Origin of the sequence: Pseudomonas sp. PICF141, assembly GCF_002286815.1 — a bacterium.
GTDB lineage: Bacteria > Pseudomonadota > Gammaproteobacteria > Pseudomonadales > Pseudomonadaceae > Aquipseudomonas.
Window position 1 is genome coordinate 1 of sequence record NZ_MUNM01000052.1, and the last position, 57,671, is coordinate 57,671.

Annotated in this window: 53 protein-coding genes (1 of these 53 running past the window's edge); 22 read left to right on the plus strand and 31 right to left on the minus strand. The window is 56.2% G+C overall.

What is annotated here, in order from left to right; translation table 11 throughout:
- Window positions 1–483: 483 nt before the first annotated feature.
- The 19 genes from BZL43_RS14180 to BZL43_RS14270 form a co-directional block, all read right to left on the minus strand.
- The gene (locus tag BZL43_RS14180) at window positions 484–843 is read right to left on the minus strand and encodes a VanZ family protein (protein WP_095632881.1); all 360 of its coding nucleotides are present in this window, start codon (window positions 841–843) and stop codon (window positions 484–486) included.
- On the minus strand, window positions 840–2,930 hold the full coding sequence (locus BZL43_RS14185; protein WP_095632882.1) for a YjbH domain-containing protein: 2,091 nt from the start codon (window positions 2,928–2,930) through the stop codon (window positions 840–842). Before BZL43_RS14185 ends, BZL43_RS14180 begins: the two co-directional genes overlap by 4 nt.
- Entirely contained in the window at window positions 2,927–3,694 is a 768-nt protein-coding gene (locus tag BZL43_RS14190) for a capsule biosynthesis GfcC family protein (protein ID WP_095632883.1), read from the minus strand. Before BZL43_RS14190 ends, BZL43_RS14185 begins: the two co-directional genes overlap by 4 nt.
- Window positions 3,691–4,350, minus strand: a complete 660-nt coding sequence (locus BZL43_RS14195; RefSeq protein ID WP_095632884.1) for a YjbF family lipoprotein — start codon at window positions 4,348–4,350, stop codon at window positions 3,691–3,693. Before BZL43_RS14195 ends, BZL43_RS14190 begins: the two co-directional genes overlap by 4 nt.
- A gap of 14 nt (window positions 4,351–4,364) precedes the next feature.
- The gene (locus tag BZL43_RS14200; RefSeq protein WP_177409335.1) at window positions 4,365–5,477 is read right to left on the minus strand and encodes a polysaccharide biosynthesis/export family protein; all 1,113 of its coding nucleotides are present in this window, start codon (window positions 5,475–5,477) and stop codon (window positions 4,365–4,367) included.
- Window positions 5,478–5,564: 87 nt separating this feature from the next.
- Complete coding sequence (locus BZL43_RS14205; RefSeq protein WP_095632885.1) at window positions 5,565–5,837, minus strand: hypothetical protein; 273 nt, start codon at window positions 5,835–5,837, stop codon at window positions 5,565–5,567.
- Window positions 5,838–6,260: 423 nt separating this feature from the next.
- Window positions 6,261–6,800 carry a dTDP-4-dehydrorhamnose 3,5-epimerase gene (gene rfbC / locus BZL43_RS14210; RefSeq protein ID WP_095632886.1) on the minus strand — a complete coding sequence of 180 codons (540 nt, stop codon included), beginning with the start codon at window positions 6,798–6,800 and terminating at the stop codon, window positions 6,261–6,263.
- On the minus strand, window positions 6,797–7,675 hold the full coding sequence (gene rfbA, locus BZL43_RS14215; RefSeq protein WP_095632887.1) for a glucose-1-phosphate thymidylyltransferase RfbA: 879 nt from the start codon (window positions 7,673–7,675) through the stop codon (window positions 6,797–6,799). The genes rfbC and rfbA overlap by 4 nt, the downstream gene beginning before the upstream one ends.
- Window positions 7,676–7,720: 45 nt before the next feature.
- Window positions 7,721–8,791: a dTDP-glucose 4,6-dehydratase gene (gene rfbB, locus BZL43_RS14220; RefSeq protein ID WP_095632888.1), complete on the minus strand. Its 1,071-nt coding sequence runs from the start codon at window positions 8,789–8,791 to the stop codon at window positions 7,721–7,723.
- A gap of 80 nt (window positions 8,792–8,871) precedes the next feature.
- A complete protein-coding gene (locus BZL43_RS14225; protein ID WP_095632889.1) occupies window positions 8,872–10,275 on the minus strand; it encodes a mannose-1-phosphate guanylyltransferase/mannose-6-phosphate isomerase in 1,404 nt (467 codons plus the stop codon).
- A gap of 53 nt (window positions 10,276–10,328) precedes the next feature.
- A complete protein-coding gene (locus BZL43_RS14230; RefSeq protein ID WP_095632890.1) occupies window positions 10,329–11,435 on the minus strand; it encodes a DUF1972 domain-containing protein in 1,107 nt (368 codons plus the stop codon).
- On the minus strand, window positions 11,428–12,573 hold the full coding sequence (locus BZL43_RS14235) for a glycosyltransferase family 4 protein (RefSeq protein ID WP_095632891.1): 1,146 nt from the start codon (window positions 12,571–12,573) through the stop codon (window positions 11,428–11,430). Before BZL43_RS14235 ends, BZL43_RS14230 begins: the two co-directional genes overlap by 8 nt.
- Before the next feature lie 11 nt (window positions 12,574–12,584).
- Entirely contained in the window at window positions 12,585–13,655 is a 1,071-nt protein-coding gene (locus tag BZL43_RS14240; RefSeq protein ID WP_095632892.1) for a polysaccharide pyruvyl transferase family protein, read from the minus strand.
- A complete protein-coding gene (locus BZL43_RS14245) occupies window positions 13,652–14,827 on the minus strand; it encodes an oligosaccharide flippase family protein (RefSeq protein ID WP_095632893.1) in 1,176 nt (391 codons plus the stop codon). The genes BZL43_RS14240 and BZL43_RS14245 overlap by 4 nt, the downstream gene beginning before the upstream one ends.
- A 20-nt stretch (window positions 14,828–14,847) precedes the next feature.
- On the minus strand, window positions 14,848–15,906 hold the full coding sequence (locus BZL43_RS14250; protein ID WP_095632894.1) for a glycoside hydrolase family 5 protein: 1,059 nt from the start codon (window positions 15,904–15,906) through the stop codon (window positions 14,848–14,850).
- Entirely contained in the window at window positions 15,899–17,128 is a 1,230-nt protein-coding gene (locus BZL43_RS14255; protein WP_177409336.1) for an O-antigen ligase, read from the minus strand. Before BZL43_RS14255 ends, BZL43_RS14250 begins: the two co-directional genes overlap by 8 nt.
- A 38-nt stretch (window positions 17,129–17,166) precedes the next feature.
- Window positions 17,167–18,330 (minus strand): acyltransferase, encoded by a 1,164-nt coding sequence (locus tag BZL43_RS14260; protein ID WP_095632896.1) that lies wholly within the window; start codon window positions 18,328–18,330, stop codon window positions 17,167–17,169.
- 255 nt (window positions 18,331–18,585) lie between these two features.
- Window positions 18,586–20,805 carry a polysaccharide biosynthesis tyrosine autokinase gene (locus BZL43_RS14265; RefSeq protein WP_095632897.1) on the minus strand — a complete coding sequence of 740 codons (2,220 nt, stop codon included), beginning with the start codon at window positions 20,803–20,805 and terminating at the stop codon, window positions 18,586–18,588.
- Window positions 20,806–20,850: 45 nt separating this feature from the next.
- A complete protein-coding gene (locus tag BZL43_RS14270) occupies window positions 20,851–21,345 on the minus strand; it encodes a low molecular weight protein-tyrosine-phosphatase (protein ID WP_095632898.1) in 495 nt (164 codons plus the stop codon).
- Between the two features lie 592 nt (window positions 21,346–21,937).
- Between BZL43_RS14270 and galU the strand changes: the two genes are divergently transcribed.
- The 3 genes from galU (at window position 21,938) to rfaH (ending at window position 23,782) form a co-directional block, all read left to right on the plus strand.
- Window positions 21,938–22,771, plus strand: coding sequence for a UTP--glucose-1-phosphate uridylyltransferase GalU (gene galU, locus BZL43_RS14275; protein ID WP_095632899.1), 834 nt, complete (start codon window positions 21,938–21,940; stop codon window positions 22,769–22,771).
- A gap of 76 nt (window positions 22,772–22,847) precedes the next feature.
- A complete protein-coding gene (locus tag BZL43_RS14280; RefSeq protein WP_095632900.1) occupies window positions 22,848–23,279 on the plus strand; it encodes a phosphomannomutase in 432 nt (143 codons plus the stop codon).
- A complete protein-coding gene (gene rfaH, locus BZL43_RS14285) occupies window positions 23,276–23,782 on the plus strand; it encodes a transcription/translation regulatory transformer protein RfaH (protein WP_095632901.1) in 507 nt (168 codons plus the stop codon). Before BZL43_RS14280 ends, rfaH begins: the two co-directional genes overlap by 4 nt.
- A 53-nt stretch (window positions 23,783–23,835) precedes the next feature.
- Here the strand turns inward: rfaH and BZL43_RS14290 are convergent, their stop codons facing one another.
- The gene (locus tag BZL43_RS14290) at window positions 23,836–24,672 is read right to left on the minus strand and encodes an undecaprenyl-diphosphate phosphatase (RefSeq protein WP_095632902.1); all 837 of its coding nucleotides are present in this window, start codon (window positions 24,670–24,672) and stop codon (window positions 23,836–23,838) included.
- Window positions 24,673–25,007: 335 nt separating this feature from the next.
- On the opposite strand from BZL43_RS14290, the gene BZL43_RS14295 reads away from it, so the two are divergent.
- Window positions 25,008–25,418 (plus strand): hypothetical protein, encoded by a 411-nt coding sequence (locus BZL43_RS14295; protein ID WP_095632903.1) that lies wholly within the window; start codon window positions 25,008–25,010, stop codon window positions 25,416–25,418.
- Here the strand turns inward: BZL43_RS14295 and BZL43_RS14300 are convergent.
- The 6 genes from BZL43_RS14300 to BZL43_RS14325 form a co-directional block, all read right to left on the minus strand.
- Window positions 25,412–26,314: a universal stress protein gene (locus BZL43_RS14300; protein ID WP_095632904.1), complete on the minus strand. Its 903-nt coding sequence runs from the start codon at window positions 26,312–26,314 to the stop codon at window positions 25,412–25,414. The genes BZL43_RS14295 and BZL43_RS14300 overlap by 7 nt on opposite strands.
- A gap of 202 nt (window positions 26,315–26,516) precedes the next feature.
- Window positions 26,517–27,116, minus strand: coding sequence for a serine protease (locus BZL43_RS14305; protein WP_095632905.1), 600 nt, complete (start codon window positions 27,114–27,116; stop codon window positions 26,517–26,519).
- A 338-nt stretch (window positions 27,117–27,454) separates the two neighbouring features.
- On the minus strand, window positions 27,455–28,675 hold the full coding sequence (gene arsJ, locus BZL43_RS14310; RefSeq protein ID WP_095632906.1) for an organoarsenical effux MFS transporter ArsJ: 1,221 nt from the start codon (window positions 28,673–28,675) through the stop codon (window positions 27,455–27,457).
- Window positions 28,676–28,684: 9 nt separating this feature from the next.
- Window positions 28,685–29,689 (minus strand): ArsJ-associated glyceraldehyde-3-phosphate dehydrogenase, encoded by a 1,005-nt coding sequence (locus tag BZL43_RS14315; RefSeq protein WP_095632907.1) that lies wholly within the window; start codon window positions 29,687–29,689, stop codon window positions 28,685–28,687.
- A gap of 10 nt (window positions 29,690–29,699) precedes the next feature.
- Entirely contained in the window at window positions 29,700–30,416 is a 717-nt protein-coding gene (arsH, locus tag BZL43_RS14320) for an arsenical resistance protein ArsH (protein WP_095632908.1), read from the minus strand.
- Window positions 30,417–30,448: 32 nt separating this feature from the next.
- Window positions 30,449–30,811 carry a metalloregulator ArsR/SmtB family transcription factor gene (locus BZL43_RS14325; RefSeq protein WP_095632909.1) on the minus strand — a complete coding sequence of 121 codons (363 nt, stop codon included), beginning with the start codon at window positions 30,809–30,811 and terminating at the stop codon, window positions 30,449–30,451.
- Window positions 30,812–30,971: 160 nt separating this feature from the next.
- On the opposite strand from BZL43_RS14325, the gene BZL43_RS14330 reads away from it, so the two are divergent.
- The 3 genes from BZL43_RS14330 to BZL43_RS14340 all read left to right on the plus strand — a co-directional run bounded on the left by BZL43_RS14330 (window position 30,972) and on the right by BZL43_RS14340 (window position 34,147).
- Entirely contained in the window at window positions 30,972–33,095 is a 2,124-nt protein-coding gene (locus BZL43_RS14330; protein WP_095632910.1) for a TonB-dependent siderophore receptor, read from the plus strand.
- 253 nt (window positions 33,096–33,348) lie between these two features.
- Window positions 33,349–33,612, plus strand: a complete 264-nt coding sequence (locus BZL43_RS14335) for a PepSY domain-containing protein (RefSeq protein WP_095632911.1) — start codon at window positions 33,349–33,351, stop codon at window positions 33,610–33,612.
- A 7-nt stretch (window positions 33,613–33,619) separates the two neighbouring features.
- Window positions 33,620–34,147: a cytochrome b/b6 domain-containing protein gene (locus BZL43_RS14340; protein ID WP_095632912.1), complete on the plus strand. Its 528-nt coding sequence runs from the start codon at window positions 33,620–33,622 to the stop codon at window positions 34,145–34,147.
- Window positions 34,148–34,210: 63 nt separating this feature from the next.
- Here BZL43_RS14340 and BZL43_RS14345 read toward each other — a convergent pair whose 3' ends face one another.
- Window positions 34,211–35,887, minus strand: coding sequence for an MFS transporter (locus BZL43_RS14345; RefSeq protein WP_095632913.1), 1,677 nt, complete (start codon window positions 35,885–35,887; stop codon window positions 34,211–34,213).
- 326 nt (window positions 35,888–36,213) lie between these two features.
- Here BZL43_RS14345 and BZL43_RS14350 point away from each other — a divergent pair, with 326 nt between their 5' ends.
- The 15 genes from BZL43_RS14350 (at window position 36,214) to BZL43_RS14430 (ending at window position 51,384) form a co-directional block, all read left to right on the plus strand.
- Window positions 36,214–36,885 carry a GntR family transcriptional regulator gene (locus tag BZL43_RS14350; RefSeq protein WP_095632914.1) on the plus strand — a complete coding sequence of 224 codons (672 nt, stop codon included), beginning with the start codon at window positions 36,214–36,216 and terminating at the stop codon, window positions 36,883–36,885.
- Between the two features lie 114 nt (window positions 36,886–36,999).
- A complete protein-coding gene (locus tag BZL43_RS14355; protein ID WP_095632915.1) occupies window positions 37,000–37,932 on the plus strand; it encodes a 4-hydroxyproline epimerase in 933 nt (310 codons plus the stop codon).
- Window positions 37,929–39,044: an FAD-binding oxidoreductase gene (locus BZL43_RS14360; protein WP_095632916.1), complete on the plus strand. Its 1,116-nt coding sequence runs from the start codon at window positions 37,929–37,931 to the stop codon at window positions 39,042–39,044. The genes BZL43_RS14355 and BZL43_RS14360 overlap by 4 nt, the downstream gene beginning before the upstream one ends.
- Entirely contained in the window at window positions 39,037–39,273 is a 237-nt protein-coding gene (locus BZL43_RS14365) for a (2Fe-2S)-binding protein (protein ID WP_095632917.1), read from the plus strand. The genes BZL43_RS14360 and BZL43_RS14365 overlap by 8 nt, the downstream gene beginning before the upstream one ends.
- Window positions 39,270–40,526 (plus strand): FAD/NAD(P)-binding oxidoreductase, encoded by a 1,257-nt coding sequence (locus BZL43_RS14370; RefSeq protein WP_095632953.1) that lies wholly within the window; start codon window positions 39,270–39,272, stop codon window positions 40,524–40,526. The genes BZL43_RS14365 and BZL43_RS14370 overlap by 4 nt, the downstream gene beginning before the upstream one ends.
- A gap of 71 nt (window positions 40,527–40,597) precedes the next feature.
- Window positions 40,598–41,347, plus strand: coding sequence for an AraC family transcriptional regulator (locus BZL43_RS14375; protein WP_095632918.1), 750 nt, complete (start codon window positions 40,598–40,600; stop codon window positions 41,345–41,347).
- A 459-nt stretch (window positions 41,348–41,806) separates the two neighbouring features.
- Window positions 41,807–42,166, plus strand: coding sequence for a DUF6124 family protein (locus BZL43_RS14385; RefSeq protein ID WP_095632920.1), 360 nt, complete (start codon window positions 41,807–41,809; stop codon window positions 42,164–42,166).
- A gap of 417 nt (window positions 42,167–42,583) precedes the next feature.
- Window positions 42,584–43,402: a transporter substrate-binding domain-containing protein gene (locus BZL43_RS14395; protein ID WP_007903735.1), complete on the plus strand. Its 819-nt coding sequence runs from the start codon at window positions 42,584–42,586 to the stop codon at window positions 43,400–43,402.
- 10 nt (window positions 43,403–43,412) lie between these two features.
- The gene (locus tag BZL43_RS14400) at window positions 43,413–45,191 is read left to right on the plus strand and encodes an aconitase X (RefSeq protein ID WP_095632921.1); all 1,779 of its coding nucleotides are present in this window, start codon (window positions 43,413–43,415) and stop codon (window positions 45,189–45,191) included.
- The gene (locus tag BZL43_RS14405; protein ID WP_007903733.1) at window positions 45,184–45,849 is read left to right on the plus strand and encodes an amino acid ABC transporter permease; all 666 of its coding nucleotides are present in this window, start codon (window positions 45,184–45,186) and stop codon (window positions 45,847–45,849) included. Before BZL43_RS14400 ends, BZL43_RS14405 begins: the two co-directional genes overlap by 8 nt.
- A 10-nt stretch (window positions 45,850–45,859) precedes the next feature.
- Window positions 45,860–46,510 (plus strand): amino acid ABC transporter permease, encoded by a 651-nt coding sequence (locus BZL43_RS14410; RefSeq protein ID WP_095632922.1) that lies wholly within the window; start codon window positions 45,860–45,862, stop codon window positions 46,508–46,510.
- Entirely contained in the window at window positions 46,503–47,225 is a 723-nt protein-coding gene (locus BZL43_RS14415; RefSeq protein WP_095632923.1) for an amino acid ABC transporter ATP-binding protein, read from the plus strand. The genes BZL43_RS14410 and BZL43_RS14415 overlap by 8 nt, the downstream gene beginning before the upstream one ends.
- A gap of 134 nt (window positions 47,226–47,359) precedes the next feature.
- On the plus strand, window positions 47,360–48,388 hold the full coding sequence (locus tag BZL43_RS14420; protein WP_095632924.1) for a proline racemase family protein: 1,029 nt from the start codon (window positions 47,360–47,362) through the stop codon (window positions 48,386–48,388).
- A 190-nt stretch (window positions 48,389–48,578) separates the two neighbouring features.
- Window positions 48,579–49,496 carry a dihydrodipicolinate synthase family protein gene (locus tag BZL43_RS14425; RefSeq protein WP_095632925.1) on the plus strand — a complete coding sequence of 306 codons (918 nt, stop codon included), beginning with the start codon at window positions 48,579–48,581 and terminating at the stop codon, window positions 49,494–49,496.
- Window positions 49,497–49,803: 307 nt separating this feature from the next.
- Entirely contained in the window at window positions 49,804–51,384 is a 1,581-nt protein-coding gene (locus tag BZL43_RS14430) for an aldehyde dehydrogenase (NADP(+)) (protein WP_095632926.1), read from the plus strand.
- Between the two features lie 213 nt (window positions 51,385–51,597).
- On the opposite strand, the gene BZL43_RS14435 is transcribed toward BZL43_RS14430, so the two are convergent.
- The 4 genes in view from BZL43_RS14435 to BZL43_RS14450 are tightly spaced (at most 24 nt apart) and all read right to left on the minus strand, a layout consistent with a single transcriptional unit that may run on beyond the window.
- Window positions 51,598–53,241: a fatty acid--CoA ligase gene (locus BZL43_RS14435; RefSeq protein WP_095632927.1), complete on the minus strand. Its 1,644-nt coding sequence runs from the start codon at window positions 53,239–53,241 to the stop codon at window positions 51,598–51,600.
- Window positions 53,242–53,265: 24 nt separating this feature from the next.
- Window positions 53,266–55,044 (minus strand): acyl-CoA dehydrogenase C-terminal domain-containing protein, encoded by a 1,779-nt coding sequence (locus BZL43_RS14440; protein ID WP_095632928.1) that lies wholly within the window; start codon window positions 55,042–55,044, stop codon window positions 53,266–53,268.
- 7 nt (window positions 55,045–55,051) lie between these two features.
- A complete protein-coding gene (locus BZL43_RS14445; RefSeq protein ID WP_095632929.1) occupies window positions 55,052–57,568 on the minus strand; it encodes an RND family transporter in 2,517 nt (838 codons plus the stop codon).
- A gap of 15 nt (window positions 57,569–57,583) precedes the next feature.
- Window positions 57,584–57,671 carry the 3' portion of a YCF48-related protein gene (locus BZL43_RS14450; RefSeq protein WP_095632930.1) on the minus strand. 1,001 nt of this gene lie beyond the right edge of the window, so only the last 88 of its 1,089 coding nucleotides appear in the window; the start codon falls outside the window, past its right edge — the gene reads right to left on this strand; its stop codon occupies window positions 57,584–57,586.

Here is a 57,671-nt window from a genome sequence, read left to right on the forward strand (position 1 = left end):
GTATGTTTTCCTAGGTCGATGGCGGCGATAGCTACGTTGTTCATGGCAATGATCTCCGATGAGCCCCCGGTGAAAGCTTAGTGGGCGATCACAGGGGGGAGGCGGGGGTAGCCATTTCATTAGGTCCGATTTGTCCTTAACTGATTGGTATTACCCCTTTGCCCTCTTTTTTTGTCGCAACTGTCGAAGGCTGCGTTGACCTGTAGCAGCTGCCGAGCTTGCGAGGCTGCGTTCGGCGGCGAAGCCGTCGTCAAGCCAGAACTTACTGTGCATCAGGCAAACCGCGTCAGCCGGATTCACGGCTGCCGCGCAGCCGAACGCAGCCTCGCAAGCTCTACAGCTGCTACAGCTGCTACAGCTGCTGATCGCATCAGGGATTAATTGACTGACATGTGCCGGACGGCAGGAGAGGTGTTGCTGGAGGGGTATAGCGAGATCAATGGTGACAGCATGCCGGTAGGCGGCCAAGTATTTCACGCCCTTTCAGCGCACCCAATACCTTGAAATCAATAAACCCATCAACACGCCGACAGTATTGGCCAGCATGTCGTAGGGCGAAGCCGTGCGCAGCGGCATCAAATCTTGCGCAGCCTCGATGAGTACGCCGGTGAGCAAGCACCCCACGGCGATCCAGCGAAACTTCACCGCGGGAAAGGCCAGGCGGCAGCTGCACGCAAATACCAGAAAACCGATCCAGTGATGCAGCTTGTCTTCTTCGGCGAACAGCTCCGGGATCGGTTGAGGGCGCAAACCGGCGAACAGCAGAATCATGGTCACTGCGGCAAAGACCAGGCCTCGAAGCCAGAACGGCAACTCGACCAAGCCTTTGAGCCACATGATCATTCGGTAATTTTCTCGAAGTTGTTGTAGAACAGGTCGCTATCACGTCCGTCGGTCATGGTCTGCAGCGAGTAGGCCCGATTCAGGCGTGCACCGCCATCGCGGGTCAGTGGCGCCCAGACGATGTTGGCCCGACGCATGGTAGAGGTACTCATCAGTTCGTCGAACGGGATGGAAACATAAATCCCTTTGTCGAAACTGCCCTCGCCATACTCTTCCTTCGAGGCGCTGGTCAGGGTGACCCAGGCGCCAAACTTCACACCGTTCTTGAACACCCGCGACAGGTCGACGGTGGTGCCCCAGTCCTTCGCCAGATAACGCCCGACACTCACTGCTGCGAGCATGTCATTGGGTAGCTCAGTATAGCTGGTGACATGCCCCGTCACGGTGTCGTAGTCACGCAGACCAAAGCCCTGATCATAATCGCGCTGGCGCACGAAGTTCAGGTCAGCGCCCACCGACCAGCGTTTCCCCGTAGGTCGATAGAGCACTTCGCTGCCAACGCCAGCGTACATGGACTCCAGATAACCGCCGTAGACCATGCCATACAAGTCCTGATCCAGCTGTTTCGCATGGTTGAACTGAAACGTCGGCATCATCACATCGGAGGTGGTCATGTATTGACGCAAATCGGTGCGCACTCGCGGCAGCCCGCTCGGTGCATCGTAGGTGAACTTGTCGTAGTTGTTCAGCAGGTTGACGCTGAGCAAGCCGCTCCACCAGGTATTGCGGGTGAAACGGTACTCCGCGTCGGCATCGGCAGTGAACTGATAAAGCAATCCATCCGGGCCGCCGATGTTCTGTTTGTAGCCCAGGCCGAGGCCATAAGTGAATGGCTCGAGTGCCTGGGTGTAAAGCGTGGTTTCCCGGTGTGCCATCGCCGGGTTGACCTCGGTCGTACGGTGCAATTCCTTCAGCGGCTGGTCATTGTTCACCACCGCGCGGAACGTTTCGCGCGGCACGCTGGTTTCTTCGATGGACATGTCATAACGCTGATTCACCAGGGTGAACCAATCGATGTCCTGATTGACGCTGTTATCAAGAATCCGGCTAGCCCGCCCGACAGCTTTGGACGGATAAAAATAGCGAGACTGCTCGCCATACACCATCAACTCGGAGCCACGCTGAGTGATGCGTTTCACCTTATAGCCGGCATTTTGTTGCAGCCGATTGGAGACATCGGCCCAGTTGACCTGATCGGCAGGTGTCGACGGTTCCTGCGCCGGCAGCGGCTCGGCGGGAGGATCATACGTCTTGACCGGCGCCTTGCGGCTGACAAAATTGGTGTGCAAGGTGATGCCAAACATCGCGGTATTGCCACGCTCCCAGCCAGCACTCAGATCGACACTGTCCGCGAGCTTATAGACCACGCCGATGTTGATCGGCAGGTCTTGCTTGATCGAATTGTCCAGCGGCTCGTTCTCGTAATCGTTGCCCTCATACTCGATCTTCAGGCTCAGCGGTGCCCAAGGCGTTTGATAAGCCACTCCGCCAAACAACGAAGGGTGGCCTCGGAAATACGCGTTGGTGTTCACGTCCCCTGCCCTGGCGACAGCCGCCGAGCTCTCAGGCCGGTCGTTGAACTTGCTGCCGAAGACCGCCAGCGGGTTACTGAAATCCCCCCGATTACCCAGATAGCCCCAGGCAATGCCGAGGCTGAAATCCAGGTCGCCATAACGCTTGTTGGCGACGAAATATTCGCTGGAAAACAGCCCGGTACCGCCAATGTCCCGGGCACCGACGGCGACTTGCGGTGCCCAGTGACTTTCTTCCCAAAGCCGCGCCTTGACGTCAATGGCCTTGTCTTTGAAGCTCTGGTCGCCGCTCAATTCTTCGGTGCCGTACCTGCGGTTGGTGATCGCGGTGTAACGAAACGAGCCCTCCAGCCAATCGAAAGGCTGCAGGGAAAAACTATAGCGGGTGTAAGGGTCGGTACGACTGGCCGTGGCGCTCAACTCCCCGGCGGGAGCCATGCGTGCGGTAGGCGTCTGCAACAAACCGACACCACCAAAATCATTCTGGGTGTAGCGTGGTTCACCATGAGCCAATCCACAGGGCAGGAGCAATACAACAGCAAAACGCAACTTCAAGGGGCCACCTCAGCCAGGGGTTGGGTGGCGAGAAACTCAGCCATTTGTTGATTGAGATCAGGCGTCGGTACCTCTAGATCATCGTTGCGGATCGGCACCAGAATCCTGCTGCCCGGCGCCGCAACAATGCCCTCCTCACGATTCCATGCCGCCACGCCCACGCGCCGAATCTTGCCGTCGGGCTGGATCAGCCACAGATAGTCGCGCTCGGCATCGTCCAGGATGGTGCATTGCCCGGCGTAGGCATGAACTTCTTGCATGGCGCGGTAAGGCACATGACAGGGCTGGGCGACTGCCCCGAGGATTTCCACGGTGGACGGCCGCACGGGATAGATCAGACGGTCGCCATCATCGAGCAAAGCGTTGCGGGCGAACCCCACTTCCACCGCGATCGGGTCGAGCACTGCAACCTGGCGCCCGGTGACCGGCAGTCGCTCGATGTGCTCATACAGGCGAGCACTCACATCTGCTCGCGTGCGCTTGCCATCCAGCAAGGCACCCCGTTGCAACAACTTCAGATCAAACAAGATGCCGGCCTTCAAACGCGCTTGCTGAACCTCCAACGAGCGGTGCAGCCACGCCGCACCCAGCCAGTAACTTTCGGCATTGGGCTGGGCACCTTTAATGACATCCATCAAACGTGCACCGGGTTTGACGTCGATGGGCCCAGGGCTACGCACATCACCGCTGACTGTTACGGCCGCCTGGCTCACGCTCGGCCCCATCAAGAACAAGCCCAGCAACACAAGGTTCGAACACTTCACCGGGCAGCCCCCCGATCGGGGCGTAGCTGTACGATTTTCAGGAACAGCTGCGGCGTCAGGTGTTGCTCACTGCGCAGGATGAAGCCGTCCTGGGGGTCGACCCAGTAGCGGTTGGTGGCGCGGAAATTCAGGGTGGGTACATCCACCTGCTCGTCGATGCGCAGCAAGGCGTAATCCTTGTCCAGAATGCTGATGGTTTCGATGCCATGGGGGCTGAAACGGCTGTTGACCGCAATGCCGATGCGGTTGCCGTCATAGATGTCAATCCAGCGCGTGCTGGTATAGCCGTCAGGCAATTGCTGCAGACCGCGTTTGAAGGGCGACTCATCATTAAAGCGAGTGCCATCCAGAGACACGCCCAGCCCGACGGTGCGTACCACCAGACCGTCGCGCATCATCAGCACCTGCTTGCCGGAAGCAACCCAGAACTGCAGGTCGCCGCGCCGACGGGCCATGGCCATCACCCCCTCGCTGGAGATGGTGGTGACCAGGATCTGCGGATAAGGCACGGCGTCGACCTGAGCGCGGGTCAGGTTGATGGAGGCAGGTCCTGTGATGGAGGATTCCAGAGTGTCCCAAGAGGCCTTCATCAACGGGTTACACCCGCATAGCAAGAGCGCCATCGACAGACAGGCACAGGTAGGCAAAATTTTCACGGCGGGATAGAGCCTTATCTGCTGTTGGCTTCGCTGAGGTCGTTAACCGAGCTGGCACCGGTCCCCAGGACACTGGCGGTAGGCAGAAGCTGAGTGATCAGACGGTTCCAGCGCGTCACGCCGGCCGGGCCGACATAGACGATGTCTTGCGGTTGCAAGTCGAAACGGGTGGCCAGCACCAAAGCGGAAGGCGATTCTGCATCGAGCTGGAATACCTTGGCCGGCTCGGTTTCCAGGTTGTCCGCACCGCGAATCACGTACACCGCGTTGCCATTGGAGGTGGTCTGGTTCAAGCCACCCACAGTGCCCAAGGCATCGGTCAGGTTGATCGATTTGCTCTTGAAGCTCAGCGCGCGAGGTTGATTGACCTCACCCATGACATAGATCCGCTTGAGATCGTTATAAGGCAGGTACAGCCGATCGCCGCCCTTGAGGTAGACACCTTGCAGTTGCGAATCCTGGCGATTGAGAGTGTCCAGATCCAGCTTGTACTCGCGTCCGTCGCGGGTCAGCGTCAGGCCTGACAGGTCTGCATTCGTCGGGTCCACCCCGGCCGCGCCAATAGCCTCCACTACGCTCAATGGGTTAGTGGTGATCGGTTGCTGGCCGGCTTTGATCACCGCACCGGAAACCACCACGGTCTGGCTGGCGAAGCGCAGTACGCTGACGTCAACCTGCGGGCTTTCGACAAATTGCGACAAGCGTTCGGCGATAAACGCCCGCAACTCTTCGATGGTTTTACCGGCGGCCGGAATATTGCCGATATAGGGATAAAACAGCGTGCCGTCCGGGCGCACCAGGCGACCGTTGGCATCGAGTTGCTGTTGCGGACCGGAAGGTGCCGTCAACTCCGGGTGATCCCAGACCGTAATAAACAACAGGTCATTGGCGCCCACCCGATAACCGCCTGGCGCATAAGACAACAACGCAGAGGGAACCGATTCGCGAACTTTGGTCGCGGCGTCCATGGCAATCAATTTAGGGGTGATGGGAATAAGCTCCACCCGGCTACTTTCGGGAGAACCGTCACTCACCATTTGACTGGTGTCCATGTGTTGACCAGGCGAAAACATACAGCCGGACAAGCTGATACTTGCCAGCATAACAACAGAAAACCTACGGATCATAATGGCACTACGCTAGTCGAGGGCAAGTCTAAAACAAGATCACCCAGAAAGTTCTGAGTGATCTTGTACAACACACTACGCGGGGTATTAGTTGGTACCAGTCGTACCACCCGTACCGGTGGTGCCACCCGTTCCCGAAGTACCGCCATTGGAACTGCCACCGGAGTTTGAGGCGGCCACTGCAGCGCCGAGAATAGCCGCGCCGACCAGCATAGTTTCGGCGACGGTTACACCCCCGACCAGCGGTGTGTCCAACGACAGGGGCTCGCTTTCGCTCACCGTCTTGCTCGCTGGTTCATCCGCTGCCAAAGCCGCGGTACTCATGACAGCCAGCAAGCCGGCCGTAAGTAGTTTCTTCATATCAGACTCCTTCTCGACATCAACTATGCATTAGATTGGATACTAGGACCGGGAATGAACAGCAGGTGAATAGAACTGATACCCGTATCGAACGAGACAGTTCATGCACATTGCCTCCTTTGGAGGATGTCATTTATAGGCATTGCATGCCATATGCCGAGCTTCGTCACCTCATCCGCAAAGCGCTTGCACAGGAGCTGGACGCTTTGACGAAAATGAGATTTTTCAAGACGTTTACTACCCAATAAGACATTTTCGACACAAATTCGCGATCTTGAACAACTCGCGCCTCATACCGACTGTTATTATTAGTCAGGATTTTCCCGAATCCCCCATCCCGCAAAGTTCTATGTGTTTGATTATCCAAGGCACAATACAATAGTCATAAATAGTTAATATTAACTATAGACCATCATTAATCCGTCATTCCCCACTCAACACCGCGCGCAAGCGCGGGTTGCGTAAGTCTTTTTCCGAGAGTAAAGGCGAATCCAACGGCCAGGCGATGTCCAGTTCCGGGTCATTCCAGAGCAGACCACCCTCGTCCTCGGGATAATACAGGTCGGTGCATTTGTATTGAAAATCCGCGGTATCACTGAGCACACAGAAACCGTGGGCATAACCCGGCGGCACCCATAGTTGAAGATGGTTGTCGGCGGTCAACTTGACGCCTACATGCTCACCACAGGTGGGTGATTGGGGATTGATGTCCACAACTACGTCGTACACTGCACCTTGGGTAACCCGCACCAACTTGCCCTGGGGCCGGGTCTTTTGGAAGTGCAAACCACGCAACACGCCATATTGCGAGCGCGAGTGATTGTCCTGGACGAAAGGCAACTCGATGCCGGCATCGCGATAACGCTGCTGGTGATAACTCTCGAGAAAGAACCCGCGATCATCGCCGAAGATTTTAGGCTCGATGATCAGTACACCGGGCAACCGGGTATTGATGACATTCATTTTGCGGGCTCCGTATTCAGCACCCGTGCCAGATACTGACCGTAACCGGTTTTGTGTAACGCGGTGGCTTGTTTATCGAGTTCCGCGGCCGACAACCAACCCTGGTGGTACGCCACCTCCTCCAGACAGGCCACTTTCAAACCCTGACGCGCTTCGATGGTTTGGACGAAATGCCCGGCCTCCATCAACGAATCATGGGTCCCGGTGTCCAGCCAGGCAAAACCACGTCCCAACACACTGACGTGCAAATCCCCGCGCTGCAGATACGCGTTGTTCACGTCAGTGATTTCGAGCTCGCCGCGGATCGAAGGTTTGACTTGCTTTGCAATGCTCACAACGTCTTTATCGTAGAAATACAAGCCGGTGACAGCATGGTCGGACTTTGGATGTTTTGGCTTCTCTTCGATCGAGATCGCCTTGCCGTTATCGTCGAACTCGACAACACCAAAACGCTCCGGATCACTGACTCGATAACCGAAAACGGTGGCACCGGTCTGTCGTTGTGACGCTTCGCGCAACAAGGCGCTGAAGCCATAACCGTAGAAGATGTTGTCGCCCAGAATCAGCGCCACATTACTGTCGCCGATAAAATCCTCGCCGATCAGGAAGGCCTGGGCCAGACCATCGGGAGAAGATTGTTCGGCATAACTGAGTTCAATGCCGAAAGAAGAGCCATCACCCAACAGGTTCTGGAAGTTGGGCAAGTCCTGCGGCGTGGAGATAATCAATATCTCGCGTATGCCCGCCAGCATTAATACCGACAGCGGATAATAAATCATCGGCTTGTCGTAGACCGGCAGCAGCTGTTTGGATACACCACGAGTAATGGGATGCAAGCGAGTGCCGGAGCCGCCCGCCAAAATGATGCCTTTCATATGAGGATTCCCTTCAGAGTTGAATAGAGGCAGGGTTTGAATGGTTCAACCGATATGGCCAAGACGCTCCGGGCGGTACTCACCGTTAAGGACGCGCTGCCACCACTCTTGATTATCCAGGTACCACTGAACCGTTTTGCGTATACCGCTCTCAAAGGTTTCCTGCGGTCGCCAACCGAGTTCGCGCTCGATCTTGCCCGCATCAATGGCGTAACGAAGATCATGTCCCGGCCGATCCTTGACGAAGGTAATCAGCTCGCGATAACGATCGACACCCACTGGCTTGTTGGGCGCCAACTCTTCGAGCAAATCACACAAGGTTTCCACGACCTCAAGATTGGTTTTCTCGTTATGGCCGCCGATGTTGTAGGTTTCGCCTACCTTGCCTCGGCACACGACCTCGCATAAGGCGCGCGCATGATCTTCTACAAACAACCAGTCGCGAATTTGCAAGCCGTCGCCATAGACCGGAAGAGGCCGCCCATGGATGGCATTCAGAATCACGTGGGGAATCAACTTCTCGGGGAAGTGATAAGGGCCGTAATTATTCGAGCAATTGGTCACCAGCACCGGTAGACCATAAGTGCGTTGCCAGGCTCGAACCAGGTGATCCGAACTGGCTTTGGACGCCGAATAGGGCGAACTTGGCGCATAAGGCGTGGTTTCGCTGAACAGACTATCGGTGCCCTCCAGGTCTCCATACACCTCGTCCGTAGAGATATGGTGGAAGCGAAAAACCTGTTTAGCCTCTTCTGCCAGGCCGTTCCAATAACGTCGGGCCGCCTCAAGCAAGGTATAGGTTCCGACAATATTGGTCTGGATAAAATCCGCGGGACCGTCGATAGAACGATCGACATGGGACTCCGCAGCCAGATGCATCACCGCATCCGGTTGAAACGTCGCGAATACTTGATCCAGCGCCTGAGCGTCGCAGATATCGACCTCGAAGAAGTGATAGCGCGGCGACTCGGCAATGCTGGACAAGGAATCGGAATTACCCGCGTACGTCAGCTTGTCGACGTTCGCGACCGTACAGGTGGTTTCATTTATCAGGTGGCGTACCACTGCTGATCCAATGAAACCGGAACCACCGGTGACTAGGATTTTTTTAAACATGAGTGGAGATCCTGACGACGAGATAAAGATAGAATCGGTAACCCGCCCCCGCTATTGGCTAACCCATCGGGGGTTGTAGTTCATGCCCTGCCGTATTTGTCTTCAAACCGTACGATATCGTTCTCGCCCAAGTAGGAGCCCGACTGGACTTCAATCAGTTCAAGGGGAATGACACCCGGGTTCTCGAGGGCATGCACTTGACCGATAGGGATGTAAGTCGACTGATTCTCGGAAACCAGATAAGTCTGCTCACCGTTGGTCACCTTGGCCGTACCGCTCACGACGATCCAGTGCTCGGCGCGGTGGTGATGCATCTGCACAGACAACTTCGCCCCCGGTTGAACCGTGATACGTTTCACTTGATAGCGAGTGCCTTTATCTATCGAGTCATACATGCCCCACGGACGATAAACTTCTCTGTGGTTCGAGTATTCGTGGCGATCGGATAACTTGAGCCGTTCTACTACTTTCTTAACGTCTTGTACTTGATCCTTGCGAGCAACCAGAATGGCGTCGTTGGTTTCAACGATGACCAACCCTTCGACGCCGATAGTCGCGACCAAACGGCTATTGGCGTGAACATAGGTATTGGACGTGTTCTCGGCGAAGACGTCCCCCTTGAGCACGTTACCGTTAGCATCTTTTGCAAAAGCATCGGCGAGCGCAGACCAAGAGCCAATGTCACTCCATCCGGCATTCATTGGGACCATCACCGCATCGGCGGTTTTTTCCATTACGGCGTAATCGATAGAGTCCTCGGGGCATGCAGAAAACAAAGCCCGGTCAACCCGAGTAAAATTCAAATCCTGCGAACCATTCCCCAAGGCCTCAATACAAGCAGATAAAATGTCAGGCCGGAACTTTTGCAACTCTTCCAGATAACGGCTTGCGCGAAACAGGAACATGCCGCTGTTCCAGAAAAAATTGTTCGTGAGTACATATTCTTGAGCTGTTGTCAGGTCGGGTTTCTCGACAAAACGGTTCACTCTGAAACCGCCGCCAATTTCGTCACCCTTCTCAATATAGCCATACCCCGTTTCGGGATAGGTGGGCACTATCGCGAAGGTTACTAGCTTCCCTTCCATTGCCAGCGCAAGAGCGACCTTGATGGCCTCCTGGAAAGCATCGATATCTTTAATTGTGTGATCCGCCGGCAAAACCAGCAGCATCGGATCCTGACCTTCGACCGTTGCTTGCAGTGCGGCCAGAGCAACCGCTGGCGCCGTATTACGGCCTACGGGCTCAAGTAGGATATTTGCACTCTCCATACCCAGCTTTCGCAACTGTTCAGCGGCCAGAAACCGATGCTCTTCGTTACAGATGAGCCTAGGGGCCTGTATCTCCAAGCCATCAAGTCTCTGAATCGTGGCCTGAAGTAAAGAGAGATTGGTATCTATTAACGACAGGAATTGTTTGGGGTTCAGTTGTCGCGAAAGTGGCCATAGGCGCGAACCAGAGCCTCCAGATAAAATAACCGGAATCATTTAGCACCTCATCAAAAAGTAAAAAACTGGTTTAGATCGAAGTGATGGATGACTTATGAAGGTCGCCATTCAATGAAAAGTTGCTCATACGCGCTCAACACTTTTTCCCACTTGAAACGCTCAACAAACCTCGCGGCACCTACTTCCTTCATATCCGCAATTCTTTCTTCGTCCACCAGTAGTTCATCCAGTAGATGCGAAAGAGACTGCTTATCCGAAAAGTAAGCTGCGCCCTCACCCACGACCCAACGGTTAAAGGGATTATCGTGAGCGATAATCGCGCAGCCAGCGCCAAGCGCTTCAACCAACGATGGGTTAGTTCCGCCAACACGATGACCATGGAGATAGAAACAACTGAAATATCTAAGTGCCTGGACGATGCTTGCATCGTAGATAGCACCTGGAAATATCACCTCATCACTTGCTGCGTCCATCACCTTCTTATGATATTCATTCGTGCTTGGCGTAAAGTTCCCGAGCACCACAAGTTTATGATTCCTGACAGAAGAGCTAAATGCATCGACCATCTCAAAAAAAGAATTCTCTGGTTCTGGCCTTGCAATAATAATGGAAAAATTTTTAGGTTCTAAAGAAAAACCGGCCAATACTTCGACTGACGCCGACTTCACTTCATCACCGCCATAGGGAATCATGGTGATCTTATCGGCACTGACACGTGTGGCGAGGTGATCTTTTATTTTCGGATGGTCGGCGACGAGATGATTGCCTATCCAGCACCCCAATCGCTCATTCATCCAGAACCAAGTCTTGGCAATCGGCCCCCACTTTTCTCTACGCCATTCGATGCCGTCCATATTGATTATATTGGTCTGGCCTTTGGCCCGTTGCAGAAGATTAAAAATGGCAGTGTTGTAACCCAATGTCAAAAACAGACCTTTCTCACGAAGTGCGTGGCGTACTGCCTTGAAATCAAAGATAACAGTGCCTAGTGCGCCCTCTCTGGAAACAGGTATATGAACACGACGAATACCTTGCCATTCGGTTTCTGTTATTGCACCACTGCCGCCTTCCTGGCAGTAAACAGTGATTCTCCAGCCCTTCTCTTTTAGATAGACCGCCAATTTCTCGGCAAATGTCTCGAAGCCGCCATGTTGGGCCGGAATACCTCTTATCCCTAGAATCAACAAATGCCTATTCATAAGTTTCAAATACCTTTATGTGCAAACGCGCTACGCGCTTCCAATCATGTTTTTCTATCATCGCAGCACGAGCGTTCTGCGAAATATGCTCTGCAACATTTGAGCCTAGCGCTGCTAATATTTGCTTGGCCAAATCACGCGGGTTATCCGTTTCAAACAAAAAGCCGTTTTTGTTTTCATCCACGACCTCGATCATAGCTGGCAAACGTGACGACACCGTAATACAGCCATACGACATTGCCATCAGTAGCACGCCACTTTGATAGATTTTCTTATAAGGCAGAACAACTACATCGGCAGAAGAATAATAAAAGTCGACATCTTCATCATTGATATAGCGAATATGCGGTATGACCACATTCGATATATTTTTTGATTTAATCAACTCTTCATAATGATGAAAAGAATCCTTCCAGACCTTGCCCGCGATTAGCAATACGGCATCAGGTTCGAGTGCCGAGACAATCTCCATCGCATTTAAAAGAACATCCAGCCCCTTGACCTTTTTTATCTGACCAAAGAAAAGTATGAGTTTTTTATCAACTGGCAATGATAGGTGCTGACGAGACAATAAGTTATCCCGTCGTTTAACGAAGGGAAGATAGTTACCGTGAGGGATAATCGCGATTTTTTTATCAATCCCTTGCGCTGAGATCACCGAGCGTAACTCTTGCCGAGAAAACTCGTTATGAACGATAAATTCCTCCGGCGCTCGCAATATAGAGGTGTGGGTTCTGGTTAGAGATGCCCCCGAAAATGACTCAACATCATGAACCGTCGCGACTATTTTAATGCCACTAAACCGCAATAAATTGCACGTTATCAATTCGAGAAGTGAATACTGAAAAAAATGCAGATGGCAAACTCTTCCGCCTTTTTTCTTTATATCAATAATGGATCTTGTCAGCGCCACGACAAATCTGGCCAGCCGGATCACCTTATTTGACTTTCCGTACACACCTTTAAAAAACTTATTGATCGTAAAATTGTTTGAACTTTGCTCCTGCGACTCAGGGCAAGTGTAGAGATGCACACAAGTATTGTTTAGAACCAGCCCTTGCCCGAGACCGGTATTATAATAATTCATTCCACCGTGCCCTCCTACCGGTTCAATGATAAAATAATTTAAGCGATCCATGAAAAAATCCTTTATTCAGTTAAACTTAAAAACTGATATATTTCGTTAACAGTCGATATCGCCAGTTCTTTATGTGTGTTTTTTTCACCTATAGACCAGCCGTTGTACTGAGGCACAAAACTATTTATCGCGCCCCGGTGAATCAAACACTCATCGGTGTTCGTTTCAGCGGTAAATTTTTTGTTTTTGTCTGAGTAATTGTACAAAGAGAAAGGTGTACCTACTGAATAGGCGAGCACCGCAGGATGCAATCGAGCGCTGACTACATGCCGGGCTTTCTTTATACAATCTATTGATCGATCAATATCACTGCCCATAACTTTAAATACTGAAAACCCGCAATTTTCCAATTCACGCTCTGCATACAACGATACGCTTGTATCAACCTCTGCATCAGCATTCAATATGCCGATCTTATTAACATCCAACGCTTTGCATACTTTGATCGAAACATCTAACAACTGCCTGTATATATCGCTACTTGATTGCTCACCATACCCATCAAGATCGCGCAAACACACGACGATGTACTCATCGCCACCCAAGTCATCTGCGTCTTTTATTCCACCGGTATCGAGCGCATATGCAAGATCCACAGACTGTTTTATTTTTCCAGGTCGCATCCAGGGATTAATTTTTTTAATAGCCTGCAAAGAAGCAGAATCTCTAATATAAAGTGCTTTGGCTATTAAAGTTGCGAGAAGCAAGATTAACCGGGTTTTTATTTTTTTATGATTATCCACACCAATACCTGCGTAGATAATACGCGCACCGAACAGACGACCCAGCGCCATGTACTTTATTCCACCGGTTCCGCCCTCATCCATAAAGCAAGTTCCGCCACCCCAAATTATTGCGGAACTGCTTATTACGTTCTTGTAGGCTACTCTAGCGTTATCCTTATTAAGCTCTACCACACTCACAGCATTATCGCTAATAAAGCTTTGTTTCCGGAGTGACCGGGCATCCCCGTAAGTCAATACGGTAAATACCAAACCTGGTTTTTTCAAAGATAAGAGCGACTTCAGCATCAGAAGATCACCAAAGTTATCCCCATAATACCCGATAATAGAAACATTCATAAATGCACGCTCTTTCTATAAAGAATATAGTACGAAACAGCTATGAAGAACTCACTAGCCAAAATACTTAAACCAATACCTTTTGCTTCAAACGGCATTAGTAAAACAAACAAACCAACCTGCAACGCCATCCCGGCACTGGCGACCAGTATTTTTTTACTTACCCACTCTTCGCTCAATAATGCAGCGCCAAAAGGTGTTGCAAAAAATCGGAAGGGAATAGACAAAGCTGCTATTTGCAACACCTGAGCCGCATAATCATATTCAGCACCAAATAACAGTTGAACAAGCTCACTGGAGTAAAAACTTAAGCCTCCCGCAAAAATTACTCCCACTGCAAATGAATACAACGAATGCTTTACAGGGAGACCCTTTTCCGCCATTGAAAGGGAATGGTACTTTTTTATCAGATAGGTGTTAAATACGGTATTAGGAGCTATATACAATGCCGTGAGCAACGTATTGCAAATCGCCAGATAACCAGAATAGGTAGAGCCATATATAACACCTAATAAGGAAATAGGAATTTGCAACTGAGCAATATTCAAGGCGCCATTCAACGAGTATTTAAAGGAGTCCTTCAAAAAATCCCGAATCTTTAAACCTGCTTTCTTCCCGTGCCGCGTTATGAAGGTTATACACAGTACTAGACAAATTATATTAGCTGCACCCAAGGCGATTGAGGCCATCGTAAAGCTTGGGACCATAAAATAAAAAATTGCCACAACCCCGAATATCCTTGAAAGCGGCAACACCACTTGGCCAAACGAAATTCGTAGAGGATTGCTCTTGAGTTGTCCTTGAGTGATTACAATCGCCTGAGAAGATAGTGCGACAACACCCGTCGCCAGTAAAACCGACTCCAAAAGATGTATTCCCGCTCCGTACAACAGCATTGTGCTGACAACAAAGGCACCCAGCGTATTGAGCAAAAGGCAAACATAAGCAACTTGCATGTATCCGGTATATTCCGTTGGAGACCGGCTGACACGCCTCAACAACAAACTATTTATGCCACTGAACGCCAATGCTCCCAGCGTTATCGTGATTGCATTGGAAAAGGATATAAGGCCGAAGCTCGCGGCATCCAAGGTTCTGCTCAGTATGACTTGAAGTAAAAAAGTCGCACCCGCGGCACCAAACGACGAAATCAACAATTGAATTGCTTTCAAGAAAAGTGTCCTGCTCGCGATCAGTCAGCGGCCTGAAATCGATCGTTCAATTTAAAATGCGCCTTCAACAGAAGGTATTTTTTAGACGAGGTATCAGGGGCAAGACCTTTTGTTGTCAATGACAATTCGGGATTCCAGATATCAGCTTCTTTATAAGAATGATAAAACCAACTCCAGCCCTTGCGCTCAAATAGATCTAATAGTGTGTTCATGTACAATTCAGCGTCATCCGCCGGACTATAATTCGACACACTGAACTCACCCACTATCACTGGCCCGGGGTAATTTAAAACCCGGGACAGGGTTTTTCTAAAATACAACCTCAAGCTCTTTTCATTTCTCAACAAAAATGGAAGTCGCTGATTGACAGGAAATTCATGAACGCCTTGATGAGTAAAATCCCCAGGATCGTAATAATGCAGGCTGCCTATGACCTGTTTGTCATTAGTCAGATGAGTGATCTCACTCCAGTTGGATCGCTGTCCGTTAGGGATTCCATTTGGTTGAATAGTGATGCGCGGCTGAATCAAGACCAGTTTGCCTGGCGAGATCGCCAATATCGTTTCTGATACCTGCTTTAAAAAATAAAGATATTGCGCAAGCTCAGCCTGCGCCGGCTCGTTCACAATGTCATAGCCGATGACAATGCTTTCATCTTTATACTTCCCTGCCAATTGCGCATAGCTTTTTATAAGAGCACGCCTCAGATCAGCGTTACGCCAATACTCATCGCTCATTGAACCCGAGTATTTTTTGACGTTACCGGGAAAGGTATGAACATCAATCAGAAGCAGAATATTGTACTTCTTTGCATACCGAATATAACGATCAAGCACAGCGACTGCCGTACTGTCCAACCCACCTACTTCATCAAATAATGGATGTGATGCAAACGCAACACGCACGGCATTTACATTTAAATCACTTAAATTTTTAAAGTCCTGCTCATTTAAATTCAAGTCAACATTAAATCCTCGCAACGGCATATCCAACTTGTAATCGAGAACACTTCGAGTCAACGCCTCCACATTAAAAGCAGCTGCCAGAAGCATCACACACAAAAAAGCACTTCTAAGCATGTCGTTTCGCTCTATCATTAAGTGCGCAAATTATTCCGAAATTTATCCAGATAATTGCCTGTATGCTATCCGCTCGAAATGACCAACCCTGAATTCCGGTTATCAGTATCGCAATGATAGAGACCAGCGCGGCGGCCGACGCATTGTTAACCGCAACATCACCGCCTCTCTTGATCGTATTCTTATGAATCTTGTAGATTCCAAATATGAGGACTAAATAACTGAAAATCCCTATCAGCCCCGTCTCTGCCATGACCAGCAAGTACATGTTGTGAGCCGGATACCTAAAGCTTTTAGACGCACCAAACTCATCATACTGCTCCATGACATCTACAAAATTATTCCAGCCCACACCGATGAGCGGATGCTCCACAAACATATTGAGCGCGATTTTTGCCAAAATCAGTCTTGAGGTTGTACTTGACTCAGGCGCATCAAAAAATCTTGCATAGAGATTTTCCAAATTATAAATAGCACCTGCCATAATTACTAAAGAAAATATCACTGATGTATAGATTATTTTTTTGTTTCTTAGAATCGAACTTCCATTTTGGCGTTTAAAATAAAAAAGGCACAGGCCCATTACAAAAAAATACAATACAATTTGAGTTCTTGAATAGGTTAAACAGATAACGACAAAACCTGCTGCGATTGCACTGATATACAGCAACCTGCCCTTTCCATTTACTGCACCATAAACACAAAATGGCAGTAGTAGCACCGTAAATAGCGACAACAAGGCAGGATGCCTCAAGGTACCTGTGACCCGGGTGATTCCGTTTTCAACAAAAAGTTCTTTAACTTGCTGAGCATCTTCCGTGACATCACCGGTTGCCAGTTGATATGCCGCATACATCGTTTCAAAGAGTATTAATAACGCGGCAACCTTGGTGAATTTCTCCATGGACTTTCCATCTTGGAAAACCGATCTCACCACAAGAAACAGCACGATGATCTTCCAATGCCGAAAAATTTCATAAACAGTGAAGTTCACCGCTTGCGAGTTAATAATTGACACAGAAGACAACACAACAAAAAATATCGCTATTGCCGTTATCCGATCAATTTTTATCTTTTCCAAATTGATTTGTTTACTGAAAAAAATGATGGACATCAGTATCAGAAACAAAAAGATATCGTAGGGTGCAATGGAAAGCTCTGCCCCCCCTAGATGTATCTCAGCCCCCGTCAATCGATACCTCAGATTGAAGGCTGTTGCCACGAGAAGCAACGGAAAAAGTATATAGTTGACAAGGACCCTTACTGGCATTTTAGTTCTCGAGAATAGGCTGTCGTGGCTATTCTTTTACCGATGTCGATAAATGGCATTTCGACATACCGATGAACCAACGATGAAATTGCGTAGGTTAGCACTATCGCTAATGCAATATAAATCGCAACCAAGTCGCTTCCTAAATAGCCGAATGCTCTCGCAACGATTAACACGGCATCGATAATCAAGATATGGATCAGGTATGTGGAGTACGACAGCACTCCCAGTTTGACGAGAAACTTATTCCTGAGAGGGGCTTTAGATAGTTCCAATATTCTGGTCATCCAAGGCTGCCTGAATCGGCCATTCAGTTTGAATACGATCGCCAATACAGCCCATAAAGTGATCGACGAAAAATTGGCAAAGGATCGCGTAATCAGACCTATCCCCAAGACGATAAGAATGATCAAAAAACCATTCTTCAGGTTACCCTCATCACGGCGAAACATATCATGGGTTAGCATTCCTATGATAAAAACAGGTAACTTTATAAGAATAAAACTGCCGTAAGAGAATGTCAGTCCAGAGTGCGCGAGGAACAATAGGGCAAGCAAACTTGATGCAACTAGCAGTTCCTTTCCGCGCTTAAGCAAAAAGCCAGCTACCAAAAAAGGCGCGATCAAATAAAACTGCCATTCCAGTGTCAAACTCCATGCCGGAGCCAAAAAGGCATCACCTGCATGGGGTAGTATCTGGTCCGGAATCATCCCTTGAAGCAACATCAAACAAGGCAGCAAGTAAGCGGCCACATTCCCTTTGATATTTTCCCAATAACTTTCAATCGCTGCTATTTGTCCAGGTGAGCCCCATGGCATTTCCATGCGAACATTCATCCTTTCGTTGAACAGCACGGCAGCAAGCAGCATAGCCAATAGATAAATTGGAATAATTCTGAAAGCACGTCGAATAATATAGGCTTTATATCCGCTATTTTTCCCGCTCAGGGCTTTGGCAATAAAAAAGCCGCTTAAACAGATGAAAATATCTACCGGAATAGCTGTGGCCAACAAAATTTCATTGATGATATGAGGTACGTTACCTATCGCCGGACGAAAACAGGAATACAAGTGACCGAAAACAACCCACCATGCCATTAGCCCTCGAATAGATTCAAGTTCTACGTAGAATTCCTGTTTATTTACTATGGCCATCTTTTTCTCAAATATCTATCAGGAGAAGTCAATTGAAACTGCACACCATTACTTCCCAACCAGCCACATCAGAGAAATAGGTTTTCAGTTTTTTCGAAAATCCACGCTACCGCCCCAGGATTTATAGTCAATTTCCTGAGAACACGGTGAATTTCTTGCTGACCAACAGGTATCAGCTCCGGGCTCGGAGCGGACACCTTACCTTACTTATCAGTAGATTAGTCGGGAGAGACTTAAGGCCTTGGTAGACCTGAATCAACTTTTATCTGATTGATACTCGTAATTGTAATAACCATAAGCACCATAGCCATATTTTGCGGAAGCCCGCTTTTCTACGCCGTTAAAAATGGCACCTTTCAACCTGATCCCGTTTTGAGCGAACCGGCGAATGGTCAGTTCTATTTCTCTTGAAGGATTAAAACCAAAGCGCGCAACAATCAGATTTGTACCCGATTGCCTACCAACGATCGCCGCATCAGTTACCGCCAATAATGGGGGGGTATCAAGGATGATCAAGTCATACATGTCACCGACCTGCGCTAGCAGCTCGCTGAAGTTCCGATGCATCAACAGCTCAGAAGGATTAGGCGGTATCTGCCCACGGCTGATGAAGTCAAAATTGTCGATTCCTGTTTTATGGATTGCAGCTTTTAGATCGCAACGTTTGGCCAAGACATCGGAAAGTCCGTTGGTGCTGGGAGAATTCAGGACTTTATGGATATAACCTTTACGCATATCCACATCGATAAGTAAGACTCGCTGACCTGTTTGGGCGATCACCGCTGCCAGATTGACAGACACGAAGGTTTTACCGACTTGCGGGCTGGGACCGGAAATCATCAAACGATTGTTATCAGCTTCATGCATCGCAAAATGCAGACTGGTACGCAAACTGCGGAGCGCTTCAACAGCCAGATCAGTAGGGTGGTTCACGGCTAGCAGTGAGATACCGTTGCCAGGACGCGCCCCTCTTTTTTCATCAGCATTTTTTTGCAGTGTGCTGTAAGGAATCGAGGCGTATACCGGAAGGCCAAGCTGCTCAATTCCTTCCGGGCTTTCCAACCCGCGATTCAATGCCTTGCGTAGTAGAACCAGCAGCACTGCCAAGAAGGCACCAATAAAGGTAGCAATCAGAACGATTAGGACTTTTTTGGGTTTGATCGGCTTGATCAGATTCACATCCGCCGTATCGATCAACCGCACGTTGCCTACCGTCCCGGCGCGCATCACATCAAGCTCTTGGGATTTATTCAGAAGCTGCGTATAAATAGCCGTACCTACTTCAACGTCGCGAGTCAGGCTGAGCAGTTCTTGCTGGGTCGAAGGCAGATCTTGAACCTTCTCTGCCAGACGTTGTTGCTTGCTACTCAGTTCAGCGATCTGAGCGAGCAGCGCACGATAAGCAGGATGTTGACGGGTGAATTTTCTATCCATCTCGGCTTGTTGGAGTTTTAGCTGGGAGATGGCTGTATCCAGCGACACAATCTGGTCCAGAATTGCTTTGGTTTCCAGGCTGATATCTACGGATTTCGTACGTGTCTGATATGTATTAAGCGCATTACCGGCCCTCTCCAGATCATTTTTGACTTGAGGCAGTTGCTCTTTCAAAAACTCCAGACTTTGCGCGGCCTCAGCCGAAGTCCTTTGTACATTTTGCTCGACATAGAGTTCGGAAATCTTATTGAGGATTTTTACCGCCAATTCCGGCTCGGTACTTTCTAACGCCAGCCCGATGATGCCCGACTCTTTTCCACGCTCGATAACATCCAGCGCTTCCTGATAATCCAAAATGCTGGTCAATCGCGGTTTACGCACAATACGAAACCGGGTTCCAGGATTGGCTCGCAACTCCTCGACAAATAGCTTAACGCCCCGTTGATCGATAGCCTCTCCAACTTTCCCCTCAGCTAAAAGCTCATCAGCTTCATCAAATAGTTGGAAAGCTCCATTTTCACCGGCCATGAAGGTCAGTTTCTTAGCTAATTTATCTTGTGGTAGGTCAAGGCGAGCTATTTTTAACGATTCGCCACCCCAAGCATAACTTGTCATGCCCAACCAAGAACCGGCTATTTCATCAGGGTTAGCGTTTTTAAATCGACGCGCAACGAACTCGCCAAAAATGGGGAAGTAATTGGGATCTACAATAATAGCCAGTTTCAGCTCGTCAACCGTCTTGCCAATCACCGCACGAGACTTGATCAGTTCGATCTCGGTCGCCGAAGGCGACTCTTTTCCCAACATGCTGCTGACATCGGAAAAGCCCAACAAATCGTTCTTTTTCGCTTCAACCTGCAACAGCGCATTTGCCTGGTATACCGGAGTTGCAAGCACCGCGTACGCGGCCCCAGCCACCATGAAGGCGCCGGTTACCGCGGCAATCAGCCATTTATGGTCGATGAGTGTTCCAAACAAGCCGAGAAGATCAATCTCGTCATTGTCGTCGTCCCGCACGTTAACTACCGGTGCTTGCTGCATAAGTCGGATTCTTTGCCTGTATTACGATTCAATAAGGAGTGGCCATCAGCGCGCCAGGCGCTGTGCCCATGCGTGTACGGCTTCTTCAATCAACGCATAAGCGTGCACAAATGCAGGTTTGCCTTGACGGTAGGGGTCGCTGATTTCGCGATCGTCTTGCCATTTGCCCAATAGCAACACTTTGCCTCGCGCTTCAGGGGCAATGTTGAGCACGCCACTGACATGTCGCCGTTCCATCACCAGAATCAAGTCCGCCTCACTGACAGCTTGAGAGGTGAGCTGAACGGCTTGGTGTTCATGGGGCAGATGGCCATGTTCGGTGAGCACGGCGTGTGCCGTCGACTCGATGGGTTTGCCCACCAAGGCAGCGAGGCCAGCGGAACTGACCTCGATATCGGAATGAACGAGCGCCCCGCGCAGCAAATGCTCCGCGGTGGGACTGCGGCAAATATTGCCGACGCAGACAATCAAAACCCTTTTAAGCAAGATAACATTCCCCGTCTTGTCAACATTGGCGGTGACATAGCACTTGCCGAACATAAGAGCTTTAAACTACGAATGAATCCGGGTATTCATAACCCGGTAACTGCAACTGAAACTTTCAAACCATCAGTGCGTATTTATTACCATGACGCTTGAACAGCCCCCAACTTTTTCTCCAGACAAAAAATAACATTTCACTCTTTGAGCGTGAAAATAACAGTGCATGAATTTATCCAGACAATTTCTAACAATTGTCGTTTTCCCGCGACCGTTCAATCTAAATTACACCGAAACGGCGAACGGTTAATATATAGCCGTTCCGTTAGTGCTTTGCCAGGGCGTCGGCCATTCGATTAGAAGTTAGGTAAAGAGATGCCTTGGGCAATAACTTTGTTTACAGCGGGTTGCATCAGGAGCATGCCGTGGAACAACCAGGCATGCTCGCCTATCAACCGACCGCACGATTTTCTCTGCCTGCGCCTCGCTTAACCATGGCGTACAGAGTTTTCACAGCCCCTGCAGGGTTGCGAATATTTTTCTCGAGTGATCGGGCCATTTAGAGCCCGCACTCTTCAGCGTGCTGGTTCCGACATTGAGTCGAACCTTTCCTACTGCCATTACCCATCTGTCTACTGTCAAGGACGCTTCCATGATTCGTAAATGCCTATTCCCTGCTGCCGGCTATGGGACCCGTTTTTTGCCCGCCACCAAGGCGATGCCGAAGGAGATGCTGCCGATCGTCAATAAGCCGCTGATCCAGTACGCCGTCGAGGAAGCGCGCGATGCCGGCCTGCAACATATGGCCATTGTCACTGGCCGGGGCAAACGAGCACTGGAGGATCATTTCGATGTCAGCTTCGAGCTCGAACACCAGATTCGTGGCACTGATAAGGAGCGATTCCTGGAAGGCACTCGTGAGCTGATCGATAACTGTACTTTTTCCTATACCCGCCAAGTAGAGATGAAGGGCCTGGGTCACGCCATTCTCAGCGGTCGTTCGCTGATCGGTGATGAGCCATTCGCCGTGGTGCTGGCCGATGACCTGTGCCTGAACCTTGAGGGCGATGGCGTGCTGGCGCAAATGCTCAAGCTCTACGAACAGTTCCGTTGCTCGATCGTGGCGATCCAGGAAGTGCCCCGTGAGCAGACGCAAAAGTACGGCGTGATTGCCGGCGAGCTGATTCGCGAAGGTATTTACCGGGTCAACAGCATGGTCGAAAAACCCCGCCCGGAAGACGCCCCGTCCAACCTGGCCATTATTGGTCGGTACATTCTGACCCCCGATATCTTTGACCTGATCGCCGACACCGAGCCTGGCAAGGGCGGTGAAATCCAGATCACCGACGCCTTGATGAAGCAGGCCCAGAACGGTTGCGTGCTGGCTTACAAATTCGAGGGACAACGCTTCGATTGCGGCGGCGCCGAAGGTTACATCGAAGCGACCAACTTCTGTTTCGAGCACCTGCACAAGAACACCTTTTGACGGCGCTGAACCCTGACAATCGTGTGCGTTATCGAATTGATTTTTTGGTCTTTATTACCCTATGGACGAAGCCTCTATGAAGACATTGAGCGGTTTCAAGGCAGATGACAGTCGCCGCCCGTATGGCGCTGACCTTAAGAACAACCTCGCGTACCTCATCGTGCGTGCCTATGCATCGGAGCTGATTTTTGCGCGGGTGCAGAAACAGCCGGTGCTGCTGGTGGAACGCATCGGTGCCTTCCCCTCTTCCGGGGAAATCCGCCGTCGTGTCAAGGATGGGCCGGCGTTGATGGCGAGCATCAGGCAACGTTATGCCGCCGATGCCCTCGACATAGACGAGAGTGATGGGCTGAACCTGGTCTTTACCGACTGGCGTCTCAGCTTGCGTCTTCTGGAGGATGGTTGCGTGACATGCCTGACCGTGGAAAGCCGCGGCGACAGCTCGTTCATGCAGCACAAAACCGCCGAGGTGCTGAAGCACATCGACGCCGAGAGGGCATTCAAATGAACGCGATTGCAGAGCACGCCGCCAAAGCCTGGTATCTGCTTCAGTGCAAGCCCAAACAGGATGAGCGCGCCCAAGAGCATTTACAGCGTCAGGGCTACGCCTGTTTTCGTTCGACCTACCGGCGTGAGCGCGTTTTGCGCGGGCAGCGTCGGGTGATCAGCGAGTCGTTGTTTCCGGGCTATCTGTTTATCCAACTGAGCCTTCAGGACAGCTGGGGCCCGCTGCGCTCGACCCGTGGCGTTTCGCGAGTGGTCGGGTTCGGCGGTCAGCCATTGCCGATCCGCGATGCGCTGATCGACGAGCTCCAGGAGCAAGACGGTCAGGCGATTGTCACAACGTTGTTAAGGCATGGAGATACGGTGCGCATCACTGAAGGCCCGTTCTCTGATCTTGAGGCGGTGTTCCTGGCCATGGACGGCGAGGAACGGGTGCTGTTGATGATGAATTTCCTGCAACGTGAACAGCGCATCAGCCTGCCATTGGCTGGGGTTAACAAGATTTAGATACGGGCCTTGAGTCAAAAAAACTGTGGCGAGCAACCTTGCTCGCCACAGACCTACGCCCCTGTCGAGAGATGATTCCAGTCGATCCAACCCAAAAACCATGTCGCCAGAATCAGCAAACCGAATGCAATCCGGTACCAGGCGAACACCGCATAACTATGATTGGCGATGAACTTGAGCAAACCGCGCACAGCAATCATCGCAAAGAGGAATGCGGCAACAAACCCCAAGGCAAACACCGGCAAGTCTGCAGCCTGGAACAGGTCGCGGTACTTATAGCCCGAGTACACTGCGGCCCCCACCATCGTCGGCATTGCCAGGAAGAATGAAAACTCGGTAGCCGTCTTGCGTGACAGGCCAAACAGCAACCCGCCGATAATGGTCGAACCCGAGCGCGAAGTGCCGGGAATCATTGCCAGGCACTGTGCGCATCCGACTTTCAAGGCATCGGTCCAGCGCATCTCGTCCACGTGATCGATAACCACCACATGCTCGCGTTGCTCTGCCCACAACATGATGATGCCACCTGTCACCAGCGCCACGGCCACGGTGATCGGGTTGAAAAGATACTCATGGATTTTGTCGGCGAACATCACACCCAGCACAACCGCCGGCAAGAAACCGATCAATAAATTCAAGGTGAAACGTTGCGCATTGCGCTGGGTCGGCAAACCGGTAGTGATCTCCAGAATCTTGCGACGAAACTCCCAGACGACCGCCAGAATGGCCCCCAACTGAATGATGATATTGAACGCCATGGCTCGCTCTCCGCCGAAATCGAGCAAGTCCGCGGCAATGATCTGATGACCGGTACTGGAGATGGGCAAAAACTCTGTAAGCCCTTCAACCAATCCTAGAATCGATACTTGCGTGGTGGTCCAGAAGTCCATTAATCCCCCGTTAAACCCTTTCGGCTGAAAGGTCTGTTGATGATGCCGAACATTTGATTCTGGTCGCGCTTAAACCTGTCGGACCAGCGGAGGATTAAAGCGCACTCTCTGCCCGCTTGAGCTAAACGTTATAAAACGTCCATGTCGCAGCGCCGGGAGCCGCGCTCCTGAAATGCCCTTCGATCCGAGGATCGCCTGTAAATGAAATTCTTTGCAGAATCGGCACTTGTATATCGCAAATTCATGGATGCCACTCATCGTCGGATCGTTGACGTTTAGGCTTGGGGCGCGCGCAATGTTCTACCCAAAAATGATCGCCCAAGAGAACATTTCATATGGCAAAGATCATAGTGCTCGCCGGTGACTTCCCGCAGTGCGACGGGGAATATCACCTTGGAACCATCACCCTCAAAACCTCCCTCAAGCCCCGGGTTGGAACCAGCTTCCCGGTCTCGGAGTTCAAGGAACTGACCGTTCAGAACACTGATTCCAACAAAAATATAAAGAGCGCCATCGGCCTGGGACTCGCAGGTGCCATGTTGCTCGGTCCCGTCGGCGCCATTGCCGGCTACCTGCTCGCCGGAAAAAATACCGAAGTGACTTTTATGGCCACCTTGAAGGACGGCGAAAAGCTGCTCGCGGCGACTGACAGTGACACCTTCCAGGATATCTCGGCGCGCGCCCTGAAAAAATCCCGCGCGGGCCGCCGAGGTTCCAGCTCATCTCACAACGAATCCATTCATTGATCCGCTTGCCCGGCGACGGCGAGAATGTTGCAGGGCACCCGATACAGAACATGCTCCGTGGTACTGCCCACCCATTTTTCCAGCCCCTTGCGGTGCGCATTGCCCATGACGATCACGTCGGCCCGGTGATGCGCTGCAAAGTCGGCGAGTGCCTTGCCTGGCGGCCCTGCAACGAAGTGTTGCCGTTCGGCGGGCACGCCGTAATGATCGGCCAATGCCATGAATGACTTATGCAACGACTTGCGCAGGTCGCTGTTGAAGCCGGGCATCGTCACTGCACCCGCGCCCGCATCGGATATATGCGTCTGCGATAGATCGTAGGCATACAGCAGATGCATTTCTGCATGGCATTGGATTGCCAATTCGTTCGCTGCCTGGATGATCAGGTCGTTGATTCCAGTGATCTGAGTCTCTGGATGCGACGGATCGACAGCCGCCACGATCACCCGCGGAAGTGGGCAACTGACTTCACTGACCAGATGAACAGGCACCGGACATTCGCGCAGCAGATGCCAATCCAGAGGCGTAATGAAAACGCGCTTGAGCGCCGACTCATGCTGCACATCCTTGATGACCAGATCCGCCTGCGTTGTTGTCACGTGCTGAAGGATCTCTTGCAGCGCGTCGCGAGTGAACAGCACCTCGGTACTCAGGTTGATCCCGCGTCCACGAATCAGATCGGCTTCATCCTTGAGCCATTTTTCGTTCTCTTGCTGGCAAGCCTCACGAAACCGCGCACTGGCGTGGATCAGACCCAGGATGTTGAAATCTTCGATGAACACCGTGATATGCAGCGCTGCGCCCGTGGCTTCGGCAATGGCGACGGCTCGCTGCAGCGCCGGCGTGTGACGCATGGTGGGGCCGGCTATTAGAAAGAGTCGTTGATACTGGCTCATGTCATACCTCCAAACGTTCTGGGATATCTGCTCGCGCCCCCAGTCTCTTGTCTGTCGCACCGCCAGCGATCTGCTATCGCGTCAATAACCCGGATGCGACACAATCAATATACGCCTGGATTCAACTAACCCGCCAAGAGGTGGTTCATCGTAACCCCTACGATGAACCCATCCCGACGGCTAGTTGATTGACGATGCTACGTTACTTCTTTGCATACTGCGCGCCATGTGGATCATTAAGCTTGACTTGCATCAGCTGCCATTCACGCTGAATAGTCGCATAAGGGATAAAGATGCTGACCCGCTGAGCGCCCTTTAACCCAGGGTGAAAACTGACGTCATTAAGCGTCGTGGAGAAAAAACCGACATTGATGCCGACAATGTTGCCGTCACTGCCAATAACGGGACCACCCGACATCCCTTTAATCATCGGGGCGTCATGGATGGAATAGCGTTCGCCGCTGCCTTCATCACTGTTGATGAAAGGCGCCGGGTACACTTTGCCTTGCCCGGTGACGGTGGTCATGTAGGGGCTCGCGCCCACGGCAGTGATGTGTTCACCCACACGCGGTTCGCGCCATGACGGGTAGCGGCCGTCGGCCTTGTGCTGGATGAAAACCAGGTCGCAACCAGTGCTGCAGGTGTATTTCACGTTGCGAACGAGAGGGGTGTGACGCGTGGTGACGGCATAGTCTTCGTTCCATTGCACAGCCGAGGCCATGTACAGATAAGGCAAAGGAAAGCCCGAGAAGACGGAAAAATATGAGTCATTGGCAGGCCCCGACAAGTCGGGCTTTACCATACCGTTGCATCCTGCAATACCAGCTCCTATTAAAAAGTAGGTCATGATTTTAATCATGATGATCACCGACTTATAAGGAGGATTTGATTTTTATTGTGGCGATTTTTTTAATTGTCTGGCTTTTGTTCTTCCTCGCAGCCTGCTCCGGTGCGTTTATTTATGGCTGAAGTTGTAAAGAATGCGTACAACTAAATTGTGCTAAGACTAATTACTTTTCGATCCATATACAAAGTTGCAAATATTTGACGCCTGAAAAATGACACAGCGACAAATAAAAACAGGAATCAAAGTTTAAAACCTCAACTAAAAAAGAGTAAAAAAGCCGTCATTAGAGCAACTTAACGCGCGTCGGCATGCCTCGGTAACGCCATAGAAATCATGGCCGCGAAAATAACAAATGCGCTGGATATCCCTAAACATGCCTCCAGCCCGAAAGCCTGATAAACCCAGCCGGAGAGCACGGTGCCGATCAGCCGCCCCATGGCGTTGGACATGTAGTAAAACCCCACGTCCAGCGACACGCCGTCTTCCTTGGCATAGGACACGATCAAATAGCTGTGCAGCGAGGAGTTCACCGCGAACAGCGCCCCAAAAACCATCAACCCGCCTAACAGCACCGCCTGCTGCGAAAACCCGGTGTTCAGCCCCAGAGCGATTGCCGCGGGCAGGCCTGCCAGAGCAAGCGCCCACAGAAACGCAGCGCGGCCATCCGGGACATGCCCCCGCTTCTTTCCGGTGATTCGCGGCGCGAACGATTGCACGATACCGTAGCCGATCACCCAGGTCGCAAGGAATCCACCGACCTTCCAGAAATCCCAGCCGAAGACGCTGCTCAGGTACACCGGCAACGCCACGACAAACCAGACATCGCGGGCGCCAAACAGGAACATCCGCGCCGCCGACAGAATGTTGATGGCCCGGCTCTTGGACAGGATGTCACGAAACCTGGGCTTGGCTTTGGCCTTGCCCAGATCCTTTTTCAACAGGATCAAGCTGCTGACCCAGATCAGCGCCAGCACCGCCGCCATGGCCAGCAATGCCCCTTTGAACCCGATCAGGGCAAGCAATGCCCCGCCAAGAAAGAAACCGACGCCCTTGAGTGCATTCTTCGAGCCGGTGAGGATGGCAATCCATTGGTAAAGCTTGCCCTGTTGCCCATCGGGCACTAACAGCTTGATCGAGCTTTTGGCGCTCATCTTGTTCAGGTCCTTGGCGATCCCCGACAGCGCCTGCGCACCCATCACCCAAGGAATCGTCAGCCAGGCCACGGGCACCGTCAGCATCAACAGCGCCACAACCTGCATCCCCAGCCCGATGTTCATGGTCCGGTTCAGGCCCAGTCGAGCGCCGAGATAACCGCCCAGCAGATTGGTGATCACGCCAAAGAGTTCATAGAACAGAAACAACGCCGCGATTTGCAGCGGGCTGTAGCCCAACGTGTGAAAGTGCAACACCACCAACATGCGCAAAGCACCATCGGTGAGGGTGAAGGCCCAGTAATTGCCTGTCACGAGCAAGTACTGCCGCACTTGAGGCGTGAGGGCTGACAACGCTTTCATCACCGCTCCTTAAACGGCCAGGCCGACCATTCTGGCCAGTTCGACGGTGCGATTCGCGTAACCCCATTCATTGTCGTACCAGGCATAGACTTTGACCTGGGTGCCGTTGACGACCATGGTCGACAGCGCATCGATGATTGATGAACGTGGATCGGTGCGGTAGTCGATGGACACCAGCGGACGCTCCTCGAAACCGAGAATGTCTTTCAGTTCGTTCTCGGACGCGTTCTTGAGGAACTGATTCACTTCTTCGACGGTGGTAGCGCGCTCGACTTCAAAGACACAATCGGTCAGCGAAGCGTTGGCCAACGGTACGCGCACGGCATGGCCATTGAGACGCCCGCGCAGTTCCGGGAAAATTTCGGCAATCGCGGTGGCCGAACCAGTGCTGGTCGGGATCAAACTCATGCCCGACGCACGGGCGCGACGCAGATCCTTGTGTGGCTGATCGAGGATGCTCTGAGTGTTGGTCAAGTCGTGGATGGTGGTGATCGAACCGTGGCGAATGCCCAGTTTTTCGTGGATCACCTTCACCACAGGCGCCAGGCAGTTGGTGGTGCATGACGCGGCGGTGACAATACGATGTTCCGCCGGGTTGAACAGCTGATGGTTGACGCCCATGACGATGTTCAGCGCGCCCTTTTCCTTCACCGGAGCGCTGACCACCACACGTTTCACGCCTTGGTCCAGGTAAGCCTGAAGCACCGCGACGGTCTTCATCTTGCCGCTGGCTTCGATCACCAGGTCGCAGCCCGACCAATCGGTGTCGGCGATCGCCTTGTTGGCCGTTACCTTGATTCGCTTGCCTTCGATGACGACGCAATCACCTTCGGCGTCCGCCTGATAATTCCAACGGCCATGCACCGAGTCGAAGTTCAGCAGGTGCGCATGCGTCAGCGCATTGCCAGCCGGGTCGTTGATCTGCACGAATTCAAACTCTGGCCAGCTCCAGGCTGCTCGCAGTGCGAGGCGACCGATGCGGCCAAAACCATTGATGCCCACTTTGATCGTCATGTTTCCTCCTTCAAATAGAGCGCTGATTGACACGTTTCATGAGGGCTTGCGCCGATTCCTTGCGTTCGGAATATCGATCGACCAGATAGTCCTGACGGTCGCGCAGCAACAAGGTGAATTTCACCAGCTCTTCCATCACATCCACGACACGGTCGTAGAACGGCGAAGGTTTCATCCGGCCGTTATCGTCGAATTCCAGATAGGCCTTCGGCACGGAGGATTGGTTGGGAATGGTGAACATGCGCATCCAGCGCCCCAGCACCCGCAACTGATTGACGACGTTGAACGACTGCGAGCCGCCGCACACTTGCATCACGGCGAGGGTCTTGCCCTGGGTCGGACGTATGGCGCCCATCGCGAGCGGCACCCAGTCGATCTGCGCCTTGAACACTGCACTCATCGAACCGTGACGTTCGGGTGAACACCAGACCTGCCCTTCCGACCACATCATCAATTCGCGCAGCGCCTGCACCCGTGGGTGATCGTCGCCGGCATCATCAGGCAGCGGCAAACCAGACGGATCGAAAACCCGTGTCTCGGCACCGAAATGCTCTAGCAAACGGGCAGCCTCTTCGACCAGCAAGCGACTGAAGGAGCGCTCACGGGTCGATCCGTACAGCAGCAAAATGCGCGGTTTGTGGCTGGAAGTGTGTTCGATGCCGAGCTTGTCGGTCGACGGGAGATCAACCAGTTCGGTATCGAGATGGGGCATGTGGTCATCGTGCATGGTCATTGTCCTGCGCAATAGCGCGTCTGAAATCATCGAGCCGGGCAGCAAGCCGCTGCGCGTTCGGGACGGTCACCCATTTGTTCAAGGCGTTTGGCATCCGGGCTCAACCAATGCCTGTTGGACTCAAGCACCACGCTCAGCACCTGATGCACCCAGCCCGGAAGATTGGGGTGCAGTCGGTAGTAAACCCATTGGCCCTGCCGCCGGTCCGAGAGCAATCCGCAAGTGCGTAACTGCGCCAGGTGCCTGGAGACTTTGGGCTGGCTCTCATCCAACGCGCTCGTCAGCTCGCAGACGCACAGCTCTCCCTCATGGGCGATGAGCAACATCATGCGGACCCGGTTGTCGTCAGCCAGGCATTTGAAAACAGTGGTCGGCGTCAGGTCAGCCATTGGGTTTCTCTGCGACGGGCGCTCATATGCGGTTTGGCGAATATACGTTTTTCCGCATGTGAAATTCAACGGCCAATGTGTCGACTCCGTCTGTGAATGATATTTATTTACTTACAAAAGATAATCGTTATCATTCACGCGATAATTAAAAAAGGAGCTCATGGTGGCTTTACCGCGCATTCACCCCGCCTCTCTCTCACTGTTGGGGCTTTTTGCAGTACCTGATTTGCAAGCACAAACCCAATCGACATTGGCCCTGCCTGCAACCGCTGTGACCAGTGATTACAGCGAGCAGAGCTATCGGCCGACCGACAGCCGCAGTGCGCTGAAGATCGACGCCCCGCTGCGGGATATCCCGCAAACGGTGAACGTGATCCCCCAGAGCGTGATCAAGGATCAAGGCGCGCAGTCGATGGAAGACGTGTTGAAAAACGTCCCCGGCGTCGGTCTTTCCAATGGCGATGGCCAACGCGACCAAGTCACCATTCGCGGCTTCAGTGCCATCGGCGACATGTACGTCGACGGCGTTCGTGACGACGCGCTGTATTTCCGCGATCTGTCCAACGTCGAGCGCGTGGAAGTGATCAAGGGGCCGGCAGCGGTGCTCTATGGCCGTGGATCATCCGGTGGCCTGATCAACAGCATCAGCAAGAAACCCAATTTCACTCCCAAGCAAGAGGTGGGTGTCAGCGTCGACAGCGAAGGTAAAAAGCGCACGCAGTTCGACGCCGGCTGGGCCGATCAGCAGCAAAACGACAAGGCGTTCCGGGTGACCGGCGCGCTGGAGAACAGCGACACCTTCCGCGATGACGGCTATATCGATCGCAAGGCCATTGCACCTTCGGCTTACTTCAAACTCTCCGACGATCTTGAGTTGAACCTGGGGGCCACGTACCTCTACGACAAACGCTTGATCGATTTCGGCATTCCCGCGCGGGGCGATCGCCCGGTCGATGTGGATCGCGACAAGCGCTTCGGTTCCGCCGACCCGGATGACGATTACACCCGCAGCGAAGTGTTTTCGTTCACGGCGGGCGTCGACTATCGCATCAACGACGATTTCACCCTGAGCAACACCAGCCGCTATTACCACTACGATCTGGATCGCAACAACACACTTGCCGACTCCAGCCCGACACGTTTCGTCACCGCCCCCAACGGCGAATTGCTGGTCAAACTCAATCGCGGCAACGTGCAGCGCAAGGAAGACGGCTGGTTCAACCAGACCGAACTGAAACAACAGGCCACGCTGGCCGGGATGAACCACAACCTTCTTTATGGCGTTGAACTGGGACGTCAGGTCAAGGACCAATCGGTCTTCAGCCAAAGCAACGTGGCGCGGGTTCCGGTGTACCGCGATGGCTTGGTCGACGTGCCGTTCCAGGCCAACCGACAAACCGCCAAGGGCACCACCACCCAGGACACGGCCGGTTTTTACGTCCAGGATCTGATTGAACTGACCCCACACTGGAAAGCCCTGTTGGGCGTGCGCTATGACGTGTTCGATCAGGAGTATTCGGATGACCTGACGGGTGCCTCAATGTCCCGAACCGACAACACCTGGAGCCCGCGCGCAGGCCTGGTCTATCAGCCTGATCAGGTTCAGTCCTACTACATTTCGGTGAGTCGCTCCTACCAACCTTCCTCCGAAGTCTTTGCCCTGAGCACTACCAACCAGGACCTTGAACCAGAGCAAACCACCAACTACGAGATCGGCGGCAAGTGGGACCTGCTCGACAATCGCCTGGCGTTGACAGCGGCGCTGTTCCGGCTGGAACGCACCAACATGAAAACGACCGATCCGGCGAACCCGACCAAACTGGTCCTGGCTGGCGAGCAGCGCACCGACGGTCTTGAATTGACCGCCAGCGGGCAGTTGAGTGACAAGTGGCAGGTCTATGCCGGCTATGCCTATCTGGATGCCGAGATCACCAAGTCCAACAGCCGAACCAATGGCGTTGCCAACGAAGGCCAGACACCCACGTTGACCCCGCGTCACAGCGCCAACCTCTGGCTGGTGCGCTCGCTGACCAACACCTGGCGCGTAGGCATGGGGGCGAACTATGTCGATGACCGTTACACCGCCCTGGATAACCGGGTGGTCATGCCCGCTTACACCACCTTCGACGCGGCGTTGCTCTACAACCTGCCGAAATGGGACATGGCGCTGCGCTTGCGTAACGTCTTCGACAAGGACTATTACGCCTCGGCCCATGGCTCGGTGGACCTGATCACTCCCGGAGCACCACGCACGCTGGAGCTGAGCACCAACTACCGGTTCTGAGTGAAAATTTGAAATCCAATACCACAATGCCGGTCAGTTAAGTGCGGACATGTAGGAGCCAGGCTTGCCGGCGAAGGCGTTCTGAAGGACGCCTTCGCCGGCAAGCCTGGCTCCTACAGCGGTTCAAACGCCAGGGCGTTTGTTTGCAACCCCCAACACAGTGACAACGATTCAAAGCTCGACTAACCTTCAGCGCGCACAGCGTGATGAGAATCTCTCGCGTTGTCAGACAACAATATTCAGAGGAAAACCCATGCGTAAACTTCTGTTGCTCTCGCTTCTTGCCGCCTCCCCCGTAGCCTTCGCCGGCCCTCAATGCACTACCACCGACAAGGCCCAATGGCAGGATCAGGCCAAATTTCAGGAAGAGCTCAAGGCCAAGGGCTATGACATCAAGAAATTCAAGGTCACGAGCGGCAATTGCTACGAGATCTACGGCTGGGACAAAGACAAGCGCAAAGTCGAGATCTACTTCGACCCGGTCACCGGAAAAGTCGTGAAAGAAGAGATCGAATAGGCCCTCTGTGAACGCTGAAACCCTGCGCCTCTGGGACCCGCTCGTACGCATTTGCCACTGGTCCCTGGTGGTTGTCTTCATCAGCGACTACTTCCTCAATGAGGAAGGTGACAGCTGGCATCGCTGGCTCGGCTATTACGCCGTGGCTGTCGTGCTGGTGCGTGTGGTGTGGGGGTTCATCGGCCCGCCCTCGGCGCGCTGGTCAGACTTCTGGCCGACGCCGACGCGGGTCGTTCAGCATGGCCGGGCGCTGTTTTCCGGCAAGGGCTATCACCGCATGGGGCATTCGCCCATCGGTGCACTGGTGATGGTCCTCATGCTGCTGTTGATGACGGGTCTTGGTATCAGCGGCTTCTTGATGGAAGAAGTGGACTATTTCTGGGGCGAAGACTGGCTGCGTGATGTTCACGAGTTGATGGCCGATACACTGCTCGCATTGGTTTGCGTGCATATCGTCGCGGCGTTGGTGGAGAGCGTGCGCCTGCGTGAAAACCTGCCCCTGTCGATGATCACCGGCCATCGGCGTAAGCGCTAGCGCTCAAAGCCTGCTGATACTGCACGTTGCCCTCCCCCTTGCGGGAAAGGGCAAGTGCCAATCCTAGGTGTGATGAATTTCCCGATCCTTGGTTTCCGGCAGAAAGAACGTGCCGAGAATGGCCGTCATCACAGCGATGACGATGGGGTACCACAACCCGTAATAGATATCCCCCGTGGCCGCGACCATCGCGAATGCCACCGTGGGCAGAAAGCCGCCGAACCAGCCATTGCCGATGTGATAGGGCAACGACATCGAGGTATAACGGATGCGCGCCGGGAAGAGCTCCACCAGCCAGGCGGCGATCGGGCCGTAAACCATGGTGACGTAAATCACCAGAATGGTCAGGAGCAGCAGCACCATCGGATAGTTGGTCTTCGCCGGGTCGGCCTTCTCGGGGTAACCGGCGTCCTTGAGGGCGGTGCCCAAGGTAGCGACGAAGGCATCGTTGCGGGCCTTGAAATCCGCCGCCGGCATGCCAGTGCCCTCGAAACTCGGGATCACCTTGCCGCCGATGCGCACCTGCGCGACAGTGCCCGGCTCGGCCTTTTCGTTATTGTAGGGAATGGCTTTTTTCGCCAGTACGGTTTTGGCGAGGTCGCAGGAGCTGGTGAATTTGGCCTTGCCCACCGGGTCGAACTGGAACGAGCACTGGCCGGGGTCGGCGACCACGGTCACCGGGTTTTTCGCCTGCGCGGCGAATACGTCGGGGTTGCCGTACTGGGTCAACGCCTTGAAGATCGGAAAGTACGTCAGCGCCGCGAGGATGCAGCCCGCCATGATGATGCCTTTGCGGCCGATACGATCGGACAGGCTGCCGAATACGATGAAGAACGGCGTGCCGATCAGCAGCGAGCCGGCAATCAGGAAGTTGGCAGTCTGCGGGTCAATCTTCAGCGTCTGCAGCAAGAAGAACAGCGCATAGAACTGCCCGGTATACCAGACCACGGCTTGGCCGGCGGTACCGCCAAGCAACGCCATGATCACTATCTTGAGGTTTTCCCAGCGGGCGAAGGATTCGGTCAGCGGCGCCTTGGAAGACTTGCCTTCCGCCTTCATCTTCAAGAACACCGGCGACTCGCTGAGTTGCAAGCGGATGTATACCGAGATGATCAACAACAGAATCGACAGCAGGAAGGGAATCCGCCAGCCCCAGGCCTCGAACGCTTCGGTGCCGAGAATGGTTCGACAGGCGAGGATCACCAGCAGTGAAAGAAACAGGCCGAGGGTCGCGGTGGTCTGGATCCACGAGGTGAAGTAGCCGCGTTTGCCTTTGGGCGCATGTTCGGCCACGTAGGTCGCCGCCCCGCCGTACTCACCGCCCAGGGCCAGGCCTTGCAACAGGCGCAGGGTGATCAGAATGATCGGCGCCGCCACGCCGATGGTCGCATAGCCGGGCAAGAAGCCCACGACGGCGGTGGAGACACCCATGATGACAATAGTGATGAGGAAGGTGTGCTTGCGCCCGATCATGTCACCCAGTCGACCGAATACGACGGCGCCGAAGGGGCGTACGGCAAAGCCCGCGGCGAACGCGAGCAGCGCAAAGATGAAGGACGTTGTCTCATTGACGCCAGCAAAGAAGTGCTTGGCGATGATCGCGGCGAGGGAGCCGTAAAGGTAAAAGTCATACCACTCGAACACAGTGCCCAGGGACGAGGCGAAAATGACTTTGCGCTCCTCCCTGGTGATCCCGCGATTAGGCGCGCTGCCTGTGGTTGTATTGTCGATTGCGGCCATGATTCTTCTCCGTCTTGCTCTTGTTGTAGGCCGGAGTACCTCATTATTTTTTTACCGCACCCAGGCCCCAGGGCTGATGTCATCGGATCAAGGATTGCGCAAAGCATGGAAACAGGCTGACGGCCTCGCATCGCTGCAAGGTTTGTCTGAAGCATAATCGGCTTCGCGTAGATATCCACTCGGCCATCGTGCTCAAACCCGAACCCTCATTAGAAACGTCCGGCTGGTGCCTGCTGATGGCATTTTCGAGGCGACCATCGCCCGGAACTTCGCAGTGAAGGAATTTCGTATACCCTATCGCCATCTCACTCCAAACGACCGCTGCCGTGAACCTACCCAAACTCAACGCTCCCGACCTTGGCAACACCCCTTCGACCTCGGAAATCATCACCCGTCATCTGCGGGACGCGATCGTCGCCGGGCATTTCGCCGAAGATGAGCCGATTCGCCAGGACGACATCGCTCGCCAGTTCAACGTCAGCAAGATCCCGGTGCGCGAGGCCCTCAAGCGGCTGGAAGCCGAAGGGCTGGTGATGTTCCAGCGCAATCGCGGAGCGATGGTCACGCGGCTGTCCGATGCCGAACTGGCGCAGATGTTCGAAGTGCGGATGTTGCTCGAAGACAAGATACTGCGCCTGGCCATTCCCAACATGACCGAAGAAACCTTCGCCCGTGCCGAGCGCATCTGTCAGGAGTTCATCGGCGAGGACGACGTGGGCCGCTGGGCCGAACTCAATTGGGAGCTGCACGCTTGCCTCTACGAGCCGGCGCAACGGCCGTTCCTGGTCAGCCTGATCCGCTCGGTCAACGACAAGCTTGAGCGCTACCTGCGCATGCAAATGAGCCTGTCGGCCGGCAAGGAACGGGCTGATCACGAGCACCGTGAAATCATCAAAGCCTGTCGTGCCGGGGACGTGGATCTGGCGGTGAAGCTGCTGGACGAGCACATTGCCGGGGTCTGCAAAACGCTATTCGAACACCTGCCTCACACGCACTGAGCCTTCCGCTCGCTGTGCTGATTTCGTCATCGGCACAGGATAAATCCATCAAGCCGACACCCCGCTGCACAGGCCACTCTTTGGTTCACTCATCTGAACGGACGTGGCCCTCCCATGAAACGCATCACCGTGATCGACTCCCACACCGGCGGCGAACCGACCCGTCTGGTGACCGCCGGCTTTCCTGACCTGGGTACCGGCAGCATGGCCGAACGCCGCCAGCGGCTTGCCGAACATCACGATCAATGGCGCGCCGCCTGTGTGCTGGAACCCCGTGGCAGCGACGTGCTGGTGGGTGCCCTGCTCTGCGAGCCGGTCGACCCGAGCGCGTGTGCCGGGGTGATTTTCTTCAACAACACCGGTTACCTGGGCATGTGCGGCCACGGCACGATTGGCCTGGTGGCGTCGTTGGCGCATCTGGGCAGGATCAGCCCCGGCGTGCATCGCATCGAGACGCCGGTGGGTACGGTGCAGGCGACTTTGCACGACGACCATTCGGTGAGCGTACGCAATGTGCCGGCCTACCGTTACCGCAAGGCGCTGGTGTTGCAGGTGCCGGGAATCGGTCAGGTAATCGGCGATATCGCCTGGGGCGGCAACTGGTTTTTCCTGATCGCCGAGCATGGCCTGCGGGTGGCCAGCGACAACCTCGACGCGCTGACCGCTTACACCTACGCCGTGCAACAGGCGCTGGAGGCCCAGGGTATACGTGGCGAAGACGGCGGGCTGATCGACCATGTCGAGCTGTTCAGCGATGACGATCACGCCGACAGCCGCAATTTTGTCCTGTGCCCCGGCAAGGCGTACGACCGCTCACCGTGCGGCACTGGCACCAGTGCCAAACTGGCGTGCCTGGCCGCGGACGACAAGTTGCAACCCGGGCAGATCTGGCGCCAGGCCAGTGTCATCGGCAGTGAGTTCGAAGGCACTTACGAATGGCAGGGCGAACGCGTTGTGCCGACCATTCGCGGCCGTGCCTTTATCAGCGCCGAAGCCAGTCTGATCATCGAACAGGATGACCCGTTCGCCTGGGGCATTCGTCCATGAACGAGGGCCTTGTGGCCGATGTGATCGTGATCGGCGCCGGCATCATCGGCGCCGCCTGTGCCCAGGCGCTGGCCCGTCGTGGCTTGCAGGTGCTGGTGCTGGACGCCGGCCTGCACGGTGCGACGGCGGCGGGCATGGGCCATCTGCTGGTGCTCGACGACAACCCGGCCGAGCTGGCCCTGAGTCGATATTCCCTGCAACGCTGGCGCGCACTGGCGCCGGACCTGCCCGACGGCTGCGCCTACCGCAACAACGGCACGCTGTGGCTGGCGGCCAACGCCGAGGAAATGGCGGTCGCCCATGACAAATACCTGAACCTGCAAGCCCAGGGCGTGGCCTGCGAATTGATCAGCGCCAGTGCTTTGCGCCAGCGTGAACCGGAACTGCGCGAGGGGCTGGAAGGCGGTTTGTTGATCCATGGCGACGGCATTCTTTATGCGCCGGCGACAGCGAACTGGATGCTCGACACGCCGAACGTTCGTCAGCGCCGGGCGCGGGTCCGCGCGGTCGATGGCAACCGCGTTCGCCTCGATGACGGTCACTGGTTGAGTGCCGAAGCGGTGGTGTTGGCCAACGGTATTCAGGCCAACGAACTCTGCCCGGAGTTGCCCATCGAGCCGAAGAAAGGTCACCTGCTGATTACCGATCGCTATCCTCACACCGTCACCCACACGCTGGTGGAACTGGGTTACGTCACCAGCGCCCACAATGCCACGGGGCCATCGACCGCCTGCAATATTCAGCCGCGCCCCACCGGGCAATTGTTCATCGGTGCCTCGCGGCAATTCGGTACCACCGACCCGCAGGTCGAAAGCTGGATGCTGGCGAAAATGCTCAAGCGCGCCGCCGAGTACATGCCAGGGCTGGCCCGGCTCAACGGCATCCGCGCCTGGACCGGTTTTCGCGCCGCCAGCCCCGACGGCCTGCCGCTGGTGGGCCAACACCCGCAACGCCAAGGCTTGTGGCTGGCGGTGGGTCACGAAGGTTTGGGCGTCACCACGGCCCCCGGCACCGCCGACTTGCTGGTGGCGCAACTGTTCAACGAAACCCCGCCTCTGGCCGCACCACCTTATCTGCCCCAGCGTTTCCTTGGAGAACCTGCCTATGCCTGAATTGCTGCTGGACGGCCGCGCCTTGACGGTGGCCGAGGGCACCAGCGTCGCCGCGGCCTTGGCGTTGGGCAGCGACGGCTGCACGCGCAGGTCAGTCAGTGGCCAACGCCGCGCACCGCTGTGCGGCATGGGCATCTGCCAGGAGTGCCGAGTGACCATCGACGGCCGGCGACGCCTGGCCTGCCAGACTTTGTGCCGAGACGGCATGCAGGTGCAGACATGCTCATGAACGAATACGCCGACCTGCTGATCATTGGTGCCGGCCCCGCTGGCATGGCCGCCGCCCTGGCCGCCGGCCCCAGCGGCGCACGCATCGTCGTGCTCGACGACAACCCGCTGCCGGGCGGGCAAATCTGGCGTGACGGCCCTCAAGCCAACGTGCCCGATCAGGCCCGTCGCCTGTGTGAGCGTTTGCAGGCTTGCAGCAACATCCGCCGTCATGCCGGTACGCGGGTGATCGCCAGTCCCGGTCCGAAACAACTGTTGGTCGAAGATGATGACAACGGCTGGTTGATCAGCTACGACAAACTGATTCTGTGCACCGGCGCCCGCGAGCTGCTGCTGCCCTTCCCCGGCTGGACGTTGCCGGGGGTGACCGGGGCCGGTGGCTTGCAGGCGCTGATCAAGGCGGGTGTGCCGGTGCAAGGTGAGCGTGTGGTGATCGCCGGCAGCGGTCCACTTTTACTGGCGAGTGCCGCCACCGCGAAAAAACAGGGCGCCCAGGTACAACGCATCGCCGAGCAAGCCTCGCGCACCGCCGTCGCCGCTTTCGCCGCGCAACTGCCCCGCTGGCCCGCCAAATGGTTGCAATCGTTCAGCTTGCTCGACCGCCAATACCGCACCGCGACGCACGTGCTGGCCGCCCTTGGCACTGACCGACTGGAAGGCGTGCGCCTGCAACAACAAGGCAAAATCGTCGAACTGGCATGTGACCGGCTGGCCTGTGGTTTCGGCTTGATCCCGAACATTCAATTGGGCCAGGCACTGGGCTATGCCATTGAAGGTCAGGCGTTGGCGGTGGATGCCTGGCAAGCCAGCAGTCGCGCCGATCATTACGCGGCGGGTGAATGCACCGGGTTTGGGGGCAGTGAACTGGCGTTGGTTGAAGGTGCAATCGCCGGCCACGCAGCGGTCGGCGACCTGGAGGCGGCCCGGCAGTTGTGGCCACGCCGGGCACGCTGGCAGGGTTTCGCCAAGGCACTGAATCGGGCCTTCGCCCTCGCCCCGCCACTCAAGTCCCTGGCCCAGCCCGATACGCTGGTCTGCCGCTGCGAAGACGTGCCTTACGCCGCCTTGGCCGGGCACTCTGATTGGCGCGAAGCCAAGCTGGCCAGCCGCTGCGGCATGGGCGCCTGTCAGGGCCGGGTGTGTGGCGGCGCAGTGCAGCACCTGTTCGGTTGGCAACCGTCGGCGCCCCGCCCACCCTTCAGCCCGGCGCGAATCGAGACCTTGATGTGCCTGGACGACACCCCGCCGACCTGAAATGCCCTCGGGGGTTTCGGCCACGCTGTCGAGCCTCTATGATCCCGGGGTCGCCCTCAGACCCCAGCGCCATGTATCCCTCGCTCAGCACCTTCAAACCCTGCGACCTGCCAACGCTGCTCAACAGTCTGCAGCCGATTGCGCCGCTGCTCGATACCCTCTCGGATGTGGTGTTTTTCATCAAGGACAGCCAAGCGCGCTACGCCTTCGTCAACCAGACTTTGGCCCGGCGTTGCGGTTTCAAATGTCGCGAGGAACTGCTGGGGCTCACCGCCGACAGGGTCTTCCCGGAGCGCTTCGGTCCGCTGTATACCGAACAGGATCGACGGGTCCTGTCCAGCGGTCGCGAACTGTCTGACCAACTGGAGCTGCACCTGTATTACGGCAATCAGCCGATCTGGTGCCTGACCCACAAACTCGCCTTGCACGATGAGCAGGGTCAGATCGTTGGCCTGGCCGGGATCTCCCGCGACCTGCAATCCCCCCAGTCCAACCATCCCGCCTTCCAGAAACTTGCCGCCGTGGATGCGCACATCCGCAGTCACTTCGCCCGCGCCATCAGCCTCGCCGAACTGACCGCCATCGCCGGCTATTCCGTGGCGCAACTGGAGCGTCACTGCAAACGGGTTTTCCAGCTCACCCCACGGCAGATGATTCACAAGGCGCGCCTGGAAGAAGGTTCGCGGCTGTTACTGCACACCGACCTGCCCATCACCGAAATCGCCCTGCGCTGCGGTTATACCGACCACAGTGCTTTCAGCCGACAGTTTCGCGGGTTGACCAGCCTGTCACCGAGCCAGTTTCGGGATAATCAGCGCTAAGGATCGTTCCCACGCTCCGCGTGGGAATGCAGCCCGGGACGCTCCGCGTCCCTTCCAGAGCCGAACGCAGAGCGTCCGTTGAGGCATTCCCACACGGAGCGTGGGAACGATCAACAGGCGATGTTTAAACGACACTTCCAGACACTCACCCAGGCTACACATCCTTGCGCCGTTGCCTACGACTGCGCCAGAATCCGCCGGCTTGTGCGCCTTGGGGCCGGACTCTATCGTTTGCCTGTCGCTGAAAAACAGCGATCGGGTTTGGTAGCCCGGTTTTCTGGCGCATAGCGCAACCTAATACAGGGATTTTTTTGTCCTCTGTTTTTATGGTGGCCATGCGTAGGGCGCCCTTGGGCGCGCCGGGTTGCCAGATGACCGGTCTACCAACCTGCGTATGGCCGCCACCCATTCGTTTGGTAGCGAGGGTGATGGCTCCATTTATTATCTGGAGTTCCATCTATGTTCAAACCTACACCCAACCCACCTGAAACCGATCCTACATCCCCCTACGAATCCCTCGATTCGAAAAAACTCAATGAAGCCGCCGACCGCGCCCTCGATTACTACCTCAAACCGGACATCCCCAAAGACACCAAGCGCAAACCCAGCACCATTTACCATGTCGGCGCCGAGGTCGAAAACGAAACCCTGCTGGTCAACGCCTGCGAATCCCTGGCGTCAGCCAGCATGATGCTCAGCGAGTTCGCCGGGTTGATGGACATGCCACATCGCAACATGATGTTGGGGATTCAATCGGTGGTCATGCTCGGAGAGTTGGCAGTGAACCGGGTGCTGGATAACCTCGACCCGCGAGGCTAGCGAAGAACTGTGGCGAGGGGGCTTGTCGGAACGCCGCATCGCCCCGTTCGGCGGCGCAGCCGTCGTAAAACCGGCATATGCGGTGTACCTGAAAACATGCGGTTGCAGGTTTTGGGGTCGCTTCGCAACCCAACGGGGGCAAGCCCCCTCGCCACATGAAGTTGTTCAGGGCACGGGGTGGGTCGGTGTTCCTTAAAGGGGCGCCCCGCACACCTTTTGCTCCCATCTGTAACACCCGCCATTGCGGACCTCGACCCTCACGACACTACGCCTGACGCACCGCAACACCTCTACTTCAAGCCCTGACACTAAATTCTCACCTCTGCCTGGCAATAGGCACGTTGATTGCTATTGTTAATATCGTATACGAAATCCCCAATACGATATCCAACAGCACTTCACATCAACGAGGCCTCTATGAAAAACCCCGCATTTGCCGTAGCCCTCAGCGCTGTTCTCAGTACCTCCTTCATCGCCACCGCCCAGGCCGACAAGCTCGACGACATTATCGGTTCGGGCAAGCTGCGCTGCGCCGTGACCCTGGACTTCCCGCCCATGGGTTTTCGCGATGCCGGCAACAACCCGGCCGGTTTCGACGTGGACTACTGCCACGACCTGGCGAAAATCCTCGGGGTCGATGCCGAAGTGGTCGAGACGCCGTTCCCGGACCGCATTCCGGCGCTGGTTTCCGGACGGGCCGACGTGATCGTCGCCTCGACCTCCGACACACTCGAACGGGCCAAGACCGTCGGCCTCACCGTGCCTTACTTTGCCTTCCAGATGGTGGTGCTGACCCGCGACGACACCGGCATCAATAGCTTCGATGACCTCAAGGGCAAACCCGTCGGCAACACCAGCGGCACCTATGAAGCCATCGCTCTGGAGAAAGATGTGAAGAGCTGGGGCACCGGTACCTTCCGTGCCTATCAGTCGCAAAACGACACGTTGCTGGCTGTCGCCCAAGGCCATATCGCCGCCACCGTGGTCACCAACACCGTGGCGGCTGCCACTCTGAAATCCGGCAAATACAAAAACCTGAAAGTCGCCGGTAACGCGCCGTACGTGATCGACTACGTGTCCCTCGGCGCCAAGCGCAACGAGTATGGCCTGCTCAACTACCTCAACCTGTTCGTCAACCAGCAGGTGCGCACCGGCCGTTACAAGGAGCTGTTCGTCAAATGGGTCGGCACCGAAATTTCGCCGACCAACCTGACCGTGCCACAGGTCTACTACTAAGGTGTCCGGCATGCCTAGGCTCACTTCTCTGACCGGTCGCAGCCTGGTCGCGGGCACCGCCGAGGGTGCCCTGCTGTTCGCCGATATCGGGTTGAGTTTCTGGGGCGGGGTCGATCCGTATAGCGGCGAGATCATTGACCGTCACCACCCACTCAGCGGCGAAAACCTGGCCGGCCGCGTGTTGGCCATCCCCAGCGGTCGCGGCTCGTGCACCGGCAGCAGCGTGTTGATGGAACTGATCAGCAACGGTCACGCACCGGCGGCATTGGTGCTGGCCGAACCCGATGAAATCCTGACCCTGGGCGTGCTCGTGGCACAGACCATTTTCGAGCGTTCCCTGCCGGTGCTGTGCATCGGCCGGGAGGCCTTCGCCGCCCTGCGCGGCAAGGCCTTCGCTCGGATAGAAGACGCAACATTGAGTCTGTTCGAATACCTGCCAAACGATGCTTGGCAGGCAATCGACAGCCCACCGCAACCTGCAGAAACCAGCGCCTCGATCGAACTCACCCAACACGACCGGGCATTGCTCGACGGTCAGCATGGCAAAGCCGCGCAGGTGGCGATGCAGATCGTCCTGCGCATGGCCGAACTGCAAGGTGCCCGCCATCTGGTGGATGTCACCCAGGCGCACATCGACGGCTGCATCTACACGGGACCGGCGAGCCTGCGTTTTGCCCGGCAATTTGTGCAATGGGGGGCAAAAGTGCGAGTGCCCACCACCCTCAATTCGATTTCCGTGGACCAGCGTCGTTGGCGCGAATTGGGCATCGACCCGGCCCTTGGCGAACCGGCCAGTGCCTTGGGCGATGCCTATATGGCGATGGGCGCACAGCTGAGTTTCACCTGCGCGCCCTACTTGCTCGACAGCGCGCCGAAGGCTGGCGAACAGATCGTCTGGGCCGAATCCAACGCAGTGGTTTACGCCAACAGCGTGCTCGGCGCACGTACCCTCAAATACCCGGACTACCTGGACATCTGCATCGCCCTGACCGGCCGTGCCCCGTTGATCGGCTGCCATCTGGACGCGCAACGCAAGGCCGGCCTGCAAGTCGAGTTACCCGCCCTGGATGAACTGGATGACGCGTTCTATCCGCTGCTCGGTTACCACATCGGCGCGCTGGCGGGCAGCCGGATTCCACTGGTACGCGGGTTGGAAAACCGCCAGCCGAGCCTGGACGATCTCAAAGCGTTCGGCGCGGCATTTGCCACCACGTCCGCCGCGCCCCTGTTCCATATCGCCGGGATAACCCCGGAGGCCATCGACCCGTCGCAAGTGCTGGATACGGATAAACCGTTACCGGTGGAACGCATCCTCTTGAAGGATCTGCTGCTCAGTTGGCGTGAACTCAACAGTGCCCGCGACAGCCGGGTGGATGTGGTCTCCCTGGGCAACCCGCATTTCTCCCTCAGCGAATTTGCCCACCTCGCGCGGTTGTGCCTGGGTCGGCATAAACATCCTGATGTGGTCCTCGCCATTACCTGCGGCCGCGCCGTGCTGGAGCAGGCTCGCGACGCCGGGCATGTCGCCGTGATCGAAGCTTTTGGCGCGACCCTGGTCACCGATACCTGCTGGTGCATGCTCGGCGAGCCGGTGATCCCGCTGGCCGCAAAAACCTTGATGACCAACTCCGGCAAGTACGCCCATTACGCACCCGGCCTGGTGGGCCGCAAGGTGCATTTCGCCGGCCTAGCCGAATGCGTCGATGCCGCCTGCAAGGGCACCGCCAGCGGGCGCCTGCCGGCGTGGTTACAACCTGCCGCCTTACTGGAGAGCCCTGCGCATGTTTGATTACAGCTTCCAATGGCGCTCAGCGCTGCGTGCCCTGCCGGACATGCTTGCCGGTGCCCTGGTCACCTTCGAGACCGCAGCACTGTCGATGATCTTCGGCGTGCTGATTGCCCTGGCCCTGACCGTGATGCGCGAAAGCAAGAACCCGCTGCTGCGCGGCATCGGCAACGGCTGGGTATCGATTGCGCGCAACACCCCGTCGCTGTTCCAGATCTACGTCCTCTACTTCGGCCTCGGCTCGCTGGGCCTGCACGTCAGTTCATGGCTCGCCCTGCTGGCCGGGATCACCTTCAACAATGCCGGGTATCTGGCGGAGAACTTTCGCGGTGGCCTCAAGGCCGTACCGGACACTCAAGTGCGCGCCGCACGTTCGCTGGGCATGAGTGCCTTTCAGGCCTACCGCATGATCATCGTGCCGCAGTTGCTGCGGATCGTCTTTTACCCGCTGACGAATCAAATGGTCTGGGCGGTGCTGATGACGTCGCTGGGGGTGATTGTCGGGCTGAACAATGACCTGACCGGCGTGACCCAGGATTACAACGTCAAAACGTTCCGCACCTTCGAGTTCTTCGCCATCGCAGCGGTGCTGTATTACCTGATTGCCAAGGCGATCGTCGCGGCAGCCCGGCTGATGGCCTGGCGGTTGTTCCGTTACTGAGGAGCTGTCCATGTTTGCCACCGGTTTTTCCTCCAATGACCTGTTGTTCCTGCTCAATGGCGCCTGGGTCACGCTGCAACTGACGTTCTGGTCGATCCTGCTCGGCTCCCTGGCCGGCTTGCTCTTCGGTCTGCTGCGAGCCTTGCTGCCTCGGGCCAGTTTGCCCCTGGCTTGGGTGCTGGACGTGTTTCGCAGCGTGCCGTTGCTGATCCAGTTCGTACTGTTCAACTCGCTCAAAAGCATCGTCGGCTTGAACATCAGCGCCTTCAGCGTCGGCTGCATCGTGCTGGGGGTTTACGCCGCCGCGTACTTCACCGAGATCGTGCGCGCTGGCGTGTTGTCGGTGCCGTTCACTTTACGTCGGGCCAGTCGTTCACTGGGCCTGAGCTTCCTGCAGGACCTGCGCTGGATCGTCCTGCCGATGGCCACGCGGGTGGCTTTTCCGGGCTGGCTGAACCTGGTGCTCGGGGTGATGAAAGACACCGCGCTGGTGATGTGGATCGGCATCGTCGAACTGCTGCGCGCCTCGCAAACCATCGTCACCCGCATCCAGGAACCGTTGCTGGTGCTGTGCATCGCGGGCCTTATTTACTACGTCATGAGCCTGGTGGTCGCACGCCTGGGCGCTCGTCTGGAAAGAAGGTGGCAAGAAAATGATTGAGATCGACAACGTACATAAATCCTTCGGCGATCTCGCCGTGGTCAAGGGGGTCAGCCTGACGGTGAACAAGGGCGAGGTGGTGTCGATCATCGGCGGCTCGGGCTCCGGCAAATCGACCCTGCTGATGTGCATCAACGGCCTGGAACCGATCCAGAAAGGCAACATCCGCGTCGACGGTGTCGAGGTCCATGACCGCGCCACCGACCTCAATCGCTTGCGGCAGAAAATCGGCATCGTGTTCCAGCAATGGAACGCCTTCCCGCACCTGACGGTGCTGGAAAACGTGATGCTCGCGCCACGCAAAGTGCTGGGCAAAAGCAAGCGCGACGCTGAAGAGCTAGCGGTGCAGCAACTGACCCACGTGGGCCTTGGCGACAAGCTCAAGACCTTCCCGGGCAAGTTGTCCGGCGGCCAGCAGCAGCGCATGGCGATTGCCCGCGCCTTGGCCATGTCGCCGGACTACATGCTGTTCGACGAAGCCACCTCGGCGCTCGACCCGCAATTGGTCGGTGAGGTGCTGGACACCATGCGCATGCTTGCCGAAGACGGCATGACCATGGTGCTGGTGACCCACGAAATCCGCTTTGCCCGCGATGTCTCCGACCGCGTGGCGTTCTTTCGCAATGGGCTGGTGCATGAGATTGGCTCGCCGGATCAGGTAATTGGGAATCCGGTGCATGCGGAGACTGCGGCGTTTCTGAAGTCAGTGAAATAACGACTGCCCCATCGCGGGCAAGCCCGTTCCCACAGGGCTGGGTGATGCACACAAAGTCGGTGACCGCCACAGATAAATGTAGGAGCGAGGCTTGCCCGCGAAGGGGCCCGCACAGACAGAAAAAGGATCAAACCATGCGCTCATCAAAAGTCATTCATGTAGTCAGCTGTCACGCCGAAGGCGAAGTCGGCGATGTGATCGTCGGCGGCGTCGCCCCACCACCGGGCGCCACCGTGTGGGAACAATCGCGCTGGATCGCCAAGGATCAGACCCTGCGCAACTTCGTGCTCAACGAGCCTCGCGGCGGTGTGTTCCGTCACGTCAACCTGCTGGTGCCGGCCAAGGACCCGCGGGCGCAGATGGCCTGGATCATCATGGAACCGGCAGACACGCCACCGATGTCCGGCTCCAATTCGCTGTGCGTGGCCACGGTGCTGCTCGACAGCGGCATCCTGCCAATGACCGAACCGCAAACCCGACTGATACTCGAAGCCCCTGGTGGCCTGATCGAGGCTGTGGCCGACTGCCGTGATGGCAAGGTCGAGCGGGTAGAAATCAAGAACGTGCCCTCCTTCGCTGACCGCCTCGATGCCTGGATCGAAGTCGAAGGCCTCGGCTCGTTGCAGGTCGACACCGCGTACGGCGGTGACAGTTTTGTGATCGCCGACGCCGAACGCCTGGGTTTTTCCATTCGTCCCGATGAGGCTGCCGACCTGGTGGCAGTCGGGTTGAAAATCACTCGTGCGGCCAATGAACAATTGGGCTTCGTCCATCCGCTGAACCCCGAGTGGTCGCATATCTCCTTCTGCCAGATTGCCGCGCCTATCGTCATGGAGAACGGCATCGCTACGGGTGCCAACGCGGTGGTGATTCAACCCGGCAAGATCGACCGCTCGCCCACCGGCACTGGCTGTTCGGCGCGCATGGCGGTGATGCAGGCCAAGGGACTGATGCAGGTGGGCGAGCGCTTTATTGGCCGTTCGATCATCGGTTCCGAATTCCACTGCCGCATCGATTCGCTGACCGAAGTGGCCGGCCGAGCGGCGATCTACCCATGCATTTCCGGCCGGGCCTGGATCACCGGCACCCACCAATTGCTGCTCGACCCGAGCGATCCGTGGCCGCAGGGCTATCGCTTGTCAGACACCTGGCCGGGGGCTTGACGCCAAACCAGAGCTTTTGTGGTGAGGGGGTTGCTGTGGTTCTCTCACCACAGCAAACCCCTCACCACACAAGCTCCCGCTCCACAGCACTCACCAACAAAAAACCCTGATTGATTGAAAAAACCACTGGCCGAATACTGGCGCTTGAAATATCGTATACGAAATACAAAAACACAAACCGGAGACAACAATGAGCAAACGCATTAACTGGAGTGGCGTCTTCCCCGCGGTGACCACTCAATTCAACGATGACTTTTCCATCAACCTGGAAAAAACCCATCAGGTGATTTCCAACGTGATCCGCGACGGCGTCTCAGGCCTGGTGGTGTGCGGTTCAGTGGGGGAAAACACCTCATTGACCGCCGAAGAAAAAATCGCCGTGACCGAAGTCGCGGTCGACGCCTCCCGGGGCCGCGTGCCAGTGATCTGCGGTGTGGCCGAGTTCACCAGCGTGCAAGCGGCCAAGGTCGCCAATGCCGTGCGCCGGGTCGGCGTCGATGGCGTGATGCTGATGCCGGCGCTGGTTTACGGGGCCAAGCCGTTCGAGACCGCCGAGCACTACCGCTACGTGGCGAAAAATGCCGACGTACCGTTGATGGTTTACAACAACCCGCCGATCTACAAAAACGACGTCACACCGGACATCCTGATTTCCCTGGCCGACTGCGACAACGTGGTGTGCTTCAAGGATTCGTCCGGCGATACCCGCCGTTTCATCGACGTGCGCAATGAAGTCGGCGACCGTTTCGTGCTGTTCGCCGGTCTCGACGATGTGGTGCTGGAAAGCATCGCGGTGGGTGCCGAAGGCTGGGTCTCTGGCATGTCCAACGTGTTCCCCAAAGAAGGCGAAACCATCTTCCGCCTGGCCAAGGCCGGTCGCTTCGCCGAAGCCATGCCGATCTACGAATGGCTGATGCCGATCCTGCACCTCGATGCCCGCGCCGACCTGGTGCAGTGCATCAAACTCTGCGAAGCCATCGCCGGTCGCGGCAGCGCGCTGACCCGGCCACCACGCCTGGCCCTGCCGGAAGCCGATCGGGTGTTCGTCGAGCAAATCATGGCCAAGGCCCTGGCTAACCGTCCGGAGTTGCCAGACGTGGGTCTCTGAGTGATTGCCGGGCGGGTCTTTGCGGACCCGGCCCGGCTGCCTGTTTTTGCGCCCCTACAGGAAATCACTGCACTCGGGTGGATGCCGAAGCCGCTGCGCGCATTGCTGCACTGGATAGCGCCGCGCCGGCCATGGCACGCCGGGGTGATTCGTTGGTTTGAGGTCCCAAAAGATCGCAGCCTTCGGCAGCTCCTACAGGGATCACAAACAACCACAGATCGCTTGTGTAGGAGCTGCCGAAGGCTGCGATCCTGGCATTCTGACAAACACGAAAATCTTGCCCTCGTTCCCGACAGGAGTTTTTTTGATGCCCGAGATCATCGGCCACCACTACATCAGCGGCGCCCGCAGCGCCGCTGGCAGTATCACTCTGCACAGTTACGACGCCAGCACCGGCGAAGCGCTGCCCTACTCGTTCATGCAAGCCACCGTGGAAGAAGTGGACGCCGCCGCCCAAGCCGCTGCTGCCGCTTACCCGGCCTTTCGCAACTTGCCGGCCATTCGCCGTGCAGAATTTCTTGAAGCCATCGCCATGCAACTGGAGGCGCTGGATGATGAATTCGTCGCTCTGGTCACTCGCGAAACCGCCTTGCCGACCGGACGCATTCAAGGCGAACGCAGCCGTACCAGCCATCAAATGCGCCTGTTTGCTCAGGTTCTGCGCCGGGGCGATTTTTATGGTGCGCGCATCGACCGCGCCTTGCCCGAACGTCAGCCATTGCCACGGGTCGACCTGCGCCAATACCGGATCGGCGTCGGCCCGGTGGCCGTGTTTGGCGCCAGTAATTTCCCGCTGGCCTTTTCCACCGCCGGCGGTGACACCGCTGCCGCGCTGGCCGCCGGTTGCCCGGTGGTGTTCAAGGCCCACAGTGGACACATGGCGACCGCCGAACGCGTGGCTGATGCAATCATCCGCGCCGCCGAGCAAACCGACATGCCCAAAGGTGTGTTCAACATGCTCTACGGCGCGGGTGTCGGTGAAGCGCTGGTCAAGCATCCGGCGATCCAGGCCGTCGGTTTCACCGGCTCGCTGAAGGGTGGTCGCGCGCTCTGTGACCTGGCCGCCGCACGGCCACAACCGATCCCGGTGTTCGCCGAAATGAGCAGCATCAACCCGGTGCTGGTATTGCCCGGGGCCTTGCAAGTACGTGGCGAGAACATCGCCGGTGAACTAATGGCATCGGTGGTCCAGGGGTGCGGTCAGTTCTGTACCAATCCGGGGTTGGTGGTCGGTATGCGCTCCCCGCACTTCAGCGCTTTCATCGCGCGGCTCAGTGCCTTGATGGCCGAACAACCGGCGCAAATCATGCTCAACGCCGGCACCCTCGGCAGCTACGAAAAAGGCGTGCAGGCCTTGCTCGACCATCCGGGAATAACCCGCCTGGCGGGCCAGGATCAGCACGGTAATCAGGCGCGGCCGCAATTGTTCAAGGCCGACGTCTGTCTGTTGCTCAGGGGTGATCCGCTGTTGCAGGAAGAAGTGTTTGGCCCGACCACTATTGTCGTCGAAGTGGCCGACAAGGCTGAGCTGCGACAAGCGCTGAACAGTTTGCACGGTCAACTCACCGCCACGTTGATTGGCGAAACGCAGGACCTGCAGGAACACGCCGACCTGCTGGTGCTGCTGGAACAAAAGGTCGGTCGCGTGCTGTTCAACGGCTACCCCACTGGCGTCGAAGTCTGCGATGCCATGGTGCATGGCGGGCCTTATCCCGCGACCTCCGATGCCCGCGGCACGTCGGTCGGCAGCCTGGCCATCGAGCGCTTCCTGCGCCCGGTGTGCTACCAGAACTGCCCGGACGCCTTGCTGCCCGACGCCCTGAAAAACGCCAACCCGCTGGGTATTGCGCGCCTGGTCGATGGCAACAGCCACCGCGAACCGCTGTAAAAACCCAACCTCCCGTAGGAGCGAGGCTTGCCCGCGAAGGCGGTGTATCAGACGACATCAATGGTGAATGTCGAGACGCCTTCGCGGGCAAGCCTCGCTCCTACGGGATTTTTATCGTATTCAAGCCAGCTCAGGGTGGTCTATCCGCAGAGGTGTGGCTTGATGCGATTGGGCGCCGCAGATGACGAAATTGGCACAGGAGCGCCGCGCCTTTCACCCCAATCCACTTTGCCGGATCAGCTTCTTGTCAATCTTCCCGACGCTGGTTTTAGGAATCTCGGCGACGAACTTGAACTGCTTGGGGATCGCCCATTTGTTGATGCGCCCACGCTCGACAAACCCTTGCAGGTGCGCCTCCAGGATCTTGCTGTCGAGGTACTGCCCGGGCTCGCACACCACCAGCGCCATCGGCCGTTCGCCCCATTGCTCATCGGCAATGCCCACGACCGCGACCGACTTCACTGCCGCGTGTTCGCTGATCAGGCTTTCCAGTTCCAGGGAGCTGATCCACTCCCCGCCCGTCTTGATCACATCCTTGATTCGATCTTTGATTTCCACCCCGCCCAAGGCGTCGATTGAGGCCAGATCGCCGGTGTGCATCCAGCCGTTGTGCCACAGCTCGGCGCCCTTTTCGGGTTCCTTCAAATAGCCTTGGGTCAGCCAGGGTGCGCGCACCACGATCTCGCCCAGAGACTCGCCGTCATGGGCCACGTCATTGCCATTGGCATCGATGATTTTCAGGTCGACCATCGGCACCGGCGTGCCAGTCTTGATACGAGTGGCCAATTGGGCTTGCATGGGCAGCTCGAGGTCTTTGTCACGCAGGTAAGTCAGGCACAGCAATGGGCAGGTTTCCGACATGCCATAACCGCTGTGCACCTCAATACCTTTGGCATTCGCTTCGCTGGCAATTCCCAGCGTCAGTGCACTGCCACCCAGAAGCATTTTCCAGCCATCGAAACGGGTCTGGGCTGCTTCTTCACAGCCCAGGATCATTTGCAGAATGGTCGGCACACAATGGGAAAAAGTGACCTTTTCCTCACGATGCAGCCGGACCAGGCTGTTGGGTTCGTAGCGGCCGGGGTACACCTGCTTGAGCCCCATCAGGGTGGCGACATAAGGCACCCCCCAGGCATGCACGTGAAACATCGGCGTGATCGGCATGTACACATCATCGGAACGCAGCAACGGCAGGCCTTGATAGACGCCCAACGTGCCCACGGCATTCAAGGTGTGCAGGACCAGTTGGCGGTGGGTGAAATACACGCCTTTAGGGTCGCCCGTGGTGCCGGTGGTGTAGAACAGGGTCGCCACCGAGTTTTCGTCAAAGTCAGGAAAGTCGTACTGGTCCGAAGCCCCGGACAGCAGGTTTTCATATTCCCCCAGCACCGGTAGCGACGTGTCGGTTGCCGTGTCATCCGTGAGCTGCAGGTAACCTTTGACGGTTTTGAGCTGGCCCTGAATCTGCTCAACCAGCGGCAGGAAATCATCATGCACCAGCACCAGATCGTCCTCGGCATGGTTCATGGTGAAGAGCACCTGATCCGGCGACAGACGAATGTTCACGGTGTGCAGCACCGCACCGATCATCGGTACGGCAAAGAAGCATTCCAGGTAGCGGTGGCTGTCCCAGTCGAGCATGGCCACGGTATCGCCGGCCTTGACGCCGGCAGCCGTCAAGGCATTGGCCAGCCTGCGGATCCGCTGGTTGAGGGTCTGGTAGCTGTAGCGCAGTTTGTCGGCGTAGACGATTTCCCGTCCCGGTTCGTAGCGCACACCGGACAGCAACAACTGCTTGACCAGCAAGGGGTAGGCATAGGCGCCATCGGCGGGCGGAATTATTTTTGTCGCCATCATGGGTGAAGTTCCTTGTCCTTTCGATCAGAAGTGCGCGGGTTCGAGCTCGTAGAGGCATTCGCTGCCGGCCTTGACCGACGCGCTCAACGAGTGGATGCGCGGCAGCAGGCGGGCGAAGTAGAAACGCGCGGTACCCAGCTTGCTGGCGTAGAAGTCATCCTCGGCCTGTTTGCCCATGGCCGCTTTGGCCATGAGTGCCCACATGTAGGCGTAAGCGGTGTAGCCGAATGCTTGCAGGTACTCGACCGAGGCCGCGCCGATTTCGTTGGGATTGCTGATGGCCCGATCCAGCAACCACGCGGTCAGTTCGTCGAGGGTGTCCACGGCGGCGTCCAGTGGTTTGCAGAATTCGCCGAGGTCGGCATCGGCGCTGGCGGTGAAGTTGCGGATCTCGGTAGCGAACAAGCGATAGAGTGCCCCGCCGCTGGCGACGATCTTGCGCCCGGCCAAATCCAGTGACTGAATGCCGTTGGTGCCTTCGTAGATCTGGGTGATGCGCACATCGCGTACCAGTTGCTCCTGGCCCCATTCGCGAATGTAGCCGTGGCCGCCGAAGATCTGCTGGCCATGCACGGTGGTTTCCAGCCCCATGTCGGTGAGGAACGCCTTGGCCACCGGGGTCAACAGCGACACCAGTTCCTGCGCACGGGTGCGGGTTGCCGCGTCGTCGCTGTACCTGGCGGTATCCAGTTGCAGGGCCACGTAGCTGGAGAACGCGCGCCCGCCCTCGTTCAAGGCTTTCATGGTCAACAGCATGCGTCGTACATCCGGGTGCACGATGATCGGGTCGGCGGCCTTGTCCTTGTTCTGCGCGCCGGTCGGCGAACGGCTTTGCAAACGGTCACGGGCGTATTCGACCGCGTTCTGGTACGAGCGCTCACCCAACGCCAGGCCCTGGATCCCCACGCCCAGACGTTCGTAGTTCATCATGGTGAACATGGCCGCCAGGCCCTTGTTCGGCGCATCGATGATCCAGCCGGTGGCCTCGTCAAAGTTCATCACACAGGTGGCGGAGGCCTTGATGCCCATCTTGTGCTCGATGGAACCGCAGGACAGCGAGTTGCGCTCGCCCAGCGAGCCATCGTCATTGACCAACACCTTGGGCACCAGAAACAGCGAAATGCCCTTGGGGCCGGCCGGCGCATCCGGCAACCGCGCCAGCACCAGATGAATGATGTTTTCGGTCAGGTCGTGCTCGCCGCCGGTGATGAAAATCTTGCTGCCACTGATCTTGTAACTGCCGTCGGCCTGAGGTTCGGCGCGGGTGCGAATCAGGCCCAGGTCCGTGCCGGCATGTGCCTCGGTCAGGCACATTGAACCGGTCCAGGTGCCGGCGTACATGTTCGGCAGATAGCGTTCCTTGAGTTCCTCGCTGGCGTGGGCATTGATCGACAGGCACGCACCGGCGGTCAGCATCGGGTACAGGCCAAACGACAGGCTCGCCGAGTTGACCATCTCTTCGACCTGAGCCGAAATCGCCTTGGGCATGCCCATGCCACCGAACTGCGGATCGCCACCCACACCCACCCAACCGCCTTCGGCAAAGGCCTGGTAGGCCGCGACAAAACCGTCCGGCGCCTGGACCGCGCCGTTGTTCCAGGTGCAACCCTGCTCGTCGCTGCTGCGGTTCAGCGGCGCGACCACTTCGGCGCTGATCTTGCCGGCCTCTTCAAGGATCGCGGCGGCCGTTTCTTCATCAATCACCTCGGCCAGGCCAGGCAATCGGGCCCATAGGCGGGACACCTCGAAGACTTCGTTGAGTACGAAGCGCATGTCGCGCAAAGGAGCTTTGTAATCAGACATAGTTGGCTTACTCGGAAGTGGTCAGGGCATGCGACATGTCCTGACGTTGGGATGTACCGGTTTCACCGGTTTGCGCCTCGTTGGCTTGCGCAACGGGGTGGCGCAGCAAAAAGTACGACAGGGCTGGAATCAGGATCAGCGCGCCGAGCATGTTCCACAGGAACATGAAGGTCAGCAGGATGCCCATGTCGGCCTGGAACTTGATCGGCGACCAGACCCAGCACACAACGCCGGCCGCCAGGGTGATGCCCACCAGGCCCACCACCCGCCCGGTAAACGACACCGCGTTGCGGTAAGCCTGACTCAGCGGCAGGCCCTGGCGCTGGTAATGCAACTGCACGCTGAGCAGGTACAAGGCGTAGTCCACGCCGATGCCCACACCCAATGCGATCACCGGCAGGGTCGCGACTTTCACGCCAATGCCCATGGCCACCATCAACGCTTCGCAAAGGATCGAAGTCAGCACCAGCGGCAACAACGCAACCAACGTGGCGCGCCAGCTGCGGAAGGTGATCAGGCAGAACAGCGTCACCGCCGCATAGACATACAGCAGCATGGTGCGATTGGCCTCGCGCACCACAATGTTGGTCGCCGCTTCAATCCCGGCCGATCCGGCCGCCAGCAGGAACTGGCGATCTGCGCTGTTGTTCTCCCGGGCGAATTTTTCGGCGATGCCCACCACGGCATCCAGGGTCTCGGCCTTGTGGTCCTTGAGGAAGGTGATCACCGGCATCAACGAGCAATCGGTGTTGAACAACTCCGGGGAGTTGACCGAGGCTTGCTGCGCGGCGTAGTTCAGCACGTCCTGATTGCGCTGGATGCTGTTGAGCTTGGGGTTGCCTTCATAAGTGCCGGCGGTGATTTGCCGCACCGCGTTGACCAACGACGCGGTGGCCTGTACGCCTGGAGACTGCTGCAGCTCCCAGGCCAGGCGGTCGGCCAGGACCAGCGTCTTGTAGTTCAAGCAGCCTTCCGGCGCCGTCTTGATCATCACCGCGAACAGGTCGCTGGACAGCGCGTAGTGGCTGGTGATGTAGGCGTTGTCACGGTTATAGCGAGAGTCGGCACGCAACTCCGGTGCGCCACTTTCCAGGTCGCCGATCTTCAACTGCAGGCTGACCATGAAGCCGCCGATGCCCATCAGCGCCGCAACCAGAACTGCGCCCGTGGCCCATTTGGCCGTGGTGAAGCGATCGAGCAAGTCCCACAGTTTGCCGAAGCCTTTGTGCCCGTCTGCACGGGTGTCGATTTTCAGCGCACGCTCGGCCGCCTTGGTGCCGACGCCGACATAAGACAGTGCCACCGGCATCAGCAACAGCGAGGTGAATATCAGCACCGCCACACCGATGCTGGCGGTGATCGCCAGGTCGCGGATCACCGGAATATCGATCAGCATCAGCACTGCGAAACCGACAGCGTCGGCCAGCAGCGCGGTGACGCCGGCAATGAACAGGCGGCGGAAGGTGTAGCGCGCGGCGATCAGTTTGTGGGTGCCACGGGCGATGTCTTGCATGATGCCGTTCATTTTCTGCGCCGCGTGAGACACACCGATGGCGAAGATCAGGAACGGCACGAGCACCGAATACGGGTCGATGGCATAGCCCAGCCAGGCGACGATGCCCAGTTGCCAGACCACCGCGATCAGCGAGCAGCCGACCACCAGCAAGGTGCTGCGCACGCAACGGGTGTAGGCGTAAATGATGATCAGCGACGTGACGACGGCCAGGCCGAAGAACATCATCACCTGGATCAGGCCATCGATCAGGTCGCCCATCAGTTTGGCGAAACCGATCACCCGGATTTTGTACTGGCCCTTGCCCTCTTCCCCGGCCTTGCGCGCAGCGCTGTCACCGGCGAATTCGATCTTGTCGCGCAACTGCTCTTCGAGCATCTGCGAAAAGGCGTGGTAGTCGATGCGTTGACCGCTGGCCGTGGCCTTATCCAGCAATGGAACAATGAGCATGCTCGATTTGTAATCGCTGGCCACCAGGCTGCCGACGATACCGGCGCGGGAAATATTCTGGCGCAGCTGTTCTATTTCTTCCGGCTTGCCCTGGTAGGTATCAGGCATCACCGGGCCACCCTGGAAACCTTCCTCGGTGACTTCGGTCCAGCGCACCGCCGGGCTCCACAACGACTTCATCCAGGCACGGTCGACGCCTTCGGTGACGAACAGCTGATCGTTGACCTGTTTGAGCACGTCAAGATAAGCGGGATCGAAAATATCGCCCTGGGTGTTCTCCACCACCACCCGTACCGAGTTGCCCAGACCGCGCAGCGACTGGCGGTTTTCCAGGAAATTCTGAATGTACGGCTGGCTCTGCGGAATCATCTTTTCGAAGCTGGGGCGCAGCTCCAGGCGCGTTGCCGCCATGTAGCCCAACACCACGGTGGCCAGCGCCATCAGCAGCATGAACAACGGACGGTAGTTGAATACCAACCGCTCCAGCAGGTTGCCGGAATGGCGGTCGAAATCCCGCAGTTCGCGGATCACCGGCATGGTTTCTTGTTTGATATTGCCCATGTCTGGGTACTCGCTCTAAGGGTTCGAGGGCTTATCGACGGACAGCGTCCGTACACCACGGCTGCCAACCACCACCAGTGCACCGTCGGCGGACTGAGTGGCG

Coding starts and splice junctions, on each gene's coding strand:
- BZL43_RS14420 (WP_095632924.1), top strand. CDS start 47,360: ATGCGCTCATCAAAAGTCATTCATGTAGTCAGCTGTCACGCCGAAGGC.
- BZL43_RS14325 (WP_095632909.1), bottom strand. CDS start 30,811: ATGGCTGACCTGACGCCGACCACTGTTTTCAAATGCCTGGCTGACGAC.
- BZL43_RS14200 (WP_177409335.1), bottom strand. CDS start 5,477: ATGATCCGTAGGTTTTCTGTTGTTATGCTGGCAAGTATCAGCTTGTCC.
- BZL43_RS14400 (WP_095632921.1), top strand. CDS start 43,413: ATGCCTAGGCTCACTTCTCTGACCGGTCGCAGCCTGGTCGCGGGCACC.
- rfaH (WP_095632901.1), top strand. CDS start 23,276: ATGAACGCGATTGCAGAGCACGCCGCCAAAGCCTGGTATCTGCTTCAG.
- BZL43_RS14270 (WP_095632898.1), bottom strand. CDS start 21,345: ATGTTCGGCAAGTGCTATGTCACCGCCAATGTTGACAAGACGGGGAAT.
- BZL43_RS14355 (WP_095632915.1), top strand. CDS start 37,000: ATGAAACGCATCACCGTGATCGACTCCCACACCGGCGGCGAACCGACC.
- BZL43_RS14415 (WP_095632923.1), top strand. CDS start 46,503: ATGATTGAGATCGACAACGTACATAAATCCTTCGGCGATCTCGCCGTG.
- BZL43_RS14230 (WP_095632890.1), bottom strand. CDS start 11,435: ATGAATAGGCATTTGTTGATTCTAGGGATAAGAGGTATTCCGGCCCAA.
- BZL43_RS14225 (WP_095632889.1), bottom strand. CDS start 10,275: ATGATTCCGGTTATTTTATCTGGAGGCTCTGGTTCGCGCCTATGGCCA.
- rfbA (WP_095632887.1), bottom strand. CDS start 7,675: ATGAAAGGCATCATTTTGGCGGGCGGCTCCGGCACTCGCTTGCATCCC.
- BZL43_RS14315 (WP_095632907.1), bottom strand. CDS start 29,689: ATGACGATCAAAGTGGGCATCAATGGTTTTGGCCGCATCGGTCGCCTC.
- BZL43_RS14410 (WP_095632922.1), top strand. CDS start 45,860: ATGTTTGCCACCGGTTTTTCCTCCAATGACCTGTTGTTCCTGCTCAAT.
- BZL43_RS14375 (WP_095632918.1), top strand. CDS start 40,598: ATGTATCCCTCGCTCAGCACCTTCAAACCCTGCGACCTGCCAACGCTG.
- BZL43_RS14365 (WP_095632917.1), top strand. CDS start 39,037: ATGCCTGAATTGCTGCTGGACGGCCGCGCCTTGACGGTGGCCGAGGGC.
- BZL43_RS14335 (WP_095632911.1), top strand. CDS start 33,349: ATGCGTAAACTTCTGTTGCTCTCGCTTCTTGCCGCCTCCCCCGTAGCC.
- BZL43_RS14265 (WP_095632897.1), bottom strand. CDS start 20,805: ATGCAGCAAGCACCGGTAGTTAACGTGCGGGACGACGACAATGACGAG.
- BZL43_RS14345 (WP_095632913.1), bottom strand. CDS start 35,887: ATGGCCGCAATCGACAATACAACCACAGGCAGCGCGCCTAATCGCGGG.
- BZL43_RS14330 (WP_095632910.1), top strand. CDS start 30,972: ATGGTGGCTTTACCGCGCATTCACCCCGCCTCTCTCTCACTGTTGGGG.
- BZL43_RS14250 (WP_095632894.1), bottom strand. CDS start 15,906: ATGCTTAGAAGTGCTTTTTTGTGTGTGATGCTTCTGGCAGCTGCTTTT.
- BZL43_RS14430 (WP_095632926.1), top strand. CDS start 49,804: ATGCCCGAGATCATCGGCCACCACTACATCAGCGGCGCCCGCAGCGCC.
- galU (WP_095632899.1), top strand. CDS start 21,938: ATGATTCGTAAATGCCTATTCCCTGCTGCCGGCTATGGGACCCGTTTT.
- BZL43_RS14425 (WP_095632925.1), top strand. CDS start 48,579: ATGAGCAAACGCATTAACTGGAGTGGCGTCTTCCCCGCGGTGACCACT.
- BZL43_RS14295 (WP_095632903.1), top strand. CDS start 25,008: ATGGCAAAGATCATAGTGCTCGCCGGTGACTTCCCGCAGTGCGACGGG.
- BZL43_RS14280 (WP_095632900.1), top strand. CDS start 22,848: ATGAAGACATTGAGCGGTTTCAAGGCAGATGACAGTCGCCGCCCGTAT.
- BZL43_RS14405 (WP_007903733.1), top strand. CDS start 45,184: ATGTTTGATTACAGCTTCCAATGGCGCTCAGCGCTGCGTGCCCTGCCG.
- BZL43_RS14205 (WP_095632885.1), bottom strand. CDS start 5,837: ATGAAGAAACTACTTACGGCCGGCTTGCTGGCTGTCATGAGTACCGCG.
- BZL43_RS14240 (WP_095632892.1), bottom strand. CDS start 13,655: ATGAATGTTTCTATTATCGGGTATTATGGGGATAACTTTGGTGATCTT.
- BZL43_RS14370 (WP_095632953.1), top strand. CDS start 39,270: ATGAACGAATACGCCGACCTGCTGATCATTGGTGCCGGCCCCGCTGGC.
- BZL43_RS14235 (WP_095632891.1), bottom strand. CDS start 12,573: ATGGATCGCTTAAATTATTTTATCATTGAACCGGTAGGAGGGCACGGT.
- BZL43_RS14180 (WP_095632881.1), bottom strand. CDS start 843: ATGATCATGTGGCTCAAAGGCTTGGTCGAGTTGCCGTTCTGGCTTCGA.
- arsJ (WP_095632906.1), bottom strand. CDS start 28,675: ATGAAAGCGTTGTCAGCCCTCACGCCTCAAGTGCGGCAGTACTTGCTC.
- arsH (WP_095632908.1), bottom strand. CDS start 30,416: ATGCACGATGACCACATGCCCCATCTCGATACCGAACTGGTTGATCTC.
- BZL43_RS14300 (WP_095632904.1), bottom strand. CDS start 26,314: ATGAGCCAGTATCAACGACTCTTTCTAATAGCCGGCCCCACCATGCGT.
- rfbC (WP_095632886.1), bottom strand. CDS start 6,800: ATGAATGTCATCAATACCCGGTTGCCCGGTGTACTGATCATCGAGCCT.
- BZL43_RS14305 (WP_095632905.1), bottom strand. CDS start 27,116: ATGGTAAAGCCCGACTTGTCGGGGCCTGCCAATGACTCATATTTTTCC.
- BZL43_RS14290 (WP_095632902.1), bottom strand. CDS start 24,672: ATGGACTTCTGGACCACCACGCAAGTATCGATTCTAGGATTGGTTGAA.
- BZL43_RS14445 (WP_095632929.1), bottom strand. CDS start 57,568: ATGGGCAATATCAAACAAGAAACCATGCCGGTGATCCGCGAACTGCGG.
- rfbB (WP_095632888.1), bottom strand. CDS start 8,791: ATGTTTAAAAAAATCCTAGTCACCGGTGGTTCCGGTTTCATTGGATCA.
- BZL43_RS14440 (WP_095632928.1), bottom strand. CDS start 55,044: ATGTCTGATTACAAAGCTCCTTTGCGCGACATGCGCTTCGTACTCAAC.
- BZL43_RS14260 (WP_095632896.1), bottom strand. CDS start 18,330: ATGGCCATAGTAAATAAACAGGAATTCTACGTAGAACTTGAATCTATT.
- BZL43_RS14395 (WP_007903735.1), top strand. CDS start 42,584: ATGAAAAACCCCGCATTTGCCGTAGCCCTCAGCGCTGTTCTCAGTACC.
- BZL43_RS14360 (WP_095632916.1), top strand. CDS start 37,929: ATGAACGAGGGCCTTGTGGCCGATGTGATCGTGATCGGCGCCGGCATC.
- BZL43_RS14385 (WP_095632920.1), top strand. CDS start 41,807: ATGTTCAAACCTACACCCAACCCACCTGAAACCGATCCTACATCCCCC.
- BZL43_RS14435 (WP_095632927.1), bottom strand. CDS start 53,241: ATGATGGCGACAAAAATAATTCCGCCCGCCGATGGCGCCTATGCCTAC.